Genomic DNA, 57,671 nt, shown 5'->3' on the forward strand with positions numbered 1-57,671 from the left:
CGTCCGCCGCTCGTCAGCATTGATAGCAAGCTATCAATCTGTTACCGCTCGACTTGCATGTGTTAGGCCTGCCGCCAGCGTTCAATCTGAGCCATGATCAAACTCTTCAATTAAAGTTTTTGTGGTCTTTCGACCGGCTCAATGAATACTGTTAAAATACCGCTAACTAGAAGCTAGTTAGGATATTTGAATTGACTGTGCCAAATAACCGAAGTTATTTGTATTGGTCACTAGTATCATTGATAAATCTTTCGACTTAACTTTTCAACGAGTGCCCACACAGATTGCATGGTCAAATTGTTAAAGAACGTTGACTCAATACTTAATATTGGTCAGGGATGCGTATTTTACTCAGCCCTTAACTGTAGTCAAGAAGAAATTCTAACTTTAAACTTTCTTATTAACTACCCTTGGCAAAACCAAAGATTTAATCGTTATTCGATATTAATAATTCAAAAAGTTTGAACTCGATCATTTGTTTGTTCGTGTTCCCTTTCGATGGAGCGGCATTATAGAGACTTCGATCACTCTGACAAGTCTTTTTTGAAAAAAATAATGTATTTGCTCGTTATTTCATCTACTGTGGTTGATACGCTTGTAATTACAACATTTGATGAACTGATGGTTCACTCGCTAGTAATTACAACTCAATGAAAGTAATATCATTGTGAGTTCGATGTTAAAAGAAACATTACGCATTCTTCCTTCCATTTTGACGATGTAGTTTAATTAAATATGAAATCAAATAATCCAACCATAATAACCGCTCTAGCTATTGCTATTATCGGTGCATTAATTCTTAGCCTTATTCCTACTCTTCATTCTTCTATTAGCTTTGCTTTAGGTGCAATTGCTGTCGGTGCTGCACTTTACTTCATGCAAAAACCTAAAGAAGTGACCCCTGTCGATAATACTGAAACCTCTCAAAGCAGCAAAACCCTTTATGTTGGTAACCTTCCTTATCGCGCTAATGAGACTGATGTTAAAAATCTATTTGCTGAGCATGGCGATGTTTTTGCTGTACGCCTAATGAAGGATAAACGTACAGGCAAGCGCAGAGGCTTTGGCTTTGTTGTAATGAGTAGCTTAGATGCAGATAGTGCTATCGAGCAATTAAACAATAAAGAATACGGCCAACGTACGTTAAAAGTACGTGAAGCTAATGAGCCTAAAAACGCAGATACGGATATTGTAGAGACTGAATAGTACCCAGCTCTATTTGACGTAAACTTTTATTCAGCGCCGCTACACTTTGTGTAGCGGCGCTGCTATATGTAAGGTTATTTATTTTATTATGGGGTTGTTTTTCTTGTGTAGATAATCCTAACAAGGACGATACGCGTAGCGCTATCGCTTTACCGGAATCCACAACATTCACTTCATTATTAAGAACAGCTTTTATTTCTTCTTTAATTAATGGGAAATGTGTACAACCTAAAATAATGCTATCTACTTGCTGTTGCCATGGCGCTAAAATCTCACTGAGTTCATGAAGAGAAATAGATTCACCACGTAGCTTTTGCTCAGCCATTTCTACTAATCGGGTTGAACCAATCATTTTAACTTCGCAATCACTAGCAAATTGGTTAATTAACTGATGCGTATATTCACGCTTAACCGTTGCAGGCGTTGCTAATAAGCCAATGACTTTGGTATTACTTAACTTCGCGGCAGGTTTAATCGCTGGAACAACGCCTACAATAGGAATGTTAAGATTTTGGCGCAGGGTCGGTAATACAATTGTACTTGCGGTATTACACGCAATAACAACTAAGTCTGCTTGATATTGCTCAACTAATGTCGAGACAATATGATTGGTACGCTCAATAAGTATATTATCGGGTAACTCACCATACGGGAAGGCGGCGTTATCGAAGGCATAGATATATTGCACTTGCGGTAAAAGATCGTAGATTTCTTTATAAACAGATAAACCACCTACACCAGAATCAAAAATAACAATCTTTTTCACTCGTACCATACCTAATAAACATTACTCACCTTATGATACTGCGATCTTCAGTTCTCGCAAACAGCCCAGTTAGCTAACTGATACCGCTGATAATAAAATCGTTCAGTTCTCTCTATATTTTCCATGTAATATCTAGAGATCGTTGGAAAAACTGATCATCAACCACAAAGGTTAGTACTGAATCTTCCCGTTATGTACAAGCTTTATTAAAAAGGCCGCTATATTAGCGGCCTTAATCTTGCGTTTTCGATTAGAATTGGTAGTTAATACTGGTGTAATAAGTACGGCCAGGCATTTGATAACCACCAGCAGTCTCATAATCTTCATTTAGAAGGTTCGCTACTCGCCCTTTTAAGGCAAGTTTTGGCTGTAGCCAATATGTTAATGCCAGATCCCAAGTATCATAAGCCGGTAACTCACCCGTTGGACCATATTGATCTGGACGTTTGCCATGGTATTGATACGTTAGTGCGCTATCGAGATCACCAACACTTGCTGTACCTACCCACTTAAACGAGAATTTCTCGCGGCGATCTAAACGCTGCCCTTGGCTATTACGGGGATCTTTAAAGTCAAAGTTGAGCTGGTGAGATAAAAAGCCCGTATCAAAGTCTGCTTCAACTTCAATACCTTTGATTTTGCTTTTTCCTGATTCGTTATAATACTTCCAAGACGTGTTATTAAAACCAATAAGGTTATCAATCTCCATGCGATAACCTGTAACAGCTAAATCAATCACGTTGTAGTTAGCTTCAATAGCCACTTCCGCATTTTTTGATTTCTCAGGGTTTAATGTTTCAGTGCCGTAAAATGGTGAATATAGTTGGAATAAATTCGGCGCTTTGAATGCACTGCCGTAAGATGTACGTAGTTGCACTTCATCAGTGATATACCAACCACCAGCCACGTTATAAGTAAACTGAGAACCATACTGCTGGTTATCGTCTAAACGTAAGCTAGACTCTAATGAAAAATCATTAACATTCACTAAACCAATACCATAAATACCCGTATTGTTTCTGCTAACGGCATCTGAAGATAGCTTGTCTTGCCATGACTCTTTACGCCAATCAACACCACCGACTAATTGTAGATTGTCGTTAACGGTAAAATGGTTATTCCACTGTAGATTGCGTTGAGTGAATTTCTCATCCTGACTGGCAACAACAGGCGTCGTGGTCGCCGCTTTATTGTAATCGTAATTCGTTTGATGTTGGTAATCTGCAATTAACTTAGATTGGTAACGCCCTAAATCTAAATCCAATCCTGCGCTATAGTCAAATAACTCAGGCTCTGACTGCATATATTGATGTACTGGTTCACCAGAAAAGAAATCAACGAATGAGCTGTCATACTGGTACTGATTTTTATACCAACGTGTAGAGACAAACCCTTTTAAGGTATCGCTAAAACGTTGATGATAAGCAATCATGGCATTACGACTAGCAAAGCCATGTTTATCACCATCATTTAATCCAGGCTGTGGCTTAACGTTATAGCCTTCATCATCTTCATAACCTACAGCAAGTTGCAGCAAACCATTTTCACCAACTTTATACGCGCCTGATGCACTCGCCTCTTGATAGTTATGACTACCAATACCTACATTCAGCTTCGTTTTTGATGGTGAATCAACATCAGCCAATGTAATGATATTGATTACACCACCAATCGCTTCTGAACCATAGATTGCAGCACGAGCGCCGCGAGTAAATTCAATGCGCTCAACTTGAGTCAAAGGAACTTGGTTAAAATCAACCGCACCTTTTGCTGCTCGTGCCATACGAATACCATCAACGAGAACGAGTACCTGATCGGAATTAGTACCACGTACCATAATACTGGCTAGCTGGCCGCGCCCACCATTTTGCGTCACCTGCACACCCGGTAATAAACTAATCACTTCTGTGAGTGTTTTGGCTTGTATCTTATCGATATCTTGGCGGGTCACGACATTAAATGGCGCAAGTACTGAAGTCACAGGTTGTTCAAAACGGTTGGCAGTGACGACCATCACATCATCGGTTTGGGTGTTATCTTCTGCTGCTATTATAGAAAAAGAAGGGAAATACACCGACGTGACCGCCAGCGCTAAAAGTGTTTTTTTCATTTGAGGATCCTAAGTCGCGTATATAACAAAGCAAAAGTGCTTTACCGCTGGTTGGTATTCGGACTTAAGAGCATGACCTGAAGAAGGTCGCCTAGGCATCAACTTCCCATCTCAACAATACATCATTCCATATCTATTGATTAATCATATTGTTAAAACAGTGTTTGGAATACATCCGTGTGCGTTCGTTCTCTATTACCGCTGCGCGTCAGTTACGGATTTTCACCGTATTCCCGTACCATCCCATGGTTAACCAGCGCAGTGCAGATGCTAGTGATGTATCGCTTTTATGTCTAGTTTTGTTTGCTATTAGTTATAAATAAATTACGCAATAAAAGACTTTTTCTCGGCGTAACACTGGACATCACTGTGCAATGCAATAAAATCTGCGCTCTTATTTTGAGCAGTCGAGGCATACACTATGACATCCACCATCCTTAACACCGCTGATTATCAGCAACAGTTGGATGAAAAGGCAGAGCGTATTCAAAACATTTGTGCTGATTTTGATACCCCTGAACTCGAGGTGTTTGCCTCTCCTGCAGAGCATTACCGCATGCGTGCAGAATTCCGTGTTTGGCATGAGGGTGAAGATCTTTTCTATATCATGTTTAACCAAGAAACACGTGAAAAATACCGCGTTGATCAATTTCCTGCGGCAAGCCGTCTGATCAATGATTTGATGCCGATGCTGGTTGATGCGATCAAACCCATTAAAGCGCTACGTCATAAATTATTCCAAGTCGATTTCTTATCAACCCTTAGTGGGGAAATCCTTGTTTCTATGCTTTACCACCGCCAACTTGATGATGAGTGGACAGCAGAAGCTAAGCAGCTAAAACAGCGCCTAAATGATGAAGGTTTTAAGCTAAATCTTATCGGCCGTGCTCGTAAGATGAAAATCGTACTGGATCAAGACTATGTTATCGAACAATTAAAAGTGCACGATCGCACCCTAACCTACAAGCAAGTTGAAAACAGCTTTACCCAACCGAATGGTGAAGTTGCACAAAAGATGCTTGAATGGGCTGTTGACTGCACTCAAGACAGCGAGGGTGATTTGCTTGAACTTTACTGTGGTAACGGTAACTTTTCACTGGCACTAGCACAAAACTTCGAACGCGTATTAGCAACAGAATTAGCAAAACCATCTGTAGATTCTGCGCAATACAACATTGCGGTTAATAACATTAATAACGTACAAATCATTCGCATGTCTGCAGAAGATTTTACTGATGCAATGGAAGGTAAGCGTGAGTTCCGCCGCTTAAAAGATCAAAATGTGGATCTTCAAAGCTACAACTGCAATACGATCTTTGTCGATCCTCCACGATCGGGGATGGATGAGGGAACCTGCCGTATGGTGCAAGGTTATGAGCGTATCATGTATATCTCTTGTAACCCTGAAACACTCAAAGAGAATTTAGACATCCTGTGTGAAACACACAAAATCACACGTTTTGCCTTATTTGATCAATTCCCATATACCCATCATATGGAAGCTGGTGTATTACTTGAACGTAAATAATATTACCAAGTAGCCCGTAATAAAAAAGGCGCTGAAGGCGCCTTTTTTATTCTTGATCTTAATGAAATTATTTCGATTCAACTTCTGGCTTGGCTTTTTTATTCATTATACCCATTTTGTAGCTCACCCAGAATAGCAGCGCTAGTGCAATCATTAATGGTAAGAAGTTCGAGCCCATTTCTGGAATTGCTGCACGAAGACATGCAGAGTAACCAAATGCGCCGACAAAAAAGCATGCCGTTGCAATCGCAGGCGTACCTTCTGTCATTGGCTTACGTAGGTATTCTTGGTACAGGCAGTACACCGCCAATACAAATGCAAGCACAGGGAAAATAGAGAATGCCACGCTGCTTGACGTTAGTACTGCTAATGTTGCGTTACCGCATACACCCGCTAGTAATGATAGAACTAGAGTTTTACGTTCTGCTTTAACTTGTTGCTTGTCCATATCCTTCACCACAAAATCGAAATAAGGTTATAGTTTTTGCCTGAGCTCTCGACGCTCACGCTCTTTTCGGTACCAATAAGCACCCTTTGCAATCATTCTTAATTGCATAATCAATCTTTCTGCATGCTCAGCACGAGCATGGCTATCCAGATCTAACGCTTCCGCTCCTGAACTAAAGACTAAAGTAACAGACGCCTCTGCTTGGGTATACGCTTCTTCGTGCGCCACCCCAGTTTTGGCCTCAAGATACTCACTTAGTTCAGCAACAAAGTGTTGTATTTCACGGACAACAGCAGCACGAAATGCTGTTGATGTGCCTGAACGTTCACGTAATAGTAGACGAAAGACATTAGGACTACTTTCGATAAACTCCATAAACGTCTCAACCGAGGTGCGGATCACACTCCCTTCGGTCGCAATACGTTGACGAGCTTGCCGCATTAGCTGACGAAGGATCAATCCACCTTCATCCACCATAGTTAAACCTAATTCGTCCATATCTTTAAAATGACGATAAAACGATGTTGGGGCAATCCCAGCTTCACGAGCAACTTCTCGTAAACTTAAATTAGAAAAACTTCTGTCTGCACTTAACTGGCTAAACGCAGCATCGATAAGCGAGCGACGGGTTTTTTCTTTCTGTTGAGCCCTGATCCCCATGGACATCTGCTTCTCTATAGTTTTCTGACCATAATACGCAACTAAATGAAGATAAACCATCGCGTAAGAATAGTCCTATACTACTGGCTCAACCGCCTTCACGCAAAGCCAGATTAACATCATTTATTCACACACTTCACAATCTACCACCTCACCGTTTAGGGTAATTATTCGCATTTATTCTTCCAACTCAGCGATAGAGCGTGATCCCTCGCCAGCTCTGACCATCTATTGATTCTCCTATTGATTACAAATCGTTACACTTACGATGCAAAAATGTTACCAATACAGATAGGAATAATGTGATGACGGATACGCAGTGCAGTAATAACAGTCATTTTGATGTGATTATTATTGGTAGTGGCCCTGGCGGTGAAGGTGCTGCTATGGGATTAACTAAAGCCGGTTTCAACGTTGCGATTATTGAACGCGAAGACAGTGTTGGTGGGGGCTGTACGCACTGGGGAACGATTCCATCGAAGGCTCTGCGTCATGCTGTTAGTCGTATTATTGAATTTAATCAAAACCCGCTTTATTGCAAAAACAACTCAACACTTCACAGCACCTTTAGCCAAATCCTCGGTCATGCTGAAGTCGTTGTAAATAAGCAAACACGGATGCGCCAGGGGTTTTATGACCGTAACCAATGCCAAATTATTCATGGTGAGGCACGCTTTATTGCCAGTCACAATGTTGAAGTAAAAAGCAATGATGGCAGCCTTGAGCGCTACAGTGCTGATAAATTTATTATTGCAACAGGCTCTCGTCCTTACCATCCTGACGGTGTCGATTTTGATCACCCCCGCGTGTATGACAGTGATTCAATTTTACGTTTAGAGCACGATCCTCGCCATATTATTATTTACGGCGCAGGTGTGATTGGTTGTGAATACGCGTCTATTTTCCGTGGCCTTGGCGTTAAAGTTGACTTAATTAACACCCGTCAACGCTTACTGGAATTTCTTGATAATGAAATATCAGACTCCCTGTCTTATCACCTCTGGAACAACGGGGTGATGATACGTAATGATGAGATATTTGAAGAGATTGAAGGGACTGATGACGGGGTGATCCTACATCTACAATCTGGCAAGAAAATGCGTGCAGATTGTATTTTATATGCCAATGGCCGTACTGGTAATACCGATAAACTCGCGCTCGAACATGTTGGCTTAACCCCTGACTCTCGTGGACAGCTCAAGGTTAACCGCAGTTATCAAACCGAAGTCGATCATGTTTATGCGGTGGGGGATGTAATTGGTTATCCAAGCCTTGCTAGTGCAGCCTATGACCAAGGTCGATTTGCAGCACAAGCGATCAGTAAAGGACAAGCTCAAGGTCAGCTAATTGATCATATTCCAACGGGTATTTACACCATTCCTGAGATCAGCTCGGTAGGTAAGACAGAGCAGCAACTAACCGCAGAGAAAGTGCCATATGAAGTGGGACGTTCCCAATTTAAGCATCTTGCTCGTGCGCAAATTGCTGGCACAGAAGTGGGAAGCTTAAAGATTTTATTCCATCGAGAAACCAAAGAGATCTTAGGTATTCATTGTTTTGGTGAGCGCGCTGCAGAAATTATTCACATCGGACAGGCGATCATGGAACAAAAAGGTGAAGGTAATACGATAGATTATTTCGTCAATACCACCTTTAACTACCCGACAATGGCAGAAGCCTATCGAGTGGCAGCACTCAATGGCCTAAACCGTTTATTCTAACCCTATAGCCAAAACTATTAGCCAATAAAAAACGGAGCTTATCTGCTCCGTTTTTATCCTGCATCCTAATCGACATTCATCATCCGATCATCCGGCTCTAAGATATCAGCCCAAGGCAAGCCTTCATCACCTAAGGTAATAAAATTTGGATTCTCTAATGTATTACGCTCGTTATAAGACAGCGGTGTCAAATGGGTATTAAGAATACGACCGCCCGCCTCTTCTACAATACACTGGGTTGCTGCGGTATCCCACTCACCTGTCGGTCCCAAGCGTAAATAACAATCTACCGCACCTTCTGCCACCAAACATGATTTTAATGCTGCAGATCCTAATGGGACGAGTTCATAGTTGTAGCTTGGATCTAATCGCGATGTGATAGAACTGATTTCTTGGCGACGGCTAATGGCCACAACAATAGACTTCGTATTCTCTTCATGATGATGAGTTGCAATTTTGACACTTTCACCTTCAGCGGTAATCTTATGCGCGCCTTTCCCTGCATAGGCATAATATGACACCCCAGATACGGGCGCATAAACCACTCCCATGATCGGACGGTTATCTTCAACTAACGCAATGATTGTCGCAAAATCACCGCTACCAGCGATAAATTCTTGCGTACCATCTAATGGATCAACTAACCAATAACGTTTCCACTGGCTCCGCTCTGTTAATGGTACGCTAGCATCTTCTTCAGATAACACGGGGATATCAGGCGTTAATTGAGTCAATCGCTCCATCACTAACTTATGAGCCGCAAGATCAGCACTTGTCACTGGCGTATTATCATCTTTGATCTGTTTCTCAAACTGACCACGTTGATAAATATCTAAAATCAATTGACCTGATGCTCGAGCGATCTCAACCACATCAGGCAGTAAATGCGAATAGGCCATTGGTTACTCCTTTCGTGCTAATTGCTTCAATGCTAAAAACAATGCGGTAATACTCCGCGCTTCGGCAAAATCAACATGCGTCAGAAGCTCTTCTGCTTGTGCTAATGGCCAACGAATAATGTCTAACGGCTCAGGCTCATCACCTTCAAGTTTCTCAGGATACAGATCTTGCGCTAAAAACAATGTCATGCGACTGGAAAAATAAGACGGGGCTAATATCACTTCTTTTAATGGTTGTAGTTGATGGGCACCAAAACCAATTTCTTCTTTTAATTCACGATTGGCCGCTTCAGTAGGTGTTTCCCCCTCATCAATTAAGCCTTTAGGAAAGCCTAATTCATAACGTTCAGTACCTGCTGAATATTCGCGGATCAACAATAAATCACCTTGCTCCGTCACAGGGACAATCAGCACCGCATTGCGACCACTTGGCTTCATACGTTCATAGGTACGCTCAACACCGTTAGAAAAACGCAAATCCAATGATTCAATTTTAAACAGTCGTGATTGAGCAACAACCTCTGCAGATAAGATTTGAGGTTTATCTTTACTGATCGCCATCTTAAAGCCCTATGTCATGTTATCGCGAAGAAAAATTTTGTTTGTGCCTATGCTTCATTAAAAGCTAATCGCGCAGATAAATAAAGAGGCAGTCTACTTAGACTGCCTCTTACTATTCAGTTTGTGATTAATAACCACTCACATCGCGACGATTAGATAATTACAAACGCCCTGAGTAATTAATTTTATATTGCCCTTTTGAATCAGGATCGCCTAACCATTTTAATTGTTGAGACAATTGCTCAGGGAATGTAGCCCCCGGTTTAAACCATCCTGATAAGCTGTAACTATTATTTTTAGCTAAGTTTGCTTGCCAATCACTACTAACATCATCAGACGACTGTGAGGCTTTTGCTAAAATAGCACCTTCTTGGCAACTTAAATCGGCAAAAACAGGGCCTAGATTAATATTTCCCATGGGTGTTGACGCCTTACCTTGTGCCCAAGCCAACGTTGCATTCAAGGTTTTACAATACGGCGCAGCATACAGATAATCACGTACCGTAAGTTCAATATTACCTGTTAATGTCAACGGCACAGGTAACTTGGCATACTGCATGGCATTCGCTGCTGGTACAGAGACTAAGAGCTTTTCAGCAAACGGTCCCGAGGTGCTATAACCGACAATACCACTACCTTGTAGTTGCATATCACTGCCACGGCCAAATCGGACATCAAACGCGAGTTTACCTGTAAATAGACTACCCAGTTTCATGTCCCATTGAATTTGACCTAAACTTTGATTTTGCCACACAACGGTCTTAGCAGAGCCTTGCCATAGGGTTCCTTGAATACCACTTAATGATAAACCATTAACTTTTGGTGCTTGTTGCCATGCCCAATTAGCCGGTAAATGGACAATAGTGCTGGCAATAAATACCACCCCAAATGTTGCGCCGATAGCGAGTTTAAATTTCACCTTTAACCTCGTCCTAACTGTAATCGGTTTACTTCAACCATGCCATTTTGATCAGTTTTCGAGATATCAATAAATTGCGTTTCAATCCCAAAGTTATCTTGCAGGTAAGAGAGCCAATTAAGTAATGCATTGAACGGTACAGGCTTCACCCATACTTGAATCGCATCATTACGTGGTTGCATACGGATCAATTCAATCTTAAAACGTTCCGTCGTTTCATTTACCACTTGGTTAAGTCCTTTGTCACTGACATTTACCGTACCACCAGCACGCTTAAACGCCGTGATCTTATTTGCTTTACCTTCAACCCATGACAATAGCTGACGTTCACTTTGAATACGTGTTTGTGCTAATTCAGTGCGTTGATTTAATGGTTGCCATAGTCCCCAGTATAAGATAGCTAGCAATAAAGCACCGCCAGCACCCATAACAAGATACTGCTCTCGCTGGCTTAATGCTTTCCACCATGCTTTAATTTCTGCCATTATGCTTTTCTCCTTAGCACGACGGCACCACTGACTAAGCCATCTTCTTTGCTTAATTGACCTTGCTCAACGGTAAAGTCTTTCGTCAACACACTACGTAATTTCTCAAAATCTTGGAAGTCAGAAGCGGTTGCTTGTAAACGCAGTTCGCCCCGCTTTTGATCGTATTTTAGATTAACAATTTTCACGCTCGGTGCTTTTGATAATGCCGGCTTTAACTCACTTAACCACATTAAAATACCGTTATCCGCTCCCTGCCCACCTAAGCTTTTCAATGCTGCGTTCATTTGATTTTTCAAATAACTCTGTGACGGAATACGTTTAAACTGAGGTAAAACCTGACGGAAGATCCGCTCACTTTCAGCACGGTACGCTTTGGCTTGATGCTCTAGCTGTTGTAACGCCATCACGTGTTCTCCGACTACAGCTACAAGTACTAAACTTGCGGCAATCGCGACTTTACGCCACGGTTTTAAATGCTTACGCCAAGCAGCTTGTGGTTTATAAGCCCCTGATAGTAAATTAACTTTACTTCCCGCAGCCCCTAACGCTAACAGTTGCATCACGAGCTCCGGTGCATGTGCTTGCCAACGCCCACTGACACCTTGAGGTGCTGATGTATAGTGGTGTATGACAACTTGACTTGGATTCGATTCAACATCCGCCACCGCAGATTCAATGGCAGCTTGCTCTGCCTCTTCGTCGTTGTCCTCGTCATCATCACTTGCAGCTAACATAATTGGCGCTTTTTGGGCACTGAACCATGCATCTAACCAACTCGTTTCCGCACAAATCCCCATAAACTCTGATTGACGGATCAACCATTGCCCTTCAATTTCAGCAGCACTATAACCATCATCAAACAACGGCAAACACAAACAGTCTGGAATAACTTTTTTTAGCTCTAAACCACATTCTTTAAATGCTGATAACCATTGCAGCATCTTTTGATGCTCAATAAGCGCTACCGTTGCAACATCATCTTCCCGATGCAGCAACTGAACATGTAAACTTTCAACATCCTGCGCCAATTCTTCTTCTAAGAGATAAGGTAAAACAGCGGTCAATTGGCGGCTACTGCCTGCAGGAATAGTAACTTGTGTTAATAGCATCTCACTGGTAGGCACTAAACCATATACCGGCCGAGTACCCGCATATTCCACTAGCTGATCTAATTGCGTGATATCAGCTAACTGACCTGATGCAATCACTTCGTTCTGCTGTGGCGACCAGACAAGCCATTGCACCGGCACCTCAGGCCGACTACTCAGTCTTATCGTCAGAAATTCGCTCACGGATTCCTCCATACTGGCGACGTACTACCGTCACCTTGTTATTATCATCTCGTTTAAATAGCGTTACCGCTCGTAATCTGGCGTTATCTATTTGTATTTCAGCATCTAATGAAAAATAGTTACTGCTGACCGTTAAGTACTTTTTCTGTTGTTCTTGTTTATCAGCTTGATCGCCTTGTGGTAGCTCTTTCATGAAATCATCAACGCTATCCCACCCTTTACGACGGGCATCGCGATCTTTAATAATTTTTTTTGCAGCGTCCAATGAAAGCTCTGGCGAAAATAAAGCTGACAGTAATACAGCCTGTCTTTGAGTGATCGTATTTACATTGAGTTTAAAGTCATCAGTTGGCAATGCACACACCAAGCCTTTTACTTTCTCATAAATATCAGCCGTCACCCCGTTAATCGCACGTAATTCACTGCGATCCGCTAACCAACCATTAGGGGGTAAGTAAGGTGGTTGAAATGCTTCATACGTGCTGTCTTCACCACCGTAGCTTGATTGCACCGTGGTATTCTTATCAATAAATTCCCAGCTAGAATCTGCGATTTGTTCTGCAGAATAATCATCAACACCACTGTCGATCATGATGTTTTGAAAGTAAGTCACCAAAAATGGCTGCTTACTGCCATCAGCGACGGGTTTTACAGCACCAAGCGCATTAATGTTAAAGCAAGCTTGCTTATCAAACATGCTACCGGTGACTACCGCACCATCAATCGGATAGGTTTGATCTTCTATCGCCCATGGTTGAGTTAAGTCGATGATCTTGCTGTCTTTAAACGTTAAAGCGAGACCTTTTTCAGCTAACGCTTCAACCCCTAAACTGTACCAATACGCCTGCTGATGCTGAATTTGATTCTCAACACGATGAAAATTATGTTGTAAACGTCCCGTCATTTGCACAGCGATCAAGCTCATTAACGCGACGAGCAAGAGCACCACAATTAACGCGACACCGCGCTGTTTTTTCATCATTGTGATTGTTCCGAATCAGCAGAAGCAGATAATGCAGATGTAGGTACGAGATAAATACGCTCAATTTCACCAAAATCTTTCAGTGTCATCGTCACTTTAATACCTTCTGGTAACTTATCTGCGGTATCCCATTTATCTTGCCATTTTTTATCGGTGAAAAAGGAAAACTGCAATTTAGTCACACCATCTAATAACACCTTAACCAGTGGCTTTTCACCAATAACATTATCTGGGTAGCGAAACCAAACACGCTCTAATTGATCGTCAACCACACGATAGCCAACGCGGGTAACATCACCGCGTGGAAACATGGCTTGGGGATTTTGCCAGCCTGTTCGCACGAACATGATCCCATCGCTACTCGAATCCAAAAGGTACTCACCAGCTTGTAACACTTTATCGTTAGGCTCTTCGCCATTAAGCCTGCTTTTACGGGCAACAATTTGACGAAAATCGTTATCCATCATAATCGTGGCACGCTGTATTTCTTTTAATCTTTGGTTATGATCTTTTGATTGCGCATCACTACGCATCACGTTATTCATGACTTGATAAGCGGATAAACTCAGCATGGCAAAAACAGCTATTGCAACAAGTACTTCCAGTAACGTAAAACCGCGCTGGCGGGAATGATTAATTGACGACATAAGTCTTTACCGTTATTACCGAATGTTCACGCTGTGGATCGCTTGCTACCGAAATCTCAATTTGGCGTAATAAGCTCTGCTGCGTTTTGACACTTTTTACCGTCCAATACCATTCACGATCGGCTAATGTCGACTTACCTGTCTTACTTGAAGTTGGATACTGACCGCTTAAATGTAATTGCGCGAGTTCATTATCAGCCACCATCGCAGCAAAGGTTTTTTCTTCTAAATAGCCCAGCGTATTTAAGTGTTGGCTAACCGCTTTCATAATACCCAGCGCAGCAACAGCGAAAATGGCTAAGGCAACTAACACTTCTAATAAGGTAAAACCTTGTTTACTTCTCACGTTTTGTTGCCTGTTCTAAGGTTTCACCTGGCTTAAGCAAGACTAAATTACCCACTTCATCGGCGCTGACTCGCCAAAATTGATTTTCACCGTCGACTTCAAAACGTAAAGTAAACGGTGTGTATTCACCACTGGCCATAACCACAATTTGAGGTTTGATCTTTTTCTTTTCTTCGTCTGACTTTGTAAATAAGTCTTCATCTTTAAACAGTGAATCTGATTTAAAAAGTCGGTCTTTATCTTTCCACGCTCCGCCAATCTCAACCTGAGTTGTAATCGCGTTGTCCAACTTCACATCGGTATAAAATTTTGCACCTTCTAGCGGTTGCCAGCCATCTTGAGTTAATTGCAAAAAATTATATTGGTGTGGCTCAACACGAATGCCGTAGTCCACACCATTAAGCATTGCATCCTCACCCAATAGTTGGGCGAGGTGATGAAAACGTACTGCTTGCTCTTTTACTTCATCTCGTTTGTTATCCGGTAAAGTTGAGATCACCGCAACTGCGCTGGTTGCGAGTAACACCAGCACCAACATCATTTCAATGAGAGTAAAACCTGCACTACGCTTCATCATAAAGACTTATTACTTCTTGTTGTAATCCAACATATTCCAGTTACCGATGTCGGTATTCACACCATCACCACCTTCTTGACCATCTGCGCCTAAGCTAAAGATATCAATCGCGCCATGTTCACCTGGTGCCACATAATGGTACTCATAACCCCAAGGATCTTTAGGTAGACGCTTAATATAACCACCATCACGGTAATTACGCGGCTCAGGAGAAGAAGACGGCTTTGTCACCAATGCCTCTAAACCTTGATCGGTTGTTGGATATACGCTGTTATCTAACTTGTACATTTCTAAAGACTGTTCAAGCGCACTAATATCTGTCACAACTTTTTGTTGGTCAGCTTTTTCTTTGTTACCTAATAGATTGGGAACGACTAAACTCGCCAATACGCCCAAAATAACAATTACCACCATTACTTCTAATAGGGTAAAACCACGTTGTTTTTGTTGCATTAAAACCTCCGAAGAAAAACTACATCCCAACCATGTTGTTCAGTTCAATAATTGGCATTAAGGTTGCGATAACAATAAACATTACCACTCCAGCCATAGCGACAATTAATAATGGCTCAAAGACCCCTAGTGCCATATTAACAAGTGATTCAAAATCACGATCTTGGTTATCTGCTGCACGGGTTAGCATTTGCTCTAACTCGCCACTTCGTTCACCACTCGCGATCATGTGTAGCATCATCGGTGGGAACAATTTGGTTTGCTCAAGGGATACTCGTAGACTTCCCCCCTCACGTACATTATCTGCGGCAGATAAAATTTTCTTATTCACATACGTATTGGTCATAACATCAGAAGCGACCTTCATCCCATCCAGTAATGGAATCGCACTGGATGTACAAATCGATAATGTTCGCGCAAAACGTGAGGTATTTAACCCTCGTGCGACTTTACCAATCACTGGTACATGTAAGATCCCGCGATCCCACTTCATCCGATACTTAGGCTGCTTGAGGGCTGTCTTGATCAAAGCAATGATTGATACAATCACCACAACGACCACTAATCCCCAATGCTGAACAAAATTACTTGCTGCCAATAACACTTCGGTAATGGTGGGTAATTGTTGCCCCATTTGTACAAATTGATCGACAATTTTAGGCACAACCGTTGCTAGCAAAAATGCCACCACAGACACAGCGACAAGCGTTAACATGATGGGATAGATCATCGCTTGCTGTAATTTACTGCGCATTTGTTGACGGTTTTCGGTGTAGTCTGCCAAACGATTTAAAATCGTATCAAGGTGGCCCGATTTTTCTCCCGCCGCCACCATGGCGCGAAAGAGTTGGTCAAAAATATGAGGATATTCCGCCATACTGTCAGCTAAGGTATATCCTTCTACTACCCGAGAACGCACCGCCAATAAAATGTTTTTTAGACGTGGCTTTTCGTTTTGCTCAGCAACCGCCTTGATACATTCTTCTAATGGCATTGAGGCTTGTACCAGTGTTGCTAACTGACGGGTGATCAGGGCAAGTTCATTGGTACTGATCCCACGTTTAAAGCTGAACTGTTTACGTGTCGTGGTTTTACTGCGACTTTGACCTGAGGTTTGAGTAACCTCTATCGGCACCATGCCTTTTTCACGTAATTGTTGGCGTACTTGACGGGCAGTATCTCCCTCAATCACCCCTTTTTTCTGTCGGCCTTTGGCATCTAAGGCTTTATATTCAAATGCCGCCATTAGCCCTCCTTCGTCACACGCATCACTTCTTCAAGTGTGGTGATCCCTTGACGTGCTTTCGCTAAACCATCATCGCGAATACTCGGTGTATATTGACGCACGTATTTCTCAATCGCTTGCTCACCCGCCTCGCCATGGATCAACTCTTGTACTTGTTCATCCACCAGCAATAGTTCATGAATACCCGTACGACCACGATAACCTTTTTGGTTACAGTGCTCACAACCAGATGGGCGATATAATGTCAGTGGTTCAGATTCAGCTAAATTAAATAGCTTTTTCTGCTGGCTATCGGCTTCATAAGGCTGACGACAATCTTGACATAGCGTACGCACTAATCGCTGGGCTAACACCCCAAGCAATGACGATGACACTAAGAAAGGTTCAATACCCATATCACGTAAACGGGTGATCGCCCCGACCGCAGTATTAGTGTGGAGGGTAGATAACACCATATGGCCTGTCAGTGATGCTTGAACAGCAATAGCTGCAGTTTCTAAATCACGGATCTCACCGATCATCACCACATCGGGATCTTGACGAAGAATGGCACGCAAACCTCGCGCAAACGTCATATCAACTTTGCTGTTAACTTGAGTTTGTCCAATGCCATCAATATCAAATTCAATCGGATCTTCGACGGTTAAGATATTGCGCTCAGCACTGTTTAGCTCTTGCAAACCCGCATACAACGTCGTGGACTTACCCGAACCTGTCGGACCTGTGACCAAGATAATACCGTGTGGACGCTCGATAATTTTTCTAAACGCTTGATGGTTTTCCGGCGTCATACCTAAGCTATGCAAATCAAGGCGTGTCGCGTTTTTATCTAATAAACGCAATACGACTCGCTCACCATGAGAAGAAGGCATGGTTGATACACGTACATCAACCGCACGACCACCAATTCGCAGTGAAATACGACCATCTTGAGGAATACGTTTTTCTGCAATATCAAGCTTTGCCATAACCTTAATACGTGAAACAAGCAGCGGTGCCAATTTACGACTTGGCTGTAAGACTTCACGTAACATGCCATCAATACGAAAACGGATTGACAGTACTTTTTCAAAGGTTTCGATGTGGATATCAGATGCCCCTTCTTTGATCGCTTCGGCCAACATGGCATTGATCAATTTGATAATAGGTGCATCATCTTCCGATTCCAGCAAATCTTCTGTTTCAGGTAAGTCTTCAGCAAGCGCAAAGAAATCATCGCTGTCAGAGCCCAAATCTTGCATTAACTGGCGCGCTTCTGATGAATCACGTTGGTATGCTTGTGTTAACTTTTGCTCAAACTCACTGTCATTTAATGCGATGGGCGTAAAACAGCAACCTAGCACTCGACGCACTTCAGCAAGTACTGCAGCAGACAGTTGTCCACTGAAATAGAGTTGCCATCCTTGCTCACCAGCCTCTACCACCACATGATGGCGTTTGGCAAAAGAGAAAGGTAATCGAAACGTTACCATTGATTCTGTTTCTAAAAACCCATCAGCCATTAGTGTTGCTCCAACTGAGAAACAAAGGCACGCACTTCAGCTGGTAAATCCATGTCTTCACCGTATTTTGGTAATACCGGCATATCTGCGTCCATCAAGCGCATACCTTGCTCTGCTTTGTATAACTGCTGCGCACGAATATAGTTGTACTTACGCTGAGTCAAACCGTCAGCACTCATCCCATCACGTAAAATAGTTGGGCGAATGAAAACCATTAGGTTGGTTTTTTCAGTTTGGTTATTGGTAGAGCGGAATAACGCACCAAGCACAGGAATATCACCTAAAATCGGTACTCTTTGCTCAGATTCAAGGGTCTTCTCTTGCATTAAGCCACCTAAAGCGATCATGTTACCGTCTTTAACCAATACCGATGTGGTTAGCTCTCGCTTATCAAAACGAATATCAACGGCACCATTAGCATCAGCCACTTGCGAGACAACCTGTTCAATCTTCATTTGAACTGAGTCCCCTTCGTTGATCTGCGGGGTGACTTTAAGTCGAATACCGACATCCTTACGCTCAACCGTAGTAAACGGATTATCGTTATTAGAGCCGGTTTGTGAACCAGTCGTCACAGGGACTTCCTGACCAACCGATAAATTCGCTTCTTGGTTATCCAATACCGTGATATTCGGTGTCGATAATACATTCACATTTCGGTTTGCTTGAACGGCTGTCACTAACGCAGTCCAATCACCCAATGCAATTGCAGCAGCAGCCCCTTTCACACCACCAAGGAAAGCAGCCATTGGTGCTAAATCACCACTTTCTGTCGTCACGATAGGGGGTAATTCCGCACCGGTATCAGGATCGTAACGTTTTTGTGTTGTCGTTTTGTCTTTCGCTGCTTCTTGCGCAGATAGCAAACCACCAATTGGTGCTCCACTGTTACCAAACTGGATAACACCGCCGTCTTGTGAGCCCCACTGCACACCGAAATCGACACCATCACCTTCTTGTACTTCAACAATCATGGCTTCGATATGGACTTGGGCACGACGAATATCTAATTGAGAGATAATCGACTCAAGTTTATTCATCACATCACTTGGCGCAGAGATAATCAGAGAGTTAGTCGCGTCATGCGCAGAAATCATGACTTCATCTTTACTCGATTGACTCACTTGTGGCGTATTACTCTTATTTGCCGCTTGGATATTTTCAGACACGCCTTTTAGCACATCAACCATATCAGCGGCTTTGGCGTATTTTAAGTAAATAACGCGACTGTTGCCGCTTGCTGCCATTTCTTTGTCAAGCTTATGAATCAAGGCTTTTAAACGTTCCCGAACTTTAGGATCGCCTGAAATTAATACTGAGTTGGTACGCTCATCTGCTACCGCTTTCGGGATCAAAAATCCTGGGGTTGATTTCGCATCAGCACTTTTATTTAACGCCTCAACGATACGCACCATCTCAGGTGCTGAAGCATTATTCAGCGACACGACGGTCACGTCTTTATTACCAGCACGATCGACACGCTCAATAATATCCGCTAAGCGGTTAACCACCGCAGCACGACCAGTGATCATAATGATATTGGCAGGATCGTAGTGAACAACGTTACCCGCACCCGCATTATCGTTAAGTTGGCGTAATAATGGGGAGAGCTCTCGCACTGACACGTTTTTTACTGCAATCACACGCGTAACCACAGCATCACCAGGCACATTACTGTCATTCGCGCCCACAACTGGGATAGCAGAGGTTTTGGCATCTTTATCACGAATAACTTTGAGTACGCCATCTTCCATTTCCACAACAGCAAAACCATAGACTTCCAATACGTTAAGGAAGAAACGGTAATACTGCTCATCATTAAGAAGATCATAACTGCGCACATTTACCTGACCACGAACCGCAGGATCAATAATGATCGTCTTATGTAATGAACGTCCAACAATATTGATGAACTCTTGAATATCTGTCCCTTTGAAATTAGCACTTAGCTCATCAGCCATTGCCGAACTACAAAGCAAGCTACTTGCTAACCATAGGGCACTTTTACCCATTAATTTTTTCACAAAAAACTCCTGCGTTTTCGTCTTTTTTGTCACGCAATGCACTGCTATTATTGCAGTTCAATGTGAATATCATGAACTTGACCGCCGCGTTCAACCGTCAAAGTAAAATCAGTCGCTGAAGAAAGCTCAGCCCAGAGCTTTGCCATCACACTTGGATCGGTCAGGCTATTTCCGTTAATCGCCACCGCTAAATCATTCGCTTTCAGGCCAACAGAATCAAATAAAATTCGGTCTTTACCCGGATTCACTCGATATCCCTGTACTTCGCCATCCTTCTTCACTTGAGATAAGCGGATATAACTAAATAGAGATTGAGGTTGAGCTAAAATTTTCTTTTTGATCTCAGCTAATTTCGAGCTGTCGACATTCGGTTTAGTCGCGTTATTCGAGGTTGATTTTTGCGTAGCTGGCTGGGCTGATTTAGAGAATTTTAATCCCTCAAGCATCACGGTTTCATCACGACCACTATTGCTAATAATAACGCGATCGTTATACACCGCTTTTAATGTCACACGGGTACCATCAACAACTTCATTGACACCATAAGTATTCTGCTTACCGTTGTTTGTGATCACGGCAAAGGCGGATTGAGGATCACTGCTCGCGACAACCCCAACTAACTTTAAATTCAATCGCGTTTGTGGCGCGTCTTTTTTAACCGTGGCTTCAACCGGCTTTGGCTGCGCGTTATATTGCCCAAATAGATTCATGGACAATAAGTTACCGACATTAATATCAGATCCTGATGTAGCCACTTTTACTGACTTCGCTTGCCAAGGTGCCACTGTCGCTGGCGGCGCTAATAACATCCACACCATACGACCAGAAATCCACGCTAAAATAACCACTAGTAGCCACGTTAGTAGTCGTGTAAGTGTACGCTGAGATAGCGGGCGCTTTGTGATTATCATGGGCAGCCATGTAGATACTTGCATAGTGGAAATCCATTCAATGAATATCGGGAGGTATATTATCGCTCCCTATATAAACAAGGGGTATTGTAATCAACTTTTATGATCTCTTTTTAACACATTGAATGCTATTCATTATTGTAAAAAAGAAGCAAATTACTCAAAAGACTAACGATAATTTGTAATAAATTCTTGCTTGATGATTGAAAACCCCGATTAACATCACCATTTATTAGAAATAGGTGATAGCTGACGCTATTAAAACAATATGATATTTTATCGCCCCTTTGAATAAAGGAACCGTTATGGGTCAAGCGACATCCGAACTAAAACAGGTTCGTCTTGATAAATGGTTATGGGCTGCACGTTTTTATAAAACACGTTCTGTTGCTCGCACGATGATAGATGGCGGCAAAGTGCAATATAACGGACAACGCTCAAAACCAAGTAAGATGGTTGAAGTTGGCGCAGAAGTAAAATTGCGCCAAGGTAACGATGAAAAAACCGTTACCATCGAAAAAATCTCTGATACCCGCCGTGGTGCACCGGAAGCACAATTGCTATATCAAGAAACAGCACAAAGTATTGAATTACGGGAACGCCATGCACAAATGCGCAAACTCAATGCTTTTGATAGTCCGAGTCCGATCAAACGACCAGATAAAAAACAGCGTCGTGACATCATGAGATTCAAAAACATCAATACATCAGAATAAAAGGTTGCCAGCCTTAATCAATTCATCGTTGGTAATAGCAGAGTACTTTATATCAAGTAAGCCAAATGCTGAGCCACATGAGTTCATTGAAATACTGGGTATAACGCACTTAGATGCACTACCAAATATGATGCAGGGTTGGCACCACAGCTGGAGAGAAAGAGAAAATGACACAAGATTTTTTAAACCGTTACCTATTTGATGGCGTTTCAGTACGTGGTGAGTTAGTACAGTTAGGTGATACTTACCAACAAATTCTTTCAACCACTGAGTACCCAGCACCAATCAAAACACTACTTGGTGAATTGTTAGTCGCAACCAGTCTATTAACAGCAACGCTAAAATTTGAAGGCTCAATCACCGTACAATTACAAGGTGATGGTCCTGTTAGCCTCGCTGTGATTAATGGCGATCAGAACCAAAAGCTACGTGGTGTGGCTCGTTGGGAAGGTGACATTAAAGACGGTAGCACTATCCATGATCTAATGGGCAAAGGCTACATGGTGATCACAATCCTTCCTACCAAAGGTGAGCGTTACCAAGGTGTCGTTGGTCTTGAAGGTGAAACCATGGCGGAATGTTTAGAGACTTACTTTAAAAACTCTGAACAGCTAAAAACACGTATCTGGCTACGTACCGGTGAGTTTGAAGGCCAACCTAAAGCTGCGGGTATGCTATTACAAGTAATGCCCGATGGTCAGGGCGGTGAAAGCGATTTTGAGCACTTAGAAACAATTACTGATACGGTAAAAGATGACGAACTATTTAGCTTAGATGCACAAGATCTACTGTACCGTTTATACCACCAAGAAGAAGTAAAAGTATTCGAACCACAAGCCGTCAGCTTTGAATGTAGCTGCTCTCGTGATCGTAGTGGTTCAGCAGTTATTAGCCTTCACCCTGACGAGATTGAAAAAATCTTAGCGGAAGATGGAAAAGTATCACTGCATTGTGATTACTGTGGTACCGACTATGACTTCGATAGCATTGATATTGCAGCACTTCGTGAAAATGCAGGCAATGCTGACGATAGCAAGGTTCATTAATTCTCGCTTCGTATTAAGCCTGAAATATAATTACAAAGCCGGCATATATGCCGGCTTTCTCATATTGCAAAACAACATTCCAGCTAAAACTTGAAAGTGAATCACTAAAAAGCGCTTCTTTTTTCACCAGAAATAATAATTCAACCCCCTAGATTTCTGCTTTAACCGCCCTGTAAACTAAATAAAAACATCTAATTCACACGCCCGTTAGCCTTTGCAAAAGCTAGGGTTATTTATGATGTATATCCCTGATTTAGCCCGTTATGGTTAATAGTTAAACAACATCTTACCCAAGGAGCGCCAATGAGCACAATGTGTGTCGATAATAAGGTTGCAACGAACATGGATTTGTCCCAATACGGAATACTCAATGTTACAGATGTGATTCGTAATCCTTCTTACGAAATACTGTTCGCAGAAGAGACGAAAACAGAGTTAAAAGGGTTTGAAAAAGGCATTGTCACCGAGCTCGGTGCAATTGCTGTTGATACAGGGATATTTACTGGTCGTTCACCACAAGATAAATTTATTGTCAAAGACGACACCACCCAAGATACCTTGTGGTGGTCAGATCAAGGCAAAAACGATAATAAACCACTTAGCCAACAAGCATGGCATGATCTTAAATCTCTCGTAACAGCGCAACTCTCTAACAAACGTCTTTTTGTGGTAGATGGCTATTGTGGCGCTAACCCTGATACACGTATATGTATTCGAGTGATCACTGAAGTCGCTTGGCAAGCACACTTCGTTAAAAACATGTTTATTCGCCCAACAGAAGCAGAGTTAGCAACATTTGAGCCCGACTTTGTGATCATGAATGGCTCGAAGTGTACTAATCCTAAATGGCAAGAGCACGGCATGAACTCAGAGAACTTCACGGTATTTAACCTCTCTGAAAAAATGCAACTTATTGGCGGTACATGGTATGGCGGTGAGATGAAAAAAGGGATGTTCGCGATGATGAACTACTTTTTACCTCTCAAAGGCATTGCCTCTATGCATTGCTCTGCCAATATAGGGGAAAATGGTGATACCGCTATCTTTTTTGGCTTATCTGGCACAGGTAAAACAACCTTATCAACGGATCCTAAACGGGCATTAATTGGTGATGATGAGCATGGTTGGGATGACAACGGTGTGTTTAACTTTGAAGGTGGATGTTATGCAAAAACCATTAACCTTTCAAAAGAAGCTGAACCTGATATCTACCATGCTATTCGTCGTGATGCGTTACTGGAGAACGTAACCGTACGTAATGATGGTTCTATCGATTTTAATAATAATTCAAAAACAGAAAACACTCGCGTGTCTTACCCGATTTATCATATCAATAATATCGTAAAACCTATCTCAAAAGGTGGCCATGCCAATAAGGTTATTTTCTTATCGGCAGATGCTTTTGGTGTATTACCTCCGGTATCAAAGCTAACCCCCGAGCAAACTAAATATCACTTCTTATCAGGTTTTACTGCAAAACTCGCGGGAACGGAACGTGGTATTACAGAGCCGACACCGACTTTCTCTGCATGTTTTGGTAATGCTTTTTTAACCCTCCACCCAACAAAATATGCAGAAGTGTTAGTGAAACGTATGGAAGCAGCGGGAGCTGAAGCCTACTTAGTCAATACAGGCTGGAATGGCACAGGTAAACGTATTTCGATCCAAGATACTCGTGGCATTATCGATGCAATTTTAGATGGCTCAATTGATAGCGCACCAACTAAGCAAATTCCTATTTTCAATTTAACCGTACCAACGGCATTACCCGGTGTCGCCCCTGAAATTCTAGATCCTCGTGATACCTATACCGACCCACTACAATGGGAAAGTAAAGCCAAAGATCTTGCCAGTCGATTTATCGCAAACTTCGATAAATATACTGATACCGCAGAAGGCGAGTCTTTAGTCAAAGCAGGCCCGCAGCTCGATTAAGTGTCAAACAACCCAGCCCCTATCGGTAGGGGCTTTTTTATCTCTCACATCACTGATCTACTATAAATTCAAAACCATAGCGTGCCTCAAATCCGACTCACATATCTTGCCAAGTACTAATATTTGCGCCAATCTCATCATATAGATAATAAAATGTGTTAATGGCTTTCAGGGAATGAATTATGCGTTGGGTTGCCAAACTTATTGCTTCTGTATTACTGCTTGGCGGACTGAGTATTGTGGCACTGCTCGTATTGCTGCAAACCCGCTATGCCACTCCCATACTCAACCATACCCTCGCCTTTTTCTCCCACTATCAGTTAGCTGAAACACAATTACACTATGATATAAAACAACCACTACAAATAACGCTTCAACCACTCACCGTAAAAAAGGCGAATAAAACCTTATTGTCAGTTGACAGTATCACTCTCGAACTTTCATCACGTTCATTACAAAAGCAGCGTCTGGTGTTTTCCAATGTCATTATTGATGGGATCGATTTACATCATCAGCAATGGGATAAATTTGAACAACTCTCAGCCTTTTCTATTGATCGTTTAGCAATTAATGATCTCTCAATAGCCACTCCCGCGATAACAATCAACCATGCACAGCTTCAAATCGATAATTGGCAATATATTGATCCTCAGCAACCTTGGTGGCTGCAATTTAGCGGGCAGTTTCAATTAAGCGTTCCTCAAATAACATGGCACAATCAAACGCTAGAAAATCTGTTATTAAACGGGACAAAACAGAAGCAACAGTGGCAACTGACAGGATTTTCAGGGAGATGGCAACAAGCGAACTTTAATGGTACGGCAAACTATAACAGTGACACCCAGTTATTAACGTTAGATCAACTCACGCTAACCAACCTTCGCATCCAACAATCACAACCATTAGCCGCATGGCCGAAATGGTTAGCAGATGCCACACCCGTTCGTCATATCATGATTAAACGCGCTGACGTTTTAGATAGTAGTATTGAACAACCTATTTGGGCTGCTGATAATATTAGTTTGTCATTAGAAAACTGGTCATGGCCTAACAGTTACTGGCAACAAGATAACGCCCATTTATCTGTCAGTGCCAGTAATGCGAAATGGCACGATATCGTATTTGAACAACCGATCGTTGAGCTGAATTTCATGCCGGAAAAGATCAACAGTCAGGGTATTTCGGCTCAGTTACTCAATGGTTATATACGTATGGATGGCGACATTTCACCTGACAAGATCAAACTAAAAAAATTGTTGGCCTCAGGAATAAAAGGCTTTCTTCCTCCACACTGGTTCCATACGACAAAAACATTAACCTCAAGGCTATCAGAGCTAACTATCGATAAGCTTGATATCAATAATATACAGTTAACATCAACAGACACTCAGCTACCGTTTCAACTCGCCGGGATCAACATTGATGGTAATGGTGTAGTAGTAAAGCATCAGCATCAATGGGGCTTATGGCAAGGCAACCTTGATACCAGCCTTGGCTTTGCCAGCATCAACCAAATTGTTTTTATCGATCCGATTGTAGAAATGAGCAGTGCCAATGGCGATTGGGCGATCAATAAATTTGTCTTACCTTTTACTGATGGCATGCTAACAGCTAATGCGGATATTCAATTAGCACAACAAGGTCAGCCTTGGTCTCTTTCTATCTCTAGCGATAGTGTTCCCGCTGCTCTCATTTATCGTTGGTTCAAATTACCACTGCCATTAAACGGTAAAATTGACGGAACATTACACGCACAAGGATTAGCAAGTAATCGCCAAAGCTTCAATTACAGTTTATCTGGACAAACCGCTCTCACCTTTAGAGATATTCATTTAGATAATATTGCACCAACCCAATTACTTACTCATTGGAAAACAAAAGGGAATTTACTCGGTACGGTATTAGGTAGCAGCAATGAAAATAGCGATAGTAATGCTCAAGCATTAATACTATCGCCACTGAATATCACGGCTGAAAGGGGAAGAATTACCATTCCTACTTGGCTCGCAAGCAATGATAATTTTAGCCTATCACTCACCAGTCAATGGGATCTGGCGCTCCCAACACAGCAACAACTGGAGTGGGTATTAAAGGAAAACTGCCAACAAGTCGATCGTCGTTGGCATGCCGATCAAATAGAAGTGAATTCGTTTTCAACGTGTAGCGGCAAGATCAAATAAGTACCGGTAAAACTGGAAGCAACTTTACCACCGCTATACACATTCACATCGACACTGATACGACCTTTACGACCTTTCGCTAAGCGATCAATATCACCGCGTAAGTTTTCTATGGTGCTCACCGCTTTAGGTCGTTCAGTCACAGGGGCTGAATAACGGATATGGCTATCAACCAAAATGATATTGCCCTCTAATCCACGTTCTTTCAGCAATAACCAAATAAAACCCCAGCCCGCTAAGGTTGCCATGGTAAAAATGCTCCCCGCAAACATAAACTCATTGGGGTTTAAATTAGCATTAAACAGCGCACTCACCTCAAAGCGATAACCTGTGTATTGGTTGATTTTTATCCCCATTTTATCGCTGATCGGGATCTGTTGTTGCCACAGTGTTTGTAACTCCTGACACCATTCAGGATGACGCACAACTTCATTTAATGGCTCTAGATGTTTCAGCATTTGTTGGTGACGAACAGGACCTCGCTCATCACTCAATTCACCTTCACTGGCAAAACCATTTTTTAAATAAAAAGGAATAGCATCTTCACGGGCATTACACACCATCCGCTTAGCACCGTCTTGCCTTGCGAGTGACTCTAAAGCCATTAAAATTAAGCCACCTAAACCATGGCGGCGAACATTAGGATCAACCGCCATGTAACGTACTTGTCCCTCATTATCAGGCGTTAAATATAAACGCCCAATCGCCACCACCTGATCACGATTATTGATGATCATACGATGTTCACTCAATTCATCATACGCATCACGTTCAGAGCCTTGTGGCATCTGCCAAGGTTCACGCAACATCCGCCAACGAAAATGGTAATAGCTCGCCAACTGCTCATCTGTTTGAGGCGTCACTAATCGAAACATGAATTCCCTCTCTTTCCATTCTCGGTTTATGGTGTATATCTGATACTAATGTGATTTTCTAGACTTGTAGCCAAAACGTCACTGGACCATCGTTATTTAGTGCTACTTGCATATCGGCAGCAAAGATACCCGTTTCTGTCTGAATTTCTTTTACCTTACATTGTTCGACAAAATATTCATAAAGACGTTCAGCATCAACAGGCGTAGCCCCACTCGAAAAACCTGGCCGCATACCCTTTTTAGTATCCGCCGCTAACGTAAATTGTGAAACCACCAACACACTGCCACCCGCCTGCTGCACGTTTAAATTCATTTTGCCATCGTCATCACTAAAGACACGGTAACCGAGCACTTTATCACGCAGCTTTTGTGCTTTTGCTTCGTCATCACCTTTTTCAACGCCTAACAGCACTAACAAGCCTTTGCCAATCGCGCCAGTGATCTGTCCATCCACCGTCACGCTAGCCTCAGTAACTCGTTGGATCAGTGCAATCATTTTTCTTCCTCTTTCATATTCTGCGACGTGTCATCCGATTTTTGCTCTGTCGGTAATGATAACTGATTCGCCTGATCCCAAAAACCACGCTCACCTAAACTAGCGGTGATCTCTGCGCCCAGTAAAACAATGCACCAACATAAATAAATCCAAACAAATAAGATAGGAATTGCAGCTAAGGCGCCGTAAATCATCTGATAAGAATGAAAATGCGCGAGGTAAATCGCAAAACCTTTCTTACTTAGCTCAAATAAAATACTCGCACTTAGACTACCAATCAGTGCATGGCGGAACGTCACTTTACCATTCGGCACTAATAAGTAGAGCAATAAAAATGCCAAGCTAGACATAAGAGAAGGAAACCAGCGTAAGGACTGCTGTAAAAGGCCGTGTAATGCTTGATGTTCAAGCAATGCCAGTGAACCAAGGTAAGAGCTTACCGCAATACTAGAACCCAACAGAATCGGTCCTAACGTTAAAATCATCCAATAGATTGAAAATGAAATAACCCAACGACGTTTCTGTTTAATTCGCCAGATATAATTTAACGAGGTATCTATTGATGAAATCAACATCATGGCAACCACAAACAAAGCCGCAATACCGACAGCCGTCATTTTGCCAGCATTAGAAACGAACTCATTTAAGTAGGTTTTCACGACCGCGCCAGCCGCTGGTACGAAATTCTCGATCACAAAGTTTTGTAATTGCTCACCGAGTCCTGCAAATACTGGCACTGCTGATAACGCCGAAATAACAACAGTAATGAGCGGCACCAGTGATAATAAAGTGACATAAGCCATTGAGCCTGCGGTAACCGTTAAACGATCATGATTCACTCGCTGGATTAAATACGAAAAATAATCCATCATCAGATGGATTTTGGGACCTAATTGCAACTTCGCCATTGGTTTGTTGTCAGCCTTATAACTTTGTTCTATTAATCTTATACACATTGTGAAAAGGCTTTCATTTTTTTGCCTTCTCTCAACTCTTTATTTGCGTCTTATCAATCAATTCTCTCTTGTTAGAACAAACGTTAAGATTGATTTATTTCAGCGCAGCATGCCTTACTAGGAGCATAACATGCCTTATTTTCTTGCTATTTTACTTAGCGTTAGCTTACTTTCAGGCTGTCAATCAGCCTATTACTCAGCGATGGAGCAAGTTGGCGTCCACAAACGTGACATCATGGTTGATCGGGTAGAAGACGCCAACGCAGCACAAAAAGATGCACAACAGCAATTTACCAGTGCGCTTGAAGGGCTTAAAGCATTAAATAATTTCAATGGTGGTGAGTTAGAAGCCGCATACAATGACGTTAATGATCAATACAAAGACAGTGAAGCAGCAGTAAATAAAGTCAAAGATCGTATCGCTGCTATTGAAGATGTAGCTGATGCATTGTTTGAAGAATGGAATGACGAGCTTGCGCTTTATAAGAGTGCAACACTGAAACGTGATAGTGCAAACAAGCTACGCGCTACCAAAGTACAGTATCAAAAAATGCTATCTGCGATGAAACGTGCAGAGCAAAAAATGGAGCCAGTGTTAGATACTTTGCGTGATAACACATTATACCTAAAGCATAACCTAAATGCTGCCGCCATTGGCTCACTACAAGGTGAGTTCAACTCACTGCAACGCGAGATCCAACAAGCAATCCGCGATATGAACAGCGCTATTGCAGAATCTAACCGCTTTATTGGTCATCTAAAGAAATAAGCTATCGACAAGGTGAGTCAGCGCCAACGGCTCACCATTGCTTTCCCCTAATGTCCCAGTCCGACACTTATCTTCAGCCATTCGCCACAATCCCCCCATATTTCCACCCTTCAGATACAACAATCCCCCGATTGTTACCAACCGAGGGATTGCTTAATAACTAATGAAATTAATCAGTAATTACTTTGTACGACCAGCACGCTTACGATCGTTTTCAGTAAGAAGTTTCTTACGAATACGGATGCTTAAAGGTGTCACTTCTACTAGTTCATCGTTATCGATGAATTCTAGTGCTTGCTCAAGTGTGTACTTGATAGCAGGAGAAAGAGTTTGCGCTTCGTCAGTACCAGAAGCACGAACGTTTGTAAGCTGCTTACCTTTCAGGCAGTTAACTGTAAGGTCATTAGAACGGTTATGAATACCGATGATCTGACCTTCGTAAACTTCGTCTGCGTGCTCAGCAAATAGACGACCACGCTCTTGTAGGTTAAACAATGCATAAGTCAGTGCTTTACCTGTTGCGTTAGAAATCAATACACCGTTGTTACGTTGACCGATAGTACCGCCCTTGTGAGGACCGTAGTGATCAAACGTATGGTAAAGAAGACCTGAACCTGAAGTCAGTGTCATGAACTCAGTTTGGAAACCGATAAGACCACGAGAAGGCATCATGAAGTCCATGCGAACACGGCCTTTACCATCTGGTGCCATATCAGTTAGCTCACCTTTACGAAGACCGATATTTTCCATGATACCGCCTTGGTGCTCTTCTACCACGTCGATTGTCACAGTTTCAAACGGTTCCATTAGCTGGCCGTCTTCTTCTTTGATGATAACTTCTGGACGTGATACTGCTAGCTCGTAGCCTTCACGACGCATATTTTCGATCAGGATAGATAGGTGAAGTTCACCACGGCCTGATACGCGGAATTTATCTGGGTCAGCTGTTTCTTCAACACGTAGTGCAACGTTGTGTACTAGTTCTTTTTGAAGACGCTCTAGGATGTTACGTGAAGTAACGAACTTACCTTCTTTACCAGCAAACGGAGAGTTGTTTACTTGGAAAGTCATAGTAACTGTTGGCTCATCAACAGAAAGAGGCGTTAGCGCTTCAACACAGTTCTGATCACAAATAGTGTCAGAAATCTTAAGCTCGCCAAGACCTGTGATTGCAATGATGTCGCCCGCTTTCGCTTCTTCAACTTCATGACGCTCAAGACCTAGGTAACCTAGAACTGTACCTACTTTACCGTTACGCTTAGAACCGTCAGCACTTACGATAGTGACTTGTTGGTTAGCTTTCACTGTACCACGAGTAATACGCGCAACACCGATAACACCAACGTAAGAGCTGTAATCTAGCTGAGAGATTTGCATCTGTAGTGGGCCATCAACATCTACTGAAGGCGCTGCAACGTTATCAACGATAGATTGGAACAATGGTTCCATGTTCTCGCCAGTTTCGCCTTCTTCTAGTGTTGCCCAACCGTTTAGTGCTGATGCGTAAACCACTTGGAAGTCTAGTTGTTCGTCAGTTGCACCAAGGTTATCGAATAGGTCAAATACTTGATCCATAACCCACTCAGGACGTGCACCTGGACGGTCAATCTTGTTGATAACAACGATTGGCTTAAGACCGTATGCAAACGCTTTTTGCGTTACGAAACGAGTTTGAGGCATCGGGCCGTCAACTGCATCAACGATAAGCAATACAGAGTCAACCATAGACATGATACGCTCTACTTCACCACCGAAATCGGCGTGTCCAGGGGTATCTACGATGTTGATGCGGTAGTCATTCCAGTTGATTGCTGTGTTCTTAGCAAGAATGGTAATGCCACGCTCTTTCTCGATATCGTTAGAATCCATCACACGTTCTTCGGCTTCGCCGCGACCCTCTAACGTGCCAGACTGCTGTAGAAGTTTATCAACCAAGGTAGTTTTACCGTGGTCAACGTGAGCAATAATTGCGATATTTCTTAATTTATCGATCGATTGATTAGACATTAGTTTCACATTCACTCAGAACATGCAGCATCTTCACTAGAGGCTACTTGATTAAAAAAACGGCTCATAATTTAACAGATTTTACGCCAAAACCCACGAAATATGTGATTTATATCACCAGCTTTTTTATGACCATGCTCTAGAGCCGCATTTTTACTCGCTTTTTGGCCTGATTTTATTTTTTTGAACCCTTCTATTCAGACCATAAATCCCCACTTAACCCTGTTTTCTCACTCCCTACGGATAAAAACATCATTAGAGGCACACAGTTCTCCTTTAATAATAAAAACTCTTTTTTAAGGAGATTATGAATTGACAATAATTTTTAACATCGCGATAGTAAGCATGTTCTATTATTGTTAATGACACATCGTCGCACCAAAACAGTGCACCGATGCATCAAGATAGTGCAAAAATGGATTAATTAAGCTTTAGCAATGCGTAAAAACCGCATTCTTAAAGCTTTTAAAAATTGGCATGGTTTTCGCTTAAGAACATTCAGAACTGCTCATTCTCAGAAATGAGCAACACTAGATTTGCGGCCATGCCCTTATATAACACCGGAGGTTACTCAAGATGTCAGTAGAAAACGTACTAGCGCTGATCCAGGAAAATGAAGTTAAGTTTATTGACCTACGTTTTACCGATACAAAAGGTAAAGAACAGCATATCTCGATCCCATCTCATCAAATTGATGCTGATTTCTTCGAAGAAGGTAAAATGTTTGATGGCTCTTCAGTTGCAGGTTGGAAGGGTATCAACGAATCAGACATGGTAATGATGCCTGACGCATCAAGCGCGGTACTAGACCCATTCACTGAAGACGCTACGCTAAATATCCGTTGTGATATTTTAGAGCCAGCAACAATGCAAGGTTACGACCGTGATCCTCGCTCTATCGCGAAGCGTGCAGAAGAGTTCATGCGTTCAACAGGTATCGCAGACACGGTTCTTATCGGCCCTGAGCCAGAATTCTTCCTATTTGACGATGTTAAGTTTAACACTGACATGTCTGGCTCTTTCTTCAAAATTGATGACGTAGAAGCTGCATGGAATACCGGTTCTGATTTCGAAGGCGGTAACAAAGGTCACCGTCCAGGTGTTAAAGGCGGTTACTTCCCAGTAGCACCTGTTGATTCATCACAAGACATCCGTTCTGCTATGTGTTTAATCATGGAAGAAATGGGTCTAGTTGTTGAAGCTCACCACCACGAAGTAGCAACAGCAGGTCAAAACGAAATCGCAACACGTTTCAACACGCTAACAACAAAAGCGGATGAAATTCAGATCTACAAGTATGTTGTTCATAACGTTGCACACGCATTCGGTAAAACAGCAACCTTTATGCCTAAGCCACTAGTAGGTGATAACGGTTCTGGTATGCACGTTCACCAATCACTAGCAAAAGATGGTGTAAACCTATTCTCTGGTGATAAGTACGGCGGCCTTTCTGAAATGGCACTTTACTACATCGGTGGTATCATCAAGCATGCGCGTGCAATCAACGCATTTGCTAACCCTGCTACGAACTCATACAAGCGTCTAGTTCCAGGCTTTGAAGCTCCAGTAATGCTAGCTTACTCTGCGCGTAACCGTTCAGCGTCTATCCGTATTCCTGTAGTACCAAGCCCTAAAGCACGTCGTATCGAAGTACGTTTCGGTGATCCAGCGGCTAACCCATACCTAGCATTTGCTGCAATGCTAATGGCTGGCCTTGACGGTATCCAGAACAAGATCCACCCAGGCGAAGCGATGGATAAAGACTTGTACGACCTACCAGCAGAAGAAGCAGCTGAAATCCCAACAGTTGCAGAATCGCTACAAGGCGCATTACAAGCACTAAGCGACGACCGTGAGTTCCTAACGTCTGGCGGCGTATTCTCTGATGACTTCATCGATTCTTACATCGCACTGAAATCTCAAGACGTTGAGAAAGTAAACATGACAACTCACCCACTAGAGTTTGAACTTTACTACTCTGTTTAAGTAATCACTTAATTACTAAACATTAAATACTTAGGCCTGCTTCACAAGCAGGCCTTTTTGATCTTGTTGTCACCCGCAAACCAACGACAATAATGAATCTTATTCACGACCACTCTTGTTCGTGCAAACAAACTTGGAGTTAACGGATGAAACTCTCTCGTTTTTTTAATCTACTCAGCCCAATTTTTATTACCCTAATATGGACCGCTGCGAGTTCCGCCCAAGCCTCTACCATCTACTCATGGACAGATGAAAATGGCGTGGTGCACTTTACCGATCAACCTCAAACCCCCGATGCCACTGCTTACCCTTTAAGCGTGACAGAAGTCAGTGGCAATATTGAACAAACCGCAGATACTATTGACACTCAAACCACTGATATTACCGTGGTAGAAGAGCCAGCAAAAACCATTACAACCGTCAGTTTAGTTTCGCCTATGCATGAGCAAACCATCCGCAATAACGAAGGTATCATCAATATTCATGCGGTCACCAACAGCAAACTTAACAATCAAACCCAAGCGCAATTAGTATTAGATGGCGTGGTGAAAGGCGAGCCTCAAACAGAACTCACTTGGACATTAGATAACATTGATCGTGGCAGCCACCAATTACAAATTCAACTAGTTAAAGGCGGCAAGGTTATTGCATCGTCAGACAGTATTACCGTTTATCTGCATCGAGCCACAGTGAAGGCGAACAAGCCAATGCCAGTACAGCCTCGCTAATCCACAGTTTCACCAATTAACAGTGCCCGATCAGCAATAAACAGGTTACACTCAGATGCACCAATTTGGTGCATTTGACCTAAATAAGCCTATTGATGGTTTAGGTAATCAACAAGGATGCTGATTGTGACTACCGCTTTTACCCCTATAATTATTGACAACCTTGTTACTGCAATCATTTTACTGGATGAGCACTTAACGATTCGTTATGTCAATCCTGCCGCAGAACAACTGTTATCGTCGAGTAAGCGCCGTTTGCTGGGCATTACGTTACCAGAGTTATTACAGTATTCATCTCTTGATCTCGATTTAATCGCAGCCACACTGCAAAGTGGTCAAGGCCTAGCTGATAGCGATGTCGCTTTTGTGATTGATGAACAGCGTCAACTTCTCAGCTTGAATGCCAGCCCTATTTCGTGGCAAAAAAATCTTTTCGTGATGCTGGAGCTTAAACCTATCGATCAACAACGTCGTATTAGCCAAGAGCTCTCTCAATTAGCTCAGCAGCAAGCAGCGAAAGAATTAGTGCGAGGGTTAGCTCATGAGATAAAAAACCCACTAGGTGGCTTAAGAGGCGCTGCACAGCTACTTGAAAAAGCACTACCCGACCCTAGTTATGTCGAATATACCCAAATGATTATTGAGCAAGCCGACCGATTACGTAATTTGGTCGATAGGTTATTAGGCCCGCAACGGCCAGGCATCAGAAAAACCGATAATATTCATCTCGTATTAGAAAAAGTACGTCAGCTGGTCATACTGGAAAACGACAATAACCTTGTGATTGAGCGCGACTACGATCCAAGTCTGCCCGAGATTGAAATGGATACCGAACAACTCGAGCAAGCCTTACTCAACATTGTCAGTAACGCCGCTCATGTTCTAAAAAAACAAAATGGCGGGATCATTAAACTCAAAACTCGCACAGCCCATCAAGCCTTGATCCAAGGCAAATATGCCCGTATCGCCGCGAAAATTGAAATTATCGATAATGGTCCGGGGATCCCAGCAGAAATCCAAGACACCTTATTCTATCCAATGGTAACCGGTAATGCTGATGGCACAGGGTTAGGGCTATCGATCTCGCAAAACTTAATAGACCAACATAACGGCAAAATTGAAGTGATTAGCTGGCCAGGACACACCAACTTTACGATCTATTTACCAATACAATAATAACGATAGGAGAGTAACGTATGAGCAAAGGATTAATTTGGGTTGTCGATGACGACAGCTCTATTCGCTGGGTAATGGAAAAGACACTTATAACAGCAGGCATGAAGTGTGAAACCTTTGCCAATGCCGATAGTGTACTTGAAGCGCTAGAGCGCAATGTCCCAGATGTATTGGTCTCTGATATTAAAATGCCGGGAACAGATGGCTTAACGTTACTAAAACTCTTACAACAAGATTACCCACTCTTACCGGTGATAATCATGACGGCACATTCAGACTTAGATGCCGCTGTGAACGCCTATCAACGTGGGGCATTTGAATATCTCCCTAAGCCATTTGATATTGATGAAGCCGTAAGTTTGGTTGAGCGCGCGGTTAGTCATAGCCAAGAGCAGAAACGTCAACAGCAACCAGAAACGGAAATAAAAGCAGTACCTGAAATTATCGGTGAAGCCCCTGCTATGCAGGAAGTTTTCCGTGCTATTGGTCGCCTTTCTCGCTCATCCATCTCGGTGTTGATTAACGGCGAATCTGGCACAGGTAAAGAGCTTGTCGCTCACGCTTTACATCGCCATAGTCCACGCAGTAAAAATGCTTTTATTGCCCTGAATATGGCTGCTATTCCCAAAGACTTGATTGAATCAGAACTGTTTGGACATGAAAAAGGCGCATTTACTGGCGCCAACAGTGTTCGTCAGGGGCGATTTGAGCAAGCCAATGGTGGAACACTGTTTCTCGATGAAATCGGTGATATGCCATTAGATATTCAAACCCGTTTACTGCGTGTCTTAGCGGATGGGCAATTCTATCGTGTCGGTGGGCATTCTCCTGTTAACGTCGATGTCCGTATTATTGCAGCAACGCACCAAAACCTAGAGCGTCTTGTCGCAAGTGGTGATTTTCGTGAGGATTTGTTTCACCGCTTAAACGTTATTCGGGTGCATTTACCGTCTCTAAAAGATCGTCGCCAAGATATCCCTCAACTGGCGCGCCACTTCCTGCAACGCGCGTCCAACGAGTTAGGGGTCGAAGTCAAAACCCTGCACCCTGACACGACCGAACAACTAGCAGCACTGGATTGGCCGGGTAATGTTCGCCAACTAGAAAATATTTGTCGCTGGCTTACTGTCATGGCCAGCAGCAGTGAGGTTTTACCTAGCGATCTCCCCCCTGAGTTACTGGAAAATAATCAAACCACTTTATCAACTCAGCAAGAGAATCAACATTGGCAGCAAAGCTTACAGCAATGGGCAAAGCAAGAATTGCAGCAAGGTAATGAAAACCTATTGGCAGAAGCCCTACCTGAGTTTGAAAAAATCTTACTCGAGACGGCGCTACAACATAGCCACGGTCATAAACAAGAAGCGGCTCGATTATTAGGTTGGGGAAGAAATACCCTCACCAGAAAACTCAAAGAGCTAGGTATTAACGACTAATCATCGCTATATAATATCGAGTTGCAGGTGAAGGCGATCACATTTAGCTGCAACGATTATGTTCACGTTATACACTTTGCTTATACTTAACGCTCAGTTTTCATCGGAATAATCATAATGATCAACAAGCATCTTCCTTTAACGGATCTACACCGTCACCTTGATGGCAACATTCGCCCTCAAACTATCCTAGAACTTGGCCAGCAATTTAATATGGCGCTACCAGGCCATGATCTAGAAAGTTTACGCCCACACGTTCAGATCGTTGAAGCTGAACCTAGTCTTGTAGCCTTTTTGTCAAAGCTAGACTGGGGGGTTGCAGTATTAGGCGATCTCGATGCTTGTCGTCGTGTCGCTTATGAAAACGTTGAAGATGCCTTGCATGCACAAATTGATTATGCCGAACTACGTTTCTCACCTTACTACATGGCAATGAAGCACAACTTGCCGATCGCAGGTGTGGTTGAAGCCATTATTGATGGAGTAGAAGCTGGTTGTCGTGACTTTGGTATCAAAGCGAACTTAATCGGTATAATGAGTCGTACCTTTGGTGTTGAGGCTTGTCAGCAAGAGCTTGATGGCTTACTAGCCCACAAAGATAAATTGGTCGCTATTGATTTAGCCGGTGATGAATTAGGTCAGCCTGGCGCGCAATTTAACCCACACTTTAAACAAGTTCGTGATGCAGGTTTACGTGTAACCGTTCATGCTGGTGAAGCAGCCGGCTCTGAAAGTATGTGGCAAGCCATTAATGAGCTTGGCGCAGTACGTATTGGTCACGGTGTAAAGGCAATTCAAGATCCAAAACTGATGGATTATCTAGCAGAGCATAAAATTGGTATTGAATCGTGCATTACCTCAAACATTCAAACCAGTACTATTAGCAATATCAAAGATCACCCTATCAAGCCATTCCTCGAGCATGGCATTTTAGCCTGCCTCAACACTGACGACCCTGCCGTTGAAGGTATTGAATTACCTTACGAATATGAGGTAGCAGCACCCGCTGTTGGATTAAGCCAAGCGCAAATCGAACAAGCACAACGCAATGGCTTAGAGATCGCCTTCTTGAATGAAAGCGAGAAACAAGCACTTCGCGAGATGGCAGCACAACGTAGTTAATCACTCACGCGATAAAAATCAGATAACAAAAAGCCCCATTCCAGCATTGCTCGAATGGGGCTTATTATTTAATCCAAGAAGATTAAATCACTCGTGAAAACTGCTGTTGGCGAGCGCGATCACGTAAGTATTTATCGAAACACATACAAATATTACGGATCAATAAACGTCCCTTCAGCTCAACGAAGATATGTTGCTGATCCACCGCTACTAACTCATCATCAATAAAGGTCTTTAAAAGCTCTAAATCTTCAGCAAAATATTGATCAAAATTGATATTAAATTCCGCTTCAATCGCTTTCTTATCAAGCTGGAAATTACAAATAAGGGCTTTGATCACTTCACGACGCAGTAAGTCGTCCGCATCTAGCGAGACCCCTTTCCACAGTGCGTTTTGTTTTTCTTCAATATCGCGGTAGTAATGCTTTAACTCTTTTTGGTTCTGTGCGTAGCAATCACCAATCATAGAAATAGCGGATACACCCATACCTAATAAATCACACTCACCTTGAGTGGTATAACCTTGGAAATTACGGTGCAGAATCCCTTCACGCTGGGCAATGGCTAATTCATCATCCGGTTTGGCAAAGTGATCCATACCAATAAATTGGTATCCTGCCCCCGTCAACGTCGCAATGGTATCTTGCAGAATACCTAATTTTTCTTTGGCACTCGGTAATAGCTCTTCGCTGATCTTACGCTGTGCCGCAAACAATTTAGGCATGTGGGCGTAGTTAAACACCGATAAACGCCCCGGATTCATCGCCAGTACTTGCTCTAATGTTTTCGCAAACATTTCACGATTTTGTAGCGGTAAACCATAAATCAAATCAAGGTTCGTTGAACGGAATCCCAATTCACGTGCACGCTCAACCATCGCAAAGATAAACGCTTCATCTTGCTCACGGTTAACCAGTTTTTGCACGTCTTTATTGAAATCTTGCACCCCAATGCTTAAACGGTTAAAGCCTTCGCCACGTAAATGGTCAAGAATATCGAGTTCAATTTCACGCGGATCGACTTCTATGCTGATCTCAGCATCATCATCAAAATTAAACGCTGCACGCAAACTATTCATTAAACGACTGATCTGCGCTGCAGTAAGGAACGTCGGTGTACCACCGCCCCAGTGCAATTGACTCACTTGGCGATTGCCCAATAAAGTCGCACGTTGTTTAATTTCTTGTTCTAGCTTATCCAAGTAGTCATCCGCTTTATGCTGATGACGGGTAATGATTTTATTACAGCCACAGTAGTAACAAAGCTTATGACAAAATGGGATATGAATATAAAGCGATAGCTTACGATCAGGATATTGCTTACATGCCATCTCAAATTCAGCAGACGTGAACGCTTCATTAAACTCTAATGCAGTTGGGTAAGAGGTATAACGCGGGCCTGAGTAGTTATACTTTTCAATCAGGGCCTGATCCCAAATAATCTGCTCATTTGACATGACATATTTCCAATATTGTAGGGAGAATAAAGAGTTAAACGTGTAATGATAGTAAGACGAATAACACTTATAGTTTATAAGACAATACAGTCATCGCCTAATCAGATTAGACGATGACTGTAATCGTTCAGATCAAGTCATTAAGACTTCGTAGACAGGATGGCATCCAGTTCGATCGCAATAGCTTCTTGTAATCGAGTTTCAGCCTTCATTCGCTCCAGATCAAAGCGCATTCGAGCACGTTTCTCTGTTTGTTGACGCGCTTCACCGCGAGGCATATCTTTTACTACCTCATACAGCTCTGTAATTGCTGGATAAGTGGCTGCAAAATCAACACTCTTATCAGCCTGTAGCGCTTCCATCAACTTATACAAACGAATCGCCGCTTCAGACAAATCACATTGTCCTTGCTTGGTCGCTGCGGCAATCACATAAACGCTCTCTAAAATCGTATTATTACGCGTTTCTATCGCCTCTTTTTGCTGTTGTTCAGCACGGGCTAAAAAAACTTTATGGCGTTGATTTTGTTGGTATAGCTTAACAAGTAGCGTGCCCGCATAAATACCAAGCGCGGTTACAATTGTGCCACCAATAACAAGCAGAAGCGTCAAATCCTGCAACGGTTACTCCTTACCGAATTTATCTAAATCCATCTTTTCAAATTGATCGAGTAAATCATCATCAGACTTAACCGCTGGGCGGTACTCATCTTCCTCGAACAATTCAACTTCATCTTCTTCCATCAAACCAAGCTGCTTCATAAGCTGCTCAATACGATCAAGTTTTTGGTCGACTTGTTTCTGTAAGCCTGCACCTAACTTTTCACCAGCATCTAAGCGATCAAGAAGAACCATCAGCTGCGCATCATTTTCAAGCATTGCTAATTCTTGCTCTGCTGACATACGGCGTTGCTGTTTGGTCATTGGCTTTTTCGGCTCAACAATCAAAGGAATTGGTTTTTTACTACCAAGACGTGGGTCTTTTTTCTGCGCGGCATTACGCTGCTTAGTTTCTTCAACGGCAGAATGGCGACTACCAGTTTTTAAGCCTTTACGCTTTTTCGCTTTCTGGCGCTGGCGAGATTCGATCTCTAATTGGTTCGGCGTTTTATCGCGGTATACCGCTGGGCCTTCAGAGCCAATCTTACGGCCTCTTTTTTTACGGGTCATTACTGGGTTTTCCTCAGCAAAATCACATCATTTCCAACAAACTCAACTTCTAAGCCATCACGTTGCGCTAAAAAGCGGAACGTATCGCGACTAAAGAAACTAACGTGGGTTGGATCGTTCTTGTAATGCCAACGTGTAAACGCTTCGGCATCGGTTGCTAGCTTTGTCATCAACCCCAGCCATCCGCCAGGTTTAATCATACTCAGCAGCAGCCCCCATTCCTTCGCAGGCTGATTAAAATGTTCTATGGCTTCGGTACACGTAACAAAGTCATATTGACGCGTTAATACACTAGGATCAGGTGCAAAATATGGATCATAAATCGCCATATTATATCCCATTTCGTCCAACATAATGGAAAGTGTTGGACCAGGACCGCTGCCAAAGTCTAAACCATCTAATGGCCCAGCCGGTAAACGTTCCACTAATGGTGTCGCTAAACGACCTAAAAATTGGCGATAACCCATATCATCTGGATTATTTTGATGTTGATCATAAACCGCTTTTTCTTGTTCTGGCGATAACTGAGCCTCAGGATCAGCAAAAATTAACGCGCATTGCTGACAACGAAAATAGCAGCGATTTTTATCTTCAACAAATACTCCATGCTGTTCACTATGGCACAGTGGACATGGCTGCATGATCACTTCTCCGGTGTTGCCGATTATTAGCAAAATCGGAACTGGTGTAAAATCGAGCGGGCTATTCTATACCCAATCGCGGTCAAGATGTAGTTTTGCCGACAAATTGTGCAAGTTTATCTGTAAATACGATAATGATAGATAAAAGATCAACAAGTTAACTTGTTTATAATGCAGATAGAAAAAGAGGGGAAAAGAAAAAAGCGATAGGCTTGCACCTATCGCTCTATATGTAAGCCACTGGCTTATATTCTGTCTAGTCATCCTAACTAGCGTGTAACGTCCCGGTTAAGCAACGTTCCCTTTGTTATTAGTGCTTTCCTTGCGAACTTGTTGTTCGTCATCATCCTGATGAGTTTTACTCTTCCGTGTCCTGTCCATAGTAATTCAACTCGTCCTGAGTTGGCGTTCCATTTCGCTTACTATCATCCTGATAATAATGCCACCATCCTTGTGAGCACGTTATCCATAACGTACCACTTATTGCGACGACATCATGTCGTTGCAAAATCTTATCCGTAAGTGTCTTCCTGACAATCCAATACGCTTCTTGCGTCAACCCTAGTCATCCTAACTAGACGTCCTGTGATCCTTTGAGCTCCTGCTCATGCCATCCTAGCGTTTCCATCCCTTGTCGCTTTCCCTGTCGACACGAGATAATTTACAGTAACCAAAAACTGAAACAATGTACCGATATCACACTTTTAAAAGCACAAACCACCAAAAAAACGCAAACCATTGTTATTGAAGGATAATGTATTTTTATCTGCAAAATTTCGAGCTAAAACAACCCTCACAAATGGCAGATCTCTTACAAGCTGTTGAGCAAATAAGACAGAAGTAAAAATAGTCTTGCTGAATGAAGCACTAAAAGATATAAAACGATAACTATCAGGCAATAAAAAAGCAGCCTTTAGGCTGCTTTTTTTCAATTCGGATCAAGCGATTTTAGTGCAAGCCGCCGACATATTGTGACAACGCATTAATTTCATCATCACTTAATTTTGCAGCAACCGAACGCATCATCGCGTTCATATCATTAGCACGGACACCTGAACGGAACTCTTCCAGTTGAAGTTTTACGTATTCTGCATTTTGACCAGAGATCTTAGGGAATCCAGATAAGCTCGTACCGTTGCCACGAGGACCATGACACGCAATACAGGCAGCAATACCACGTTCAGTATCGCCAAAACGATAAAGTTGTTGCGCGACTTCAACGGATTCTTTGGGGGAAGTATTATCTGAGATAGGCAGAGAAGCATAATATACTGCGATATCTGCGATATCTTGATCAGAAAGGGCCATGGCCATTCCTCCCATAACAGGATTATTACGTCCCTGTTTTCCGCCGGTAGCCATTGCCTGTTTGTATTCTTTTAATTGCTTTTCAAGATATTTAGGATGCTGTCCAGCAAGCTTCGGGGATTGCTGCATCAACGCTGCATTGCCATCTGTACCATGGCAGGCGGCACACGTTATAGCTTTCAGTTTACCTGCTTCGATGTTGCCTTCTTCAGCCGTGGTCGAATAACTAGCAAGAAGGCTTAATATTAATATTAATTTCTTCATGACATTCCGTTTATAATTATAGGGCTTCCACTACCACAAGTAATGCTCACTTACATAGTATACAATACGATCACAAACCAAGCTCGGTTTCACATATTTTACACATCTTCACATAAAAGCAATCAGTCGACTACATGAAGACTGGACGGAGTTAACAGTGAATCAACCTCTCAACTACAGAAATACAAGTTTTATCACAAGTGCGCCAGATATTCGTCACTTGCCGCAAGATGCAGGCGTTGAGATTGCATTTGCTGGTCGCTCTAACGCGGGCAAGTCGAGTGCGCTAAACCGCTTAACCGATCAAAAAGGGTTAGCGCGTACTTCAAAAACGCCTGGTCGTACTCAACTGATCAATATGTTTGAAGTGGTTCAAGGCTGTAACCTTATCGATTTACCGGGTTATGGTTTTGCACAAGTCCCTCTTGAAATGAAATTAAAATGGCAGAAGTCGCTAGGAGAATACCTTCAGCGTCGTGAGTGCTTACAAGGCCTTGTGGTATTGATGGATATCCGTCATCCGATGAAAGATCTTGACCAACAAATGATTAATTGGGCACTTGAAAGCCGTTTACCTGTGCTGGTCTTACTGACTAAAGCAGACAAGCTAAAAAGTGGTGCTCGTAAAGCACAGGTGCTAAAAATCCGCCAAATGACTAAAGAGTTAGAAGGTGACGTACAAGTTGAAGCTTTCTCTTCGTTAAAAGGTATTGGCGTCGATCAAGTTCGCCGTAAATTGGATGAGTGGTACGCACCAGAGCTAGAGCGCCAACGTGTGCTTGCCGGTGGTGATGATGCTTTCCCTGAGCAAGTAGAAGAAGACAACGAGTAAAATACGTTGTTTATATAGCTCTAAGGATTGGAGCTATAAAAGTTCCCCACCATCTCGGTGGGGCAAATTAAGAGAGAAACAGGAGGTATTTTAGTTTTGTGCAACAAACAATAATGATTTCCACTCTTAGTGCAATCCCTTCCCTTTATATGACTCAACTTACATGTTTTTTTGCGACTCTCGACCATATTCCCCTCTGAATTCCGATATAAATATTGCTTACCCGCCTCTACTTAGTACATTATTTTCTTAACAAAATAACAACATAAAATGTTAATAAACCATGTTTAGTTCTGGAAGTTTATTACAACCACATTTAACCAAAAAAAGAGCAAAAAAAAACCACTCCCAATAGTGTAGGAATGGTTATTTCATGGATTTGTTGAACGGCTGATAATGTCATCAGCACTGACAGCAAATATGAACAAGAAGCTGTTTTTAGTATAGCGACTGTTTTTATTTTTTAAAGTATTTACTCTAAAAAAATAACAACTAAAAAGAAAATTTAAGAGAAAAAGGCGAACAAATAAGCCAAAAAGATCAAATAGACCAATGAACGACCATAATTTGATTAGTAATTAGCTAAATAGAGAGAAACGAAAAAGAAAGAAATAATCAACAGACAACAAAGAAAGGTATAAACGGAGAGAAAAAATTTTCGAGCGCACAATAAAAAACGCCCCGGTCCAAAGTGAGACCAGGGCGGCTGAATCAGCCAAATCCAATAACGTGAAACAAAAGGTCTGAAAGATAGAACATCTTACCTCTGTACCCTACACCTGTAACTGTATATCAAACGTGCAGTTTTTGGAACCCCTAAATGTAGTTTTTTTTCACTTTGTTGTAAGTAAATTTTACATATTGGTTTTTATTTGTCGCTTATTTTTAACAAAAAAAATAGCCAGCATCGTGCTGACTATTTATTATTATTCTTATTATTACCAATAAAAATTAGTGCGCTTGATCCCAGTTATCACCGTAACCAGTATCTGCGATAAGCGGTACATCCAGCGTCGCTGCTTGTTCCATTAATGCTTTAACTGATGCAGTTACCGCTTCAAGTGCTGATTCTTTCACTTCAAACACTAATTCATCGTGTACTTGCATTAATAAACGCACATCGCCTTCCGGTTGTTGTTGCACCCAACCATCAACCGCAATCATCGCCAACTTGATGATATCAGCTGCGGTTCCTTGCATTGGCGCATTGATTGCTGCACGCTCCGCTGCTTTTCGACGTAAACCATTACGTGATTTAATGTCTGGTAGATATAAGCGACGACCAAAGAGCGTTTCAACATAACCTTGCTCTGAAGCCGCATTACGCGTGCTTTCCATGTATTCTAAAACACCTGGATAACGCTCAAAATACACATTCATGTAGTTTTGTGCTTCATTACGTCCCATATCTAGCTGCTTCGCCAAACCAAATGCACTCATGCCATAGATCAAACCGAAGTTGATCGCTTTAGCACGGCGACGTTGCTCACTACTTACCTGCTCAATATCTAAGCCAAGGATTTCAGCGGCCGTTGCGGCGTGGATATCTTTACCATGACGGAAAGCATCTAATAATGCTTTATCACCGGATAAATGCGCCATAATACGTAATTCAATTTGAGAGTAATCGACCGCTAAGATCTTATACCCGCTTTGTGCGACAAACGCTTGGCGAATACGACGACCTTCTTCATTACGTACTGGAATATTCTGCAAATTTGGATCGCTTGATGATAGACGTCCGGTTGCAGTCACGGCTTGATGGTAAGAAGTATGCACTCGACCCGTTGCAGGATTCACCATCTTAGGCAACTTATCGGTGTAAGTAGATTTCAGTTTTGCAAGTCCACGATATTCTAAGAGTAACTTAGGCAGTGGGTAATCAAGCGCCAGCTCTTGCAATACTTCTTCATTGGTTGACGGTGTACCAGATGGCGTTTTCTTTAAAACAGGTAATCCCATTTTTTCAAATAGGATCGCTTGAAGCTGTTTTGGCGAGCTTAAATTAAATTCTTGCTCCGCAATTTCAAACGCTTTTTTCTCAATTTCATCAAGTCGAGCAGCGATCTCTGTTGATTGTGCGCCAAGCAACATACTGTCGACATAAACACCCGTGCGCTCCATACGTGAAAGTACTGGCACTAATGGCATTTCGATAGTTTCAAAGACATGCTTAAGTTTGTCGTCAGCTTCTACTTTAGGATACAACGTATTGTGCAAACGCAAAGTAATGTCAGCATCTTCAGCAGCATAAGGGCCCGCTTGCTCTAAATCGATTTGATTGAACGTTAGCTGCTTTTTACCTTTACCTGCAACTTCTTCAAAGCTGATATTCTTATGCTCTAAATAACGTAGGGCAAGGCTATCCATATCATGACGCCCAACAACGCTATTAAATACATAAGATTCAAGCATGGTATCGAACACAATACCCTGCATTTCAATGCCATAACGAGCAACAATACTGGCATCAAACTTAAGGTTTTGGCCAATTTTCGCTTGTTTTGGATCTTCAAGTAACGGTTTTAACTGCTCAAGTACCCAATCACGGTCAAGCTGCGCTGGCGCATCAAGATAATCGTGAGCCACAGGGACGTAAGCCGCTTTACCTTCTTCAATCGCAAAAGACACACCGACGACATTCGCCGTCATGTAATCTAAACCATCGGTTTCGGTATCAAAGGCAAACGCCTCTGCCGCTTTTAATTGTTCAAGCCATGTTGCAAAACTTTCTTTATCTAAAACCGTTTCATACCCACTACGATCAATCGTTGGTGCAACGACTTTTTTTTCAGCTGGCACATCACCTGATTTTTCGTCAGCAACAATACGGCCATCACTTCCATCAAGCATTTCAGTTAACCAACGACGGAACTGTAACTTACCAAACAGCTCGGTGAGAGCATCTGTATCTGGTACGCCCTTACGCAGTTCATCAGGTGTTACATCTAGTTCAACATCCAATTTGATGGTGGCAAGCTTATATGACATGTAAGCCGCTTCTTTATTATCAATCAGCTTTTTCGCCATGGTTTTTGAACCACGGAAACCGAGAGCAGCAATATCATCTAAATTATCGTATAAGGCATCTAACCCACCGATACCGGTAAGCAATGCTTTTGCTGTTTTCTCACCAACCCCAGGCACACCTGGAATGTTATCCACTTTATCGCCCATCAGAGCAAGGTAGTCGATGATCAATTCAGGACCAATCCCAAACTTATCCACAACACCAGCGGGATCCATCACAACATCAGTCATGGTATTGATCAAAGTAACATTTTGATCCACCAGCTGCGCCATATCTTTATCACCTGTACTGATAAGTACTGGCATACCTTGTTGTGATGCTTGTGTGGATAACGTGCCAATCACATCATCAGCTTCAACCCCAGAGATCGCGATCAATGGTAGCCCCATCGCTTTGATCACCGCATGCAATGGTTCGATCTGACTGCGAAGATCGTCCGGCATCGGTGGACGATTGGCTTTATATTCAGGATACATATCATCACGGAAGGTTTTCCCTTTCGCATCAAAGATCACTGCGATATGTTCGGTTGAAAATTGACGTAACATGCTACGTAGCATGTTTACAACACCATAAATTGCGCCCGTCGGCTCACCGTCAGAATTAGTGAAATTCGGTGCAGCATGGTAAGCGCGATACAGGTAAGAGGATCCATCAATCAGGATCAATGGATTTTCTGGAATAGTTGCCATAGGGTTATTCTTATATCCAAGCGTTTGTCGTTCAGGTTAGTAGCTCTATTATCGACCATATTAGGCGTTGAGCGACAGGAAAAATGCAATAACCATAGAATGCCACGCCCTGTCGCAAGTGTTAACCAATGTTTTATTCTATTCTCACTTTTTCTGTGGATAACTTTGTTAGTATTTAATTTACGCCAGTTGATCGTTTTTTGGGTAATTTGACAAATAAGAAACTATTACAAACACAATCAACAACTTAGCCATGAACCTTGATTTCGATCCTCGATCCCTATTTGATCATTAATTGTGGAAAACCTCATAGTGATAAAGCCAAATGCGGTAATAACATCATAAAAATCAGACGATTTGTTTAGTATCAAAACCAAAAATAACTAAATTGCGGTAATTTTAGCCACTTATACACTATTTAATGGCAGAGATACCTATCAGTGAAAATTTATCTTCGATAAAAAACTAAAGCATAGAAAGTTGATCTCTTTTTTATCTTAATAGTGATCAATAAAGACGCTTCGATCGTGGCACAGCAAAATCACACATAAAGACTATGCCATCGTGAATGCAATAGAAAAAAATAAACGGCTTAACGATAACGGATCAATGGAAGATAAGAATAGACTAGACAGATCTTAAAAAAGAAAAAGCGACGCTACGATGAGTAGCGTCGCTCAGCAGAAGTGGTGTTCGGTTATTAGCCCTACACTAATAACACGCAACCGGAGCTGTAGTACACTGGAAGCAATGTGAGCAATGTCGTGCCATCAAGACGATATGATTATGTTCCATCCCTATCGCCTGAGTGCATGTTAATAATAACCATTCTCACTTGAGATGCAAGTATTTTATTGAGAATAATTGTCATTTGACACGATATTTTTTAACCAGTGTCTTCACTGTATAAAAAAACCGATCTTAGGATCGGTTTCTTCTTTAACCCTTATCACTAGTAACAAAACTATTGATTAGTCTTTGCCGCCACTAACGTTTGCGGTGGTAACGTTGTCAGCTTATCAATTAAGTAATTAAGTAATACGCCATAAATAGGCACAAATAGTCCGAGACTAATAATTAACTTAAAGCTGTAATCCACCAACGCAATTTCCGTCCAATTTGCTGCCATAAACGGATCGGGACTGTGGTAAAACGCTATACCAAAGAACGCAATGGTATCAATCGCATTACCAAAAATAGTGGAGGCCGTAGGGGCTATCCACCATTGTTTTAATTGGCGTAGGCGGTTGAATACCGACACATCTAAAATTTGCCCTAGCAAGTAAGCCATAAAACTGGCAATCGCAATACGAGCAACAAACAGATTAAATTCCGTTAAATGTCCTAGCCCTTGGTATTCGCCTTGGAAGAACAAGACCGATAATAAATACGATACGAGCAGTGCAGGCATCATGACACGGAAAATAATTTTACGCGCCATTCCAGCCCCAAAAATACGCACGGTAAGATCGGTAGCTAAAAAGATAAACGGAAAAGTAAACGCTCCCCAGGTGGTGTGATAACCAAATACGGTAAAAGGTAACTGCACTAAATAGTTACTCGATGCAATTACGAGTAAATGAAATAGCACTAAATAACCTAGGGCTTTACGTTGCTGTTGTGGAGTAAAAGAGGGTGAAGCTATAGCATTAGATTGAGATAAAGCAGTCGTCATGTGAGACCTTTTTGTCAATGGGGGGAGGGAACCCAAACATACTTTGCTGCCAGCGTTTTATCGCCAACAACGACCAGGTCGGCGATTATACAGAAACCAGCTTGCTTGCCTAGCTTTTGATCTTACCTGCGAGATTAATTTAATAAGCTCGCAATAAAAGTGAGTGTTTCTTCATCGTCATCACTCATGGCTTCAAGCCATAACGCACCGCTGTAATGCTCACCTTTTAACAGCAAACGACAACCTTCAAAATCAATCAACCAAATATGTAGATCTGCATTACTCTCTTTCTCTACCATCTTAGCATCAATGGCGAGTAAGAAAGATTCTGCGATCGTATCAAAACTATCGAAATCAAATACCGGGCTTTTAATCGATAAAAAACGTGCGTCGCGATCAAACTGACGAATACCGAATACGTGACTTATTACTGCTGTCATCATGACTCCTATTTATTGCTTTAAATAGCGGGCTTCAATCCTTGTTATCCCTTGATGTAACCAAGTGTTAATTAGCATTACAAAGGTTAAAGTTGCTCTAGTATTCCACTTATCATCGTGGTCTTATTGGGCAGCTGCTGGAGTACGTTATCGCGAGTCCCGTCGCATAACCTAGCAGCTCGGTGAAATGAATATTCCACCAAAAATACGCAAGCTGTTTTGTCGTGACCAAACACCCTATTAAGGCTGTTTCTTTAACGCATTCTAGCCGGGCTTACCATGAGCCCGGTTTTTTTATATCTATACTCAACTTGCTAGATTCGATATTTTAATGCGGCTCTTCAATTGCCAATAAATGATCACGGATCAAGCCTAAAAAAACCTCTCCGTATTTTTCTAGTTTACGCTGACCCACCCCGTTCACCGCAAGAAAGTCGCCATTTGACGTCGGTAATCGCTCTGCCATTTCCATTAAGCTAGCATCGTTAAACACCACATAAGGCGGTAGATCTTCTTCATCAGCAATCGCTTTTCGCAATTTACGTAACTTAGCAAACAATTTTTTATCGTACTGGCGATTCGCGAGTTTATTCACTTTCATGTTACGGGCAATATTATCCAGTCGCGGAACTGCAAGTTCTAAACCAATCTCAGCACGTAATAGTGGGCGGGCTTTTTCTGTTAATTGCAGTACGGAATTACGGCTAATATTCTGGGTTAAGTACCCCAAATGAATTAACTGGCGTAATACACTCACCCAATATTCATGGCTGTATTCACGCCCAATACCATAAGTACTTAATTTATCATGTCCATGCTCGCGGATTCGTTGGTTTTGCATCCCACGAAGCACTTCAACGATATAGGTAATACCGAAACTTTGGTTAACACGGTAGACACAAGACAAGGCTTTTTGCGCCACTTCGACCGCATTAAAACGCTGCGGCGGATCTAAACACACATCGCAATTACCACATGGCTCATCACGGTGCTCACCAAAGTAATGCAACAATACCTGACGACGACAAGTTTGTGCTTCAGCAAACGCGCCCATCGCATGCAGTTTATGACGCTCGACGTCCTTTTGCTGCCCTTCTTCTTTTTCATCTAAACAACGGCGAAGCCATGCTAAATCTGAAGGATCGTATAACATTACCGCTTCAGCAGGTAAACCATCACGCCCTGCTCGACCTGTTTCTTGGTAATAAGATTCAATGTTACGAGGAATATCAAAATGCACGACATAACGCACATTGGGTTTATTGATCCCCATACCAAAGGCAACAGTGGCAACCACGATATGAATATCATCCCGTTGAAACGCCTCTTGAACATTGGCTCGCTCAACATGATCTAACCCCGCATGATAGGCCTCTGCACGTATGCCTTTATCTCGCAGTTTTTCACTGATCTGTTCTACTTTCTTACGACTATTGCAATAAATAATGCCGCACTGCCCACGCATACCTTCAACATAGCGAATAATTTGTGTTAACGGTTTATGTTTTTCCCACAAAATATAACGAATATTCGGGCGATCAAAACTGCCTAGATACTCATGAGGACTCTGCAATCCTAGGCGGCTAACAATATCATGGCGGGTTGTTTCATCTGCCGTGGCAGTTAATGCCATTATCGGTAGGTTTTCAAACGACTGCTTCAATCGTCCGAGAGCGGCATATTCTGGTCTAAAATCATGTCCCCATTGGGAGATACAATGCGCTTCATCAACCGCGACCATCGCCAGCGGTACGTCACGTAAACGATCAATAAAATCATACGTTAATACGCGCTCTGGCGAGACATAGACTAGCTTTACAGTCGCATCTTTCATCGCATCAAACACGGCGAGGATCTCATCACGTTCCATCGTCGAATTGATATAGGCGGCAGCAACACCATTGGCTTTAAGTTGATCGACCTGATCTTTCATCAATGAAATAAGCGGTGAAATAACCAGCGTGATCCCTTCTTTTAATAAGGCAGGGATCTGATAACACAATGACTTACCACCACCCGTTGGCATAATCACCAAGCAATCTTCGTCACGATTGACGGCATCAATCACATCCAGTTGACCTACACGAAATTGCTGATAACCGAAAATTTCCTGTAAAACAGACTCGCTCGTAGATGCTGATAATGCAGAACTGGGTCCATGATGGCAGACGGATGACATGATAAGTCTCTTGGCTAAACGGGGCGTTCATTCTATACCTAAAGCCCCCTTTGATGCGAGGTAGTAACTTGGCTATCAATTAAAAACTCGATGCTCTGGTTTTCCATCATCTTTTCAGCAATAAAATAAATACTGGTATATCAAGCAATCTTGTTTATATACTGCTATAGAATAAAAGTTAACCAATGTTAGATTTGGAGTTTCATGGAAGATAACAACAATCTCGCTAAGCGTGGGATCATTCTCGCTATTTCTGCCTATACCATGTGGGGAATAGCGCCGATCTACTTCAAATCCATTACCAGCGTTCCTCCGCTCGAAATACTGAGTCATCGCGTGATTTGGTCGTTCTTCTTCCTTGCACTCATTATTGCATTCAGCCGCCAGTGGGTGCGTGTCAAAGCCGTTCTCACTCAACCGAAAACGCTTTTCCTACTCACAATATCTGCGTTACTTGTCGGTTGTAATTGGCTTATTTTCATCTGGGCGGTCAATAACAATCATCTTTTAGATGCCAGTTTAGGCTACTACATTAATCCACTGTTAAATGTGCTACTCGGCATGTTGTTACTGGGTGAGAGGTTACGTCGCTTACAGTGGGCGGCAGTTTTAATCGCTGCGATCGGTGTTATTGCCGAGCTCATTCAATTTGGGTCATTACCTTGGATTGCCTTTGCACTTGCGACCAGCTTTGGGTTTTATGGCCTATTACGAAAAAAAATCAATATTGATGCTCAAACTGGCTTATTTATTGAAACCTTTGTGTTGTTACCGTTAGCCGCTATTTATCTCTTTTTTATCAGTAGCAGCCCAACGGCTAACCTGACGGATAATTCCTTCAATCTCAATTTACTGTTAGTCGCTGCCGGTATTGTCACTACCTTGCCTTTACTGTGTTTTACCGGTGCCGCAACGAAATTAAAGCTGTCTACCTTAGGTTTTCTACAATATATCGGCCCTAGTTTGATGTTCATATTAGCGACTTTTATTTATCAAGAGCCGTTTAAATTAGAACATGGCATTACCTTTGGCTGTATTTGGTTGGCGCTGTTGTTATTTAGTATTGATGGGATCCGATCTCATCAACAATCATCGAATAATAAAAATTAGCGACGAGCTTGTTTGCTTTTAGATAATCATTCGACATGTATGATAGAACTCTCATTTTTATTATCTAACTCAAGCAAATAAAAGTATAAAATAGCGTTCAGTTAACGACATTACTCCACTCATAAGGATTGAAGATGCCAAGGTTCACCTCCGCTACAGCCTTTTTATTGAGTGTTTGTTGTTTTTCATTTCCAGCATTAGCCAATGAAGTTCAACAAGCCTCTGATCACATTGAACCTGAGCCGAGTACTAACCAACAATCACAACCGTTGGTTTCAGGTAAAGAGTGGATGATCGCCACGGCCAATCCTTATGCCAGTCAAGCAGGAGCTGATATTTTACGTCAGGGTGGCAGTGCTGTTGATGCAATGATCACCGCGCAACTAATATTAGGCTTAGTTGAGCCACAATCATCAGGGATCGGTGGTGGTGGATTTTTGGTGTATTGGGATAATGACAATAACCAAATGACGACATTTGATGGTCGAGAAACAGCCCCTTTTGCTGTGACTCCCCGTTTGTTTCAAGACAATCAAGGTCAGCCGCTAAAATTCTATGATGCCGTTGTCGGTGGACGATCTGTCGGTACACCGGGTACGATTAAACTGCTATGGCGTAGTCATCAGCAATACGGAAAATTGCCATGGAAAACGCTGTTTCTTCCTGCGATCAAATTAGCCAAAGAAGGGTTCATCGTCAGCCCTCGGCTTGCTGCAATGGTTGAGAACGATGCAGAAAATCTTCGTCGCTACCCTACGACTAAAGCCTACTTTTTTGACTCACAAGGCAAACCACTTCAAGCAGGAAGTAAGTTAGTTAATAACGCTTATTCAAATACCTTACGTCAAATTGCTGATTATGGCCCAAGAGCCTTTTATCAAGGCGATATTGCACGAGATATTGTTAATACCGTCCAAAACGCAGAAGGTAATCCTGGGGTATTAAACACGATGGATCTCGCCAGCTACAGCGTTAAACAACGTGAGCCTATTTGTGCCCCCTACCGTCAATATCAAATTTGTGGAATGGGGCCACCCAGCTCTGGCGCATTAACCTTGGGGCAAATATTGGCCATGCTCAATCATTATCCCTTGGATAAGCTCGGTGCCGATAACGTCAAAAGTTGGCAGTTAATTGGTGATGCCTCGCGTTTAGCTTTTGCTGATCGCGGTCGCTATATGGCAGACAGTGATTATGTGCCAATGCCTGTTCGTGGCTTACTCGATCCGAACTACCTTGCCGAGCGTGCTAAATTACTCGAGGGAAATAAAGCATTACCCCAAGTAAAACCGGGAATGCCACCTTGGAATCATGCCAATAACCGCGCCAGTGATGAAGCGATCGAACTGCCTTCCACCAGCCATTTATCGATTGTAGATAAAGAAGGTAATGTGGTCTCACTCACCTCGACGATTGAAAACAGTTTTGGTTCACGGTTAATGGTCAGGGGATTTCTACTCAATAATGAATTAACGGACTTTTCATTCCGCAGCCAAATTGAGGGAGTTCCTGTTGCTAACCGAATAGAGCCAGGTAAACGACCTCGCTCGTCAATGACACCCACGATTGTGATGAAAAACAACCAGCCAGTGCTAACCATCGGCTCACCCGGAGGAAGTCAGATCATTGGTTATCTTGCAAAAACCTTAGTCGCGTATATTGATTGGGGGATGGATTTACAACAAGCGATCAACTTACCGAATATGAATAATCGCTTCGGTACCTTTGAACTTGAAAAAAACACGCCCGCGGCAGAGTGGGCGCCAAAGCTTGAGAAGCTGGGCTATAAAATCCAAATCAAAGATCTGAATTCAGGTATTCAAGCGATAAGTATTGCGCCAAATCAGCTTATTGGGGCAGCCGATCCTCGTCGAGAAGGTAAAGTGATCAGCCAATAACCGCGTGCTAATACACCGATAAAAACAAAAAGCCCAGCACTCAAAAGATGATTGCTGGGCTTTATTGTTACAATTAAAAACGCATACTATTACATTGGTGTAAGCTTGGCGTACTGAGTCACCAACCACTTAATGCCTTCACCATTAAACGCCACCTGCACACGGCTTTGCGCGCCACTGCCTTCAAAGTTAATGATGGTGCCTTCACCAAATTTTGGATGTTCAACACGCTGACCTAGGTTAAAACCTGTCTCATTAAAGTTGTTATTCACCTGTGTTTGGCTAAAACGACCACTGCTTGCCGGACGTGACACTTGCGCTTTCATGCGGACTTCTTCGACGAACTGGTCGGGAATTTCGCGGATAAAGCGTGAAGGTTTGTGGAAGTTATCTTTACCGTATAAACGACGCATTTCAGCATACGTGATATACAGTTTTTGCATTGCACGGGTCATCCCCACGTAACACAAACGACGCTCTTCTTCTAAACGTCCCACTTCCTCTGTGGTACGTGAGCTAGGGAACATCCCCTCTTCTACACCCACCATAAATACTACCGGGAATTCTAGACCTTTAGCACTGTGCATCGTCATCAGCTGCACCGCATCTTCAAAGTCATCCGCCTGACCATCACCGGCTTCTAATGCCGCATGGGCTAAGAAGGCCGCCAGTGGCGTCATGCTTTCTGCTTCTTCTGGGATTTCAAACTGGCGAGTTGCTGTGACCAATTCTTCTAAGTTTTCAATACGCGCTTGGGCTTTTTCGCCTTTTTCTTGCTCGTACATTGCACGTAAACCGGAATTTCGAATGACTTCATCGGTCTGCTGATACATTGGCAAGTCGGCGGTATCGTCTTCAAGCGCATTAATCAGCTCGATAAAACGACGTAATGAATTCGCCGCACGACCTGCTAAAACTTGCTCTTCAAGCAAGGCAATACTCGATTGCCACATAGTTAAACCACGATCGCGAGCAGCTAAACGAATCGTCTCTAACGTGCGATCGCCCAAACCACGCGTCGGGGTATTTACCACACGCTCAAACGAGGCATCATCATTACGATTGGAGATTAAACGCATATAAGACAACGCATCTTTTATCTCTTGGCGCTCGAAGAATCGCATACCACCGTAGATACGGTACGGCAGTCCAGCTTGAATTAATGCTTCTTCTAATACGCGAGATTGGGCATTACTACGGTACAAGAAAGCCGTTTCGTTTAGGCTGCCACCTTGATCGCGCCATTCTTTGATTTTACCCACCGCAAAACGTGCTTCATCGAGCTCGTTAAACGCAGAATAAAGCGAAATCGGCTCACCTTCACCGCCGTCAGTCCAAAGTTTCTTGCCCATACGCTCGTTGTTATTGGCAATCAACTCATTGGCAGCATTTAGAATATTGCCGGTCGAACGGTAGTTTTGTTCAAGGAAAATCGACGACGCATCTTTAAATTCATTTAAGAAACGCTGAATATTTTCAATTTTTGCCCCACGCCAACCATAAATAGACTGGTCGTCATCACCTACGATCATCACATGGCAATCAGGTCCCGCCATTAAGCGTAACCATGCAAACTGAATGCTGTTGGTATCTTGGAACTCGTCAACCAGAATGTGCTTAAAGCGTGCTTGGTAATGTTCACGGATATGCTTGTTATCGCGCAATAACTCATAAGATCGCAGCAATAGTTCAGCAAAATCGACCATACCCGCACGATCGCACGCTTCTTGGTAAGCGGTGTAAATACGCAGCCAAGTTTGTTCTACAGGATCGCTATAGGTTTCAACGTGTTTAGGACGTAAGCCTTCATCTTTCTTGGCATTGATATACCAAGCAGCCTGACGAGCGGGCCAATGCTTTTCATCTAGATTCTGCGCTTTGATCAAGCGACGCAATAAACGCATCTGATCATCAGAATCCAAAATATTAAAATCTTCCGGCAAACGCGCATCAAGGTAGTGGGCACGAAGCATGCGGTGACATAGTCCGTGGAACGTACCATTCCACATCCCCGCACTTGAGCCGTGCATTAACTCATTAATACGCCCACGCATTTCTGCGGCCGCTTTGTTGGTAAAGGTCACCGACATAATCGAATACGGTGATGCTTGCTCTACCGATAACAACCAAGCAATGCGATGAACCAGCACTCGTGTCTTACCACTACCGGCGCCAGCCAGTACGAGGTGGTTACCCAACGGCGCTGCCACCGCTTCTCTTTGTTTATCATTGAGCCCGTCTAATAGGAGTGAAACGTCCATC

49 protein-coding genes, 1 rRNA gene and 1 riboswitch are annotated in these 57,671 nt (G+C 42.6%); of the genes, 16 read left to right on the forward strand and 34 right to left on the reverse strand.

Translation table 11 applies throughout. From position 1 onward, the window contains the following. Positions 1 to 113, reverse strand: a 16S ribosomal RNA gene (locus C9J42_RS17420); the annotation flags it as partial. A gap of 622 nt (positions 114 to 735) precedes the next feature. Between C9J42_RS17420 and C9J42_RS17425 the strand changes: the two genes are divergently transcribed. Beyond that, positions 736 to 1,206 carry an RNA-binding protein gene (locus tag C9J42_RS17425; RefSeq protein ID WP_107247527.1) on the forward strand — a complete coding sequence of 157 codons (471 nt, stop codon included), beginning with the start codon at positions 736 to 738 and terminating at the stop codon, positions 1,204 to 1,206. Here C9J42_RS17425 and murI read toward each other — a convergent pair. Further along, positions 1,169 to 1,981, reverse strand: coding sequence for a glutamate racemase (gene murI / locus C9J42_RS17430; protein WP_107287850.1), 813 nt, complete (start codon positions 1,979 to 1,981; stop codon positions 1,169 to 1,171). The genes C9J42_RS17425 and murI overlap by 38 nt on opposite strands. A gap of 241 nt (positions 1,982 to 2,222) precedes the next feature. Further along, positions 2,223 to 4,082: a TonB-dependent vitamin B12 receptor gene (gene btuB, locus C9J42_RS17435; RefSeq protein WP_107247528.1), complete on the reverse strand. Its 1,860-nt coding sequence runs from the start codon at positions 4,080 to 4,082 to the stop codon at positions 2,223 to 2,225. A gap of 31 nt (positions 4,083 to 4,113) precedes the next feature. Next, positions 4,114 to 4,355, reverse strand: a riboswitch (cobalamin riboswitch). A 148-nt stretch (positions 4,356 to 4,503) separates the two neighbouring features. On the opposite strand from btuB, the gene trmA reads away from it, so the two are divergent. After that, the gene (trmA, locus tag C9J42_RS17440) at positions 4,504 to 5,610 is read left to right on the forward strand and encodes a tRNA (uridine(54)-C5)-methyltransferase TrmA (RefSeq protein ID WP_107207764.1); all 1,107 of its coding nucleotides are present in this window, start codon (positions 4,504 to 4,506) and stop codon (positions 5,608 to 5,610) included. A gap of 67 nt (positions 5,611 to 5,677) precedes the next feature. On the opposite strand, the gene C9J42_RS17445 is transcribed toward trmA, so the two are convergent. Together C9J42_RS17445 and fabR are read right to left on the reverse strand one after the other, a co-directional pair. Continuing rightward, positions 5,678 to 6,058, reverse strand: a complete 381-nt coding sequence (locus tag C9J42_RS17445; RefSeq protein WP_107207765.1) for a YijD family membrane protein — start codon at positions 6,056 to 6,058, stop codon at positions 5,678 to 5,680. A gap of 27 nt (positions 6,059 to 6,085) precedes the next feature. Beyond that, positions 6,086 to 6,718 (reverse strand): HTH-type transcriptional repressor FabR, encoded by a 633-nt coding sequence (fabR, locus tag C9J42_RS17450; protein WP_107207832.1) that lies wholly within the window; start codon positions 6,716 to 6,718, stop codon positions 6,086 to 6,088. Between the two features lie 305 nt (positions 6,719 to 7,023). On the opposite strand from fabR, the gene sthA reads away from it, so the two are divergent. Then, complete coding sequence (gene sthA, locus C9J42_RS17455; RefSeq protein WP_107207766.1) at positions 7,024 to 8,439, forward strand: Si-specific NAD(P)(+) transhydrogenase; 1,416 nt, start codon at positions 7,024 to 7,026, stop codon at positions 8,437 to 8,439. 65 nt (positions 8,440 to 8,504) lie between these two features. Here the strand turns inward: sthA and cysQ are convergent, their stop codons facing one another. From cysQ to gspC, 14 genes are all read right to left on the reverse strand, one after another. After that, positions 8,505 to 9,338, reverse strand: coding sequence for a 3'(2'),5'-bisphosphate nucleotidase CysQ (cysQ, locus tag C9J42_RS17460; protein WP_107207767.1), 834 nt, complete (start codon positions 9,336 to 9,338; stop codon positions 8,505 to 8,507). Positions 9,339 to 9,341: 3 nt separating this feature from the next. Further along, positions 9,342 to 9,899: an ADP compounds hydrolase NudE gene (gene nudE / locus C9J42_RS17465; protein WP_107207768.1), complete on the reverse strand. Its 558-nt coding sequence runs from the start codon at positions 9,897 to 9,899 to the stop codon at positions 9,342 to 9,344. Positions 9,900 to 10,059: 160 nt separating this feature from the next. Then, entirely contained in the window at positions 10,060 to 10,818 is a 759-nt protein-coding gene (locus C9J42_RS17470; protein WP_107207769.1) for a type II secretion system protein N, read from the reverse strand. A gap of 2 nt (positions 10,819 to 10,820) precedes the next feature. Further along, positions 10,821 to 11,303: a type II secretion system protein M gene (locus tag C9J42_RS17475; RefSeq protein WP_105061428.1), complete on the reverse strand. Its 483-nt coding sequence runs from the start codon at positions 11,301 to 11,303 to the stop codon at positions 10,821 to 10,823. Then, positions 11,303 to 12,598: a type II secretion system protein GspL gene (gene gspL / locus C9J42_RS17480; RefSeq protein ID WP_233217784.1), complete on the reverse strand. Its 1,296-nt coding sequence runs from the start codon at positions 12,596 to 12,598 to the stop codon at positions 11,303 to 11,305. Before gspL ends, C9J42_RS17475 begins: the two co-directional genes overlap by 1 nt. Beyond that, complete coding sequence (gene gspK / locus C9J42_RS17485) at positions 12,567 to 13,580, reverse strand: type II secretion system minor pseudopilin GspK (RefSeq protein WP_107247532.1); 1,014 nt, start codon at positions 13,578 to 13,580, stop codon at positions 12,567 to 12,569. Before gspK ends, gspL begins: the two co-directional genes overlap by 32 nt. Beyond that, complete coding sequence (gspJ, locus tag C9J42_RS17490; RefSeq protein ID WP_045084553.1) at positions 13,577 to 14,227, reverse strand: type II secretion system minor pseudopilin GspJ; 651 nt, start codon at positions 14,225 to 14,227, stop codon at positions 13,577 to 13,579. Before gspJ ends, gspK begins: the two co-directional genes overlap by 4 nt. Next, positions 14,214 to 14,573: a type II secretion system minor pseudopilin GspI gene (gspI, locus tag C9J42_RS17495; RefSeq protein ID WP_107207772.1), complete on the reverse strand. Its 360-nt coding sequence runs from the start codon at positions 14,571 to 14,573 to the stop codon at positions 14,214 to 14,216. The genes gspJ and gspI overlap by 14 nt, the downstream gene beginning before the upstream one ends. After that, positions 14,563 to 15,150 (reverse strand): type II secretion system minor pseudopilin GspH, encoded by a 588-nt coding sequence (gene gspH / locus C9J42_RS17500; protein WP_107207773.1) that lies wholly within the window; start codon positions 15,148 to 15,150, stop codon positions 14,563 to 14,565. The genes gspI and gspH overlap by 11 nt, the downstream gene beginning before the upstream one ends. A 9-nt stretch (positions 15,151 to 15,159) precedes the next feature. Then, positions 15,160 to 15,603, reverse strand: coding sequence for a type II secretion system major pseudopilin GspG (gspG, locus tag C9J42_RS17505; protein ID WP_005372551.1), 444 nt, complete (start codon positions 15,601 to 15,603; stop codon positions 15,160 to 15,162). Positions 15,604 to 15,622: 19 nt separating this feature from the next. Then, positions 15,623 to 16,849, reverse strand: coding sequence for a type II secretion system inner membrane protein GspF (gspF, locus tag C9J42_RS17510; protein WP_005372550.1), 1,227 nt, complete (start codon positions 16,847 to 16,849; stop codon positions 15,623 to 15,625). Beyond that, a complete protein-coding gene (gspE, locus tag C9J42_RS17515; protein ID WP_107207775.1) occupies positions 16,849 to 18,351 on the reverse strand; it encodes a type II secretion system ATPase GspE in 1,503 nt (500 codons plus the stop codon). Before gspE ends, gspF begins: the two co-directional genes overlap by 1 nt. Further along, positions 18,351 to 20,363 carry a type II secretion system secretin GspD gene (gene gspD / locus C9J42_RS17520; protein WP_199187123.1) on the reverse strand — a complete coding sequence of 671 codons (2,013 nt, stop codon included), beginning with the start codon at positions 20,361 to 20,363 and terminating at the stop codon, positions 18,351 to 18,353. The genes gspE and gspD overlap by 1 nt, the downstream gene beginning before the upstream one ends. Positions 20,364 to 20,422: 59 nt before the next feature. After that, complete coding sequence (gspC, locus tag C9J42_RS17525) at positions 20,423 to 21,310, reverse strand: type II secretion system protein GspC (protein ID WP_107207777.1); 888 nt, start codon at positions 21,308 to 21,310, stop codon at positions 20,423 to 20,425. A gap of 281 nt (positions 21,311 to 21,591) precedes the next feature. Here gspC and hslR point away from each other — a divergent pair, with 281 nt between their 5' ends. The 4 genes from hslR (at position 21,592) to C9J42_RS17545 (ending at position 27,163) form a co-directional block, all read left to right on the forward strand. Then, a complete protein-coding gene (gene hslR, locus C9J42_RS17530; RefSeq protein WP_107207778.1) occupies positions 21,592 to 22,002 on the forward strand; it encodes a ribosome-associated heat shock protein Hsp15 in 411 nt (136 codons plus the stop codon). Positions 22,003 to 22,169: 167 nt separating this feature from the next. Next, positions 22,170 to 23,048: an Hsp33 family molecular chaperone HslO gene (gene hslO, locus C9J42_RS17535; RefSeq protein ID WP_107207779.1), complete on the forward strand. Its 879-nt coding sequence runs from the start codon at positions 22,170 to 22,172 to the stop codon at positions 23,046 to 23,048. A 303-nt stretch (positions 23,049 to 23,351) separates the two neighbouring features. Further along, complete coding sequence (gene pckA / locus C9J42_RS17540) at positions 23,352 to 24,983, forward strand: phosphoenolpyruvate carboxykinase (ATP) (protein ID WP_107287852.1); 1,632 nt, start codon at positions 23,352 to 23,354, stop codon at positions 24,981 to 24,983. A 182-nt stretch (positions 24,984 to 25,165) separates the two neighbouring features. Beyond that, positions 25,166 to 27,163 carry an AsmA family protein gene (locus C9J42_RS17545; protein WP_107302213.1) on the forward strand — a complete coding sequence of 666 codons (1,998 nt, stop codon included), beginning with the start codon at positions 25,166 to 25,168 and terminating at the stop codon, positions 27,161 to 27,163. Here C9J42_RS17545 and C9J42_RS17550 read toward each other — a convergent pair. The 3 genes from C9J42_RS17550 to C9J42_RS17560 are packed head-to-tail and all read right to left on the reverse strand — an operon-like array spanning position 27,115 to position 29,442. Continuing rightward, a complete protein-coding gene (locus C9J42_RS17550; RefSeq protein WP_107207782.1) occupies positions 27,115 to 28,038 on the reverse strand; it encodes a bifunctional GNAT family N-acetyltransferase/hotdog fold thioesterase in 924 nt (307 codons plus the stop codon). The genes C9J42_RS17545 and C9J42_RS17550 overlap by 49 nt on opposite strands. 58 nt (positions 28,039 to 28,096) lie before the next feature. Next, positions 28,097 to 28,534: a D-aminoacyl-tRNA deacylase gene (dtd, locus tag C9J42_RS17555; protein ID WP_107287854.1), complete on the reverse strand. Its 438-nt coding sequence runs from the start codon at positions 28,532 to 28,534 to the stop codon at positions 28,097 to 28,099. Continuing rightward, on the reverse strand, positions 28,531 to 29,442 hold the full coding sequence (locus C9J42_RS17560) for a virulence factor BrkB family protein (protein ID WP_107207783.1): 912 nt from the start codon (positions 29,440 to 29,442) through the stop codon (positions 28,531 to 28,533). The genes dtd and C9J42_RS17560 overlap by 4 nt, the downstream gene beginning before the upstream one ends. A gap of 178 nt (positions 29,443 to 29,620) precedes the next feature. Here C9J42_RS17560 and C9J42_RS17565 point away from each other — a divergent pair, with 178 nt between their 5' ends. Further along, positions 29,621 to 30,259 carry a DUF2959 domain-containing protein gene (locus C9J42_RS17565; RefSeq protein WP_107207784.1) on the forward strand — a complete coding sequence of 213 codons (639 nt, stop codon included), beginning with the start codon at positions 29,621 to 29,623 and terminating at the stop codon, positions 30,257 to 30,259. Between the two features lie 180 nt (positions 30,260 to 30,439). Here the strand turns inward: C9J42_RS17565 and typA are convergent, their stop codons facing one another. Further along, a complete protein-coding gene (gene typA, locus C9J42_RS17570) occupies positions 30,440 to 32,266 on the reverse strand; it encodes a translational GTPase TypA (RefSeq protein ID WP_107207785.1) in 1,827 nt (608 codons plus the stop codon). A 576-nt stretch (positions 32,267 to 32,842) separates the two neighbouring features. Between typA and glnA the strand changes: the two genes are divergently transcribed. From glnA to add, 5 genes are all read left to right on the forward strand, one after another. Then, positions 32,843 to 34,252: a glutamate--ammonia ligase gene (gene glnA, locus C9J42_RS17575; protein ID WP_005372511.1), complete on the forward strand. Its 1,410-nt coding sequence runs from the start codon at positions 32,843 to 32,845 to the stop codon at positions 34,250 to 34,252. A gap of 146 nt (positions 34,253 to 34,398) precedes the next feature. Further along, entirely contained in the window at positions 34,399 to 34,980 is a 582-nt protein-coding gene (locus tag C9J42_RS17580) for a DUF4124 domain-containing protein (protein WP_107261161.1), read from the forward strand. Positions 34,981 to 35,106: 126 nt separating this feature from the next. Next, on the forward strand, positions 35,107 to 36,156 hold the full coding sequence (glnL, locus tag C9J42_RS17585) for a nitrogen regulation protein NR(II) (protein WP_107207787.1): 1,050 nt from the start codon (positions 35,107 to 35,109) through the stop codon (positions 36,154 to 36,156). A gap of 20 nt (positions 36,157 to 36,176) precedes the next feature. After that, complete coding sequence (gene glnG, locus C9J42_RS17590) at positions 36,177 to 37,592, forward strand: nitrogen regulation protein NR(I) (RefSeq protein ID WP_107287855.1); 1,416 nt, start codon at positions 36,177 to 36,179, stop codon at positions 37,590 to 37,592. Between the two features lie 117 nt (positions 37,593 to 37,709). Then, complete coding sequence (gene add, locus C9J42_RS17595) at positions 37,710 to 38,714, forward strand: adenosine deaminase (RefSeq protein WP_107261165.1); 1,005 nt, start codon at positions 37,710 to 37,712, stop codon at positions 38,712 to 38,714. Positions 38,715 to 38,796: 82 nt separating this feature from the next. Here the strand turns inward: add and hemN are convergent, their stop codons facing one another. The 6 genes from hemN to C9J42_RS17625 form a co-directional block, all read right to left on the reverse strand. Continuing rightward, positions 38,797 to 40,170 carry an oxygen-independent coproporphyrinogen III oxidase gene (gene hemN / locus C9J42_RS17600; RefSeq protein WP_107261167.1) on the reverse strand — a complete coding sequence of 458 codons (1,374 nt, stop codon included), beginning with the start codon at positions 40,168 to 40,170 and terminating at the stop codon, positions 38,797 to 38,799. 140 nt (positions 40,171 to 40,310) lie between these two features. Further along, positions 40,311 to 40,790: a DUF2489 domain-containing protein gene (locus C9J42_RS17605; protein WP_107207791.1), complete on the reverse strand. Its 480-nt coding sequence runs from the start codon at positions 40,788 to 40,790 to the stop codon at positions 40,311 to 40,313. Between the two features lie 3 nt (positions 40,791 to 40,793). Beyond that, positions 40,794 to 41,339, reverse strand: a complete 546-nt coding sequence (yihI, locus tag C9J42_RS17610; RefSeq protein ID WP_045084567.1) for a Der GTPase-activating protein YihI — start codon at positions 41,337 to 41,339, stop codon at positions 40,794 to 40,796. Continuing rightward, positions 41,339 to 41,980, reverse strand: a complete 642-nt coding sequence (locus C9J42_RS17615) for a class I SAM-dependent methyltransferase (RefSeq protein ID WP_107207792.1) — start codon at positions 41,978 to 41,980, stop codon at positions 41,339 to 41,341. The genes yihI and C9J42_RS17615 overlap by 1 nt, the downstream gene beginning before the upstream one ends. 704 nt (positions 41,981 to 42,684) lie before the next feature. Next, positions 42,685 to 42,912, reverse strand: coding sequence for a hypothetical protein (locus tag C9J42_RS21460; RefSeq protein WP_146144307.1), 228 nt, complete (start codon positions 42,910 to 42,912; stop codon positions 42,685 to 42,687). A 16-nt stretch (positions 42,913 to 42,928) separates the two neighbouring features. Beyond that, the gene (locus tag C9J42_RS17625; protein WP_107261169.1) at positions 42,929 to 43,552 is read right to left on the reverse strand and encodes a cytochrome c; all 624 of its coding nucleotides are present in this window, start codon (positions 43,550 to 43,552) and stop codon (positions 42,929 to 42,931) included. Positions 43,553 to 43,709: 157 nt separating this feature from the next. On the opposite strand from C9J42_RS17625, the gene yihA reads away from it, so the two are divergent. Next, positions 43,710 to 44,384 (forward strand): ribosome biogenesis GTP-binding protein YihA/YsxC, encoded by a 675-nt coding sequence (gene yihA / locus C9J42_RS17630; protein WP_105061451.1) that lies wholly within the window; start codon positions 43,710 to 43,712, stop codon positions 44,382 to 44,384. Positions 44,385 to 45,335: 951 nt separating this feature from the next. On the opposite strand, the gene polA is transcribed toward yihA, so the two are convergent. From polA to recQ, 4 genes are all read right to left on the reverse strand, one after another. Beyond that, positions 45,336 to 48,107, reverse strand: a complete 2,772-nt coding sequence (gene polA / locus C9J42_RS17635; protein WP_107261172.1) for a DNA polymerase I — start codon at positions 48,105 to 48,107, stop codon at positions 45,336 to 45,338. A gap of 964 nt (positions 48,108 to 49,071) precedes the next feature. Then, on the reverse strand, positions 49,072 to 49,782 hold the full coding sequence (locus C9J42_RS17640; RefSeq protein WP_107207796.1) for a 7-cyano-7-deazaguanine/7-aminomethyl-7-deazaguanine transporter: 711 nt from the start codon (positions 49,780 to 49,782) through the stop codon (positions 49,072 to 49,074). Positions 49,783 to 49,916: 134 nt separating this feature from the next. Continuing rightward, positions 49,917 to 50,222 (reverse strand): DUF3630 family protein, encoded by a 306-nt coding sequence (locus C9J42_RS17645; RefSeq protein WP_107302214.1) that lies wholly within the window; start codon positions 50,220 to 50,222, stop codon positions 49,917 to 49,919. Positions 50,223 to 50,550: 328 nt separating this feature from the next. After that, the gene (gene recQ, locus C9J42_RS17650; protein WP_107207798.1) at positions 50,551 to 52,401 is read right to left on the reverse strand and encodes an ATP-dependent DNA helicase RecQ; all 1,851 of its coding nucleotides are present in this window, start codon (positions 52,399 to 52,401) and stop codon (positions 50,551 to 50,553) included. 204 nt (positions 52,402 to 52,605) lie between these two features. Here recQ and rarD point away from each other — a divergent pair, with 204 nt between their 5' ends. Then, positions 52,606 to 53,511: an EamA family transporter RarD gene (rarD, locus tag C9J42_RS17655; RefSeq protein ID WP_107291118.1), complete on the forward strand. Its 906-nt coding sequence runs from the start codon at positions 52,606 to 52,608 to the stop codon at positions 53,509 to 53,511. A 134-nt stretch (positions 53,512 to 53,645) separates the two neighbouring features. Continuing rightward, on the forward strand, positions 53,646 to 55,409 hold the full coding sequence (gene ggt, locus C9J42_RS17660; RefSeq protein WP_107291119.1) for a gamma-glutamyltransferase: 1,764 nt from the start codon (positions 53,646 to 53,648) through the stop codon (positions 55,407 to 55,409). Between the two features lie 89 nt (positions 55,410 to 55,498). Here the strand turns inward: ggt and uvrD are convergent, their stop codons facing one another. Further along, entirely contained in the window at positions 55,499 to 57,670 is a 2,172-nt protein-coding gene (gene uvrD / locus C9J42_RS17665; RefSeq protein ID WP_005372483.1) for a DNA helicase II, read from the reverse strand. Position 57,671: the final 1 nt, after the last annotated feature.

The organism is Photobacterium sp. GB-56 (assembly GCF_003026105.1).
Lineage (GTDB): Bacteria > Pseudomonadota > Gammaproteobacteria > Enterobacterales > Vibrionaceae > Photobacterium.

Bases quoted from the DNA above. Each gene is read 5' to 3' on its own strand.
- gspC (WP_107207777.1), bottom strand. From the start codon at position 21,310: ATGCAAGTATCTACATGGCTGCCCATGATAATCACAAAGCGCCCGCTA.
- glnG (WP_107287855.1), top strand. From the start codon at position 36,177: ATGAGCAAAGGATTAATTTGGGTTGTCGATGACGACAGCTCTATTCGC.
- gspH (WP_107207773.1), bottom strand. From the start codon at position 15,150: ATGATGAAGCGTAGTGCAGGTTTTACTCTCATTGAAATGATGTTGGTG.
- hslO (WP_107207779.1), top strand. From the start codon at position 22,170: ATGACACAAGATTTTTTAAACCGTTACCTATTTGATGGCGTTTCAGTA.
- glnA (WP_005372511.1), top strand. From the start codon at position 32,843: ATGTCAGTAGAAAACGTACTAGCGCTGATCCAGGAAAATGAAGTTAAG.
- dtd (WP_107287854.1), bottom strand. From the start codon at position 28,534: ATGATTGCACTGATCCAACGAGTTACTGAGGCTAGCGTGACGGTGGAT.
- C9J42_RS17625 (WP_107261169.1), bottom strand. From the start codon at position 43,552: ATGAAGAAATTAATATTAATATTAAGCCTTCTTGCTAGTTATTCGACC.
- C9J42_RS17545 (WP_107302213.1), top strand. From the start codon at position 25,166: ATGCGTTGGGTTGCCAAACTTATTGCTTCTGTATTACTGCTTGGCGGA.
- C9J42_RS17445 (WP_107207765.1), bottom strand. From the start codon at position 6,058: ATGGACAAGCAACAAGTTAAAGCAGAACGTAAAACTCTAGTTCTATCA.
- fabR (WP_107207832.1), bottom strand. From the start codon at position 6,718: ATGGGGATCAGGGCTCAACAGAAAGAAAAAACCCGTCGCTCGCTTATC.
- trmA (WP_107207764.1), top strand. From the start codon at position 4,504: ATGACATCCACCATCCTTAACACCGCTGATTATCAGCAACAGTTGGAT.
- C9J42_RS17475 (WP_105061428.1), bottom strand. From the start codon at position 11,303: ATGGCAGAAATTAAAGCATGGTGGAAAGCATTAAGCCAGCGAGAGCAG.
- C9J42_RS17565 (WP_107207784.1), top strand. From the start codon at position 29,621: ATGCCTTATTTTCTTGCTATTTTACTTAGCGTTAGCTTACTTTCAGGC.
- gspE (WP_107207775.1), bottom strand. From the start codon at position 18,351: ATGGCTGATGGGTTTTTAGAAACAGAATCAATGGTAACGTTTCGATTA.
- gspJ (WP_045084553.1), bottom strand. From the start codon at position 14,227: ATGTCGTCAATTAATCATTCCCGCCAGCGCGGTTTTACGTTACTGGAA.
- add (WP_107261165.1), top strand. From the start codon at position 37,710: ATGATCAACAAGCATCTTCCTTTAACGGATCTACACCGTCACCTTGAT.
- sthA (WP_107207766.1), top strand. From the start codon at position 7,024: ATGACGGATACGCAGTGCAGTAATAACAGTCATTTTGATGTGATTATT.
- ggt (WP_107291119.1), top strand. From the start codon at position 53,646: ATGCCAAGGTTCACCTCCGCTACAGCCTTTTTATTGAGTGTTTGTTGT.
- pckA (WP_107287852.1), top strand. From the start codon at position 23,352: ATGAGCACAATGTGTGTCGATAATAAGGTTGCAACGAACATGGATTTG.
- C9J42_RS17550 (WP_107207782.1), bottom strand. From the start codon at position 28,038: ATGTTTCGATTAGTGACGCCTCAAACAGATGAGCAGTTGGCGAGCTAT.
- C9J42_RS17560 (WP_107207783.1), bottom strand. From the start codon at position 29,442: ATGGCGAAGTTGCAATTAGGTCCCAAAATCCATCTGATGATGGATTAT.
- C9J42_RS17425 (WP_107247527.1), top strand. From the start codon at position 736: ATGAAATCAAATAATCCAACCATAATAACCGCTCTAGCTATTGCTATT.
- cysQ (WP_107207767.1), bottom strand. From the start codon at position 9,338: ATGGCCTATTCGCATTTACTGCCTGATGTGGTTGAGATCGCTCGAGCA.
- polA (WP_107261172.1), bottom strand. From the start codon at position 48,107: ATGGCAACTATTCCAGAAAATCCATTGATCCTGATTGATGGATCCTCT.
- hemN (WP_107261167.1), bottom strand. From the start codon at position 40,170: ATGTCAAATGAGCAGATTATTTGGGATCAGGCCCTGATTGAAAAGTAT.
- gspF (WP_005372550.1), bottom strand. From the start codon at position 16,849: ATGGCGGCATTTGAATATAAAGCCTTAGATGCCAAAGGCCGACAGAAA.
- rarD (WP_107291118.1), top strand. From the start codon at position 52,606: ATGGAAGATAACAACAATCTCGCTAAGCGTGGGATCATTCTCGCTATT.
- gspG (WP_005372551.1), bottom strand. From the start codon at position 15,603: ATGCAACAAAAACAACGTGGTTTTACCCTATTAGAAGTAATGGTGGTA.
- C9J42_RS17645 (WP_107302214.1), bottom strand. From the start codon at position 50,222: ATGACAGCAGTAATAAGTCACGTATTCGGTATTCGTCAGTTTGATCGC.
- gspD (WP_199187123.1), bottom strand. From the start codon at position 20,363: ATGGGTAAAAGTGCCCTATGGTTAGCAAGTAGCTTGCTTTGTAGTTCG.
- uvrD (WP_005372483.1), bottom strand. From the start codon at position 57,670: ATGGACGTTTCACTCCTATTAGACGGGCTCAATGATAAACAAAGAGAA.
- typA (WP_107207785.1), bottom strand. From the start codon at position 32,266: ATGTCTAATCAATCGATCGATAAATTAAGAAATATCGCAATTATTGCT.
- recQ (WP_107207798.1), bottom strand. From the start codon at position 52,401: ATGTCATCCGTCTGCCATCATGGACCCAGTTCTGCATTATCAGCATCT.
- gspK (WP_107247532.1), bottom strand. From the start codon at position 13,580: ATGATGAAAAAACAGCGCGGTGTCGCGTTAATTGTGGTGCTCTTGCTC.
- C9J42_RS17615 (WP_107207792.1), bottom strand. From the start codon at position 41,980: ATGCAGCCATGTCCACTGTGCCATAGTGAACAGCATGGAGTATTTGTT.
- nudE (WP_107207768.1), bottom strand. From the start codon at position 9,899: ATGGCGATCAGTAAAGATAAACCTCAAATCTTATCTGCAGAGGTTGTT.
- murI (WP_107287850.1), bottom strand. From the start codon at position 1,981: ATGGTACGAGTGAAAAAGATTGTTATTTTTGATTCTGGTGTAGGTGGT.
- btuB (WP_107247528.1), bottom strand. From the start codon at position 4,082: ATGAAAAAAACACTTTTAGCGCTGGCGGTCACGTCGGTGTATTTCCCT.
- hslR (WP_107207778.1), top strand. From the start codon at position 21,592: ATGGGTCAAGCGACATCCGAACTAAAACAGGTTCGTCTTGATAAATGG.
- yihI (WP_045084567.1), bottom strand. From the start codon at position 41,339: ATGACCCGTAAAAAAAGAGGCCGTAAGATTGGCTCTGAAGGCCCAGCG.
- C9J42_RS17580 (WP_107261161.1), top strand. From the start codon at position 34,399: ATGAAACTCTCTCGTTTTTTTAATCTACTCAGCCCAATTTTTATTACC.
- C9J42_RS17640 (WP_107207796.1), bottom strand. From the start codon at position 49,782: ATGACGACTGCTTTATCTCAATCTAATGCTATAGCTTCACCCTCTTTT.